A 57,671-nucleotide genomic window follows, 5' to 3' on the forward strand; every position below is an offset into this window, starting at 1 on the left:
CCACCGTCACGTACGGCATCCCGGCGACCGTGCTGACCGACAACGGGCTCGTCTACACCACCCGGTCCCTGGGCGCCCGCAACGCCTTCCAGCGCCTGCTCATCGCCCTGGGGGTCCATCAGAAGAACGGCGCCCCGCACCACCCCCAGACCCAGGGCAAGGTCGAACGCTTCCAGCAGACCCTCAAGAAGCACCTCGCCACCCGCGAGCGTGCCACCACGCTCGAGCAACTGCAGGCCCAGCTCGACGCCTTCGTCGCCTACTACAACCACACCCGCCCCCACCGGGCCCTGGAGCACACCACCCCCGCGGCCGCCTACGCCGCCACCCCCAGGGCCGTCCCGCTCGGCTCGCCGCACGGACGCGACAACAGAGTCCGCACCGACCGCATCGACGCCTTCGGCAAGGTGACCCTGCGCCACAGCGGGCGCCTCTACAAGATCGGCGTCGGCCGCCCCCACGCCCGCACCGCCGTCGTGATGGTCATCCAGGACCTGCACATCACCATCGCCGCGGCCGCCACCGGCGAGATCCTCCGCCAGCTCACCCTCCACACCAGCCGCACCTACCAGCCCCAGACAACGACAAAGCCCGAACCCTCAAACTGAGGGTTCGGGCTGTCGCGGATGTCTTGCGACATCACAACGTCGGGCTGGCGGGATTTGAACCCACGACCCCTTGACCCCCAGTCAAGTGCGCTACCAAGCTGCGCCACAGCCCGTTGCCCGCCGAAGCGGACTCCGAAAGGTTACCCCAGCGCACCCGGTGGGACCGAATCCGTCCGCCTGTGACGGTCGCCTCATCCGCCCCGGGAACCCGCAAGACCTACTTGTCGGCCGCCGTGTCGGCGTCCTCCTCGCCCTCGAAGGTGCTGCTCTCGCCGGCACCGAGGCCGGCGCCCGTCGCCGGGTTCGGCACGCCGCCGTCCTCCTTGACGTGCCGGCCGTGCTTGCGCGGCTCCTCGCCGCCCGGGCGTTGGCCTCGCTGGTCCTGCTCGCTCACAGTCGCTCCTCCTGGTCGACGAATTCCCAGTCTGGGACCGGCCGCCGGAGGCGGCAACGCCAACCAGCGCAGCGGAACCCGATGTCGCTACGCCGGCGCACCCGCGACCCGCTGCAGCCGCCGCAGCTCCGCCCCTGTCACACCCAGCGCCGCGACCGCCAGCAGCAGCCCGGCGGAGGCCAACCACGGCTCCACCCGGTAGAGCGCCACCTGGGTGACGAGCAGCGTCACCAGCACCGCCCCACGCAGCCAGCGGAAGGCGCCGTACCGGTCCGTCGGCAGCAGCAGCCACCCGCGCGCCGCGACGACGAGCGTCAGCGCCGTCGCTCCCAGCACCCCGGCCTCGACCCAGCCCGGCGACGTCTGCCCCTGGGCGCGGTGCACCATGAGCGTGGCCGGCGCCCCGGCGAGCAGCACGAGGAGCAGCGCGCCGGTCAGCGCCGTCGTCCACCGCCGGCGCACCACGCCGCGCATCAGCGCCCGCAGCCGCTGCCGGGCGGCGTCGACGGGGTCGAGGACCTCTTCCTCGTCGTCGGGGATGGCGCGCAGGAGCGCGGCCGTCTCCGCCCAGCCGCGCGCGCCCCGCCCGCGCGCGAGCAGGCCCTCCGCGACGGCGCGGCGCCGCTGGCTCAGCCCGCCGACGAGGCCGGAGACCGCGTGGTCGGCGGCCGCGGCGAGGTGCTCGCGGCGGTGGTGCGCGCGCCGGCCGTGCAGCACGTCCGCCCAGACCGTGAGCAGCACGAGGGTGACGTACATGATCATCGGCGCGGGCGCGTAGAAGTAGTCGTTGTCCTGGGTGAGGAACTTGCCCACCTCGTCGATGAACAGGCCGAAGCCGATGCCGCCGATGAACGCCACGAGCGGGCGCACGACCGGCCCGGCGAAGGACAGCGCGAGCACGACCGCCACCGCCAGGAGCAGTCCGCCCCACAGCACGTGGGCGACGTGCAGCCCGCCGCCGCCCACCTGCGGGAAACCGGCCAGCTGGAGGAACGCGCGGGTGACCACCACGGTGAGCACCGCGGTGACCACGAACCCGGTGACGTGCGCCGTCGCCTCGGGGTCCCGCGGCAGCCCCCACCGCAGCAGCCGTCCGGGGCGCTCGGGCGCGCGCCCCCGCTGCGAGGGGGCGCGCTGTGCGCGATCGTGCTCGCGCCCCCGCTGATCGGGCTCCTGCCCCCGCCGAGCACGCGACTGGCCCGGCCGCCCGCGCACAGTCCCCTCGGGGGCGGCGGCCACCGGCCGCTCCCCCGCCGCGCGGCGCCGGGGCCTGGGCATCAGCGCCGCCGCTTCTCCCGCACCCGCACGCTGATCTCGATCGGGGAGCCGGCGAACCCGAAGCTCTGCCGCAGCCGGTTCTCGATGAACCGCCGGTACCCCGCCTCGATGAACCCGGTGGCGAAGATGACGAACCGCGGCGGGCGGTTGGAGACCTGGGTGGCGAAGAGGATGCGCGGCTGCTTCCCGCCGCGCACCGGGTGGGGGTGGGCCGCCGTCAGCTCGCCCAGGAAGGCGTTGAGCCGCCCGGTGGGGATGCGGGTGTCCCACGAGTCCAGCGCCGTCTCCAGCGCCCGGACCAGCCGGTTGGTGTGCCAGCCGGTCTTGGCCGAGAAGTTGACCCGCGGCGCCCACTGCACCTGGACCAGGTCCAGCTCGATCTCGCGCTCGAGGAAGGGCCGGCGGTCCTCGTCCATGAGGTCCCACTTGTTGTAGGCGATGATCAGCGCCCGGCCGGAGTCGATGACCTGCTGGACGACCCGGGTGTCCTGCTCGGTCATCGGCACCGAGGCGTCGACGAGGACGACGGCGACCTCGGCCTTCTCCAGCGCGGCCTGGGTGCGCAACGAGGCGTAGAAGTCCGCCCCGGAGGTCTGGTGCACCCGGCGGCGGATCCCGGCGGTGTCGACGAACCACCACGGCTTGCCGCCGAGCTCGATGAGCTCGTCGACCGGGTCGCGGGTGGTCCCGGCAGTCTCGTGCACGACGACGCGCTCGGTCCCGGCGAGCATGTTGAGCAGCGAGGACTTGCCCACGTTGGGCCGGCCGACCAGCGCCACCCGGCGCGGCCCGCCCTCGGGGAGCTTGCCGGCGACGGCGGAGACCTCGGGCAGCACGGCCATGGCGGCGTCGAGCACGTCGCCCGAGCCGCGCCCGTGCAGCGCGGAGACCGGGTAGGGCTCGCCCAGGCCCAGCGACCACAGCATGGCCGCGTCGGCCTCCTGCATCGGGGAGTCGACCTTGTTCGCCACCAGCACCACCGGCTTGCCCGAGCGGCGCAGCAGGCGCACCACGCGCTCGTCGGTGTCGGTGGGCCCGACGGTGGCGTCGACGACGAACATCACCGCGTCGGCGAGCTCGACGGCCGCCTCGGCCTGCTCGGCCACCCGGGCGTCGATGCCGGCGACGTCGACCTCCCAGCCGCCGGTGTCGACGAGGGTGAAGTGGCGCCCGGCCCACTCCGCCGGGTAGCTGACCCGGTCGCGGGTGACGCCGGGGGTGTCCTGGACGACGGCCTCGCGCCGGCCGAGGATGCGGTTGACCAGGGTCGACTTGCCCACGTTGGGCCGGCCGACGACGGCGAGGACGGGCAGCCCGGCCCGCCCCCCCGGCGCCTCGGCAACCTCGGCGCCCTCGAGGACGGCGAGGTCCTCCTCCTCCAGGACGTAGTCGGCCAGGCCGGCACGCAGCGCCTCGGCGCGGCGGTTCTCCTCGGCCTCCTCCGCGGCGATCTGCTCGGCGGTGCGCAGGTCCTCCGCCTCGGCGGGGTCGGCCAGGTGCGGCTCGCGCGCGGGATCGGTGCTCATAAGTCTCATTCTTCCTTGTCGGTGGCCGTGGGGCCGACCGGGTCCTGGGCGGAGGCCGGCAGCGACACCCCGGTGAGGGCGACGGCGGCGGCGACGTGGGCCGCGAGCCCGGCGCCGATGCCGTCCATGGCGCGGGCCAGGCGCTCGCGCCGGCTGGCGCCGTCGGGCAGCGCGAGGTCGAGCGGCTTGCCGAGGACGACGTGGAGCTTCGCGCGCGGCGGGGGGACGTAGCCGCGCCGGTCGCCGGTGCGGCGGGTGCCCAGGACCGCGGCGGGCACGACCGGGGCGCCGGAGTTGACCGCGAGCCAGGCGACGCCGGCGCGGACCTCGGCGACGTCGCCGCGCCCGCGGGTGCCCTCGGGGAAGATGCCGACGACGCGGCCCTCGTCGAGCAGCGCCCTGCCAACGGCCAGCGCGGCCCGGCCCGAGGCGCGGTCCACCGGGATCTGCCCGGCCCAGGTCATGAGGAAGCCGATCGTGGAGTCGAAGAACTCCTGCTTGACGAGCACGTGGGAGCCGCGCGGCAGGGCGCCGTGCAGCACCGGCCCGTCGACGATGCCGGTGTGGTTGGAGGCGATGATCACCGGGCCGGTGGCCGGGACGTTCTCGGCGCCGTGCACGGTGGTGTTCCACCAGACGTGGTCGAGCACCCAGCCGACGCGCCGGGACCACGTCGGCCCCCAGCGGTAGATGTCCTCCGGGCGCACCCGCTGCCCGCGGGTCGCGCCCGCGGCGTCCGCGCCCATCAGCGCGCCCCGCTCACCGCGCGGACGACGCCGAGCACCGCGCGGAAGGTGCCCTCGACGTCGAACGCCGAGGTGTCCACGGTGGTGACGCCGTCGGCGGCGGTCATGAAGGTCGAGACGGTGGAGTCCTGCGCGTCGCGGCGCACCACCTCGTCGCGGGTGGCGGCGATGGCGGCGGCGTCGGCGCTGCCGTGGCGCTCCCGGGCGCGGCGGGCCAGGCGGGCGGCCTCGTCGGCGGTGAGGAGGATGCGCACGTCGGCGTCGGGGGCGACGACGGTGGTGATGTCGCGGCCCTCGGCGACGATGCCGCGCCCGGCCGAGCGGGCGCCCGGGGCGCCGGACGCCTCGGCGTCGATCTCGGCGCGCTGGCGGCGGCACAGCTCGGCGCGCACGGCGAGGTTGGTGGCGACGGTGGACACGACGGCGGTCAGCGCCGCCTCCCGGATGGCGGCGGTGATGTCGGTCCCGGCGCACACCACCCGCGGGTCGGCGGGGTCGGTGACCATCTGCAGCGGCATGGCCTCGACGGCGGCGGCGACCCGGTCGGTGTCGCTCAGGTCGACGCCCTCGTGCTGGCACCACCAGGTGGCGGCGCGATACATGGCCCCGGTGTCCAGGTAGGCCAGCTCGAGCTCGGCGGCCAGGCGCTTGGAGACGGTGGACTTGCCGGTCCCCGAGGGCCCGTCGATCGCCACCACGAGCCCGCGCCCGTCGGGCCTGCCTGCCTGCTCCACCGTGTCCTCCTCAGAAAGTGTGATGAGACGTCGCCCGGTGCGCGCGACGTCGATGAGCGCGTGAGGCGTCAGCTCCTGCGCGCGCCGTGGATTCGTGCCCGGCCCGCTGACCTCCCGCCGGCGGTGGCGCGCTCGCGGGCGGTGGCGCGCTCGCGCGGCCTCAAGCCTCGGCCCGCCCGCCGGCCACCAGGCGCCAGCCGCGCCGGTCGAGCTCGGCCTCCAGCCGGGTCGCGGCGGCGGGGTCGACGGACAGGATCGCCAGGCCCACCGGCTGCCCGGCGGAGTGCTCCAGGTGCAGGTCCTCGATGTTGACCCCGGCCTCGCCCACCTCGCCGAAGAGCCGGCCGAGCTCGCCGGGCTGGTCGGGCACGAGCACGCTGACCTCGGCGTAGCGCCGGGGCGCCCCGCCGTGCTTGCCGGGGATGCGCGCGACGCCGGTGTTGCCGGCCGCGACGACCCGGGCGAGCGGCCCGGCCGCCCCCTCGGTGAGCGGCCCGTCCGCGGCGGCCCGCCGCAGGGCGGCCAGGGCGGTGTCGACGTCGTCGCGCAGCGCCTGCAGCGCCCGGGCCACCGGCCCGGCGTTGCCCACGAGGATCGCGGCCCACAGCTGCGGGTCGGAGGCGGCGATGCGGGTGACGTCGCGCAGCCCCTGCCCGGCCAGGCCCAGTGCCGTCTCCGGGGCCTCGCGCAGCCGCGCGGCCACCATCGAGGCGGCGAGCTGGGGCAGGTGGGAGACGAGGGCCACGGCGTCGTCGTGCTCCTGGGCGCCGAGGGTGGTGGGGGCGGCGCCGACGTCGACGGCGAGCGAGCGCACCGTCAGGACGGCGTCCGGCGTCGAGCGCGGGCCCGGGACGATCACCCAGGGGCGGCCGACGAACAGGTCGGCGTCCGCGGCGGCGGCGCCGGACCGCTCGCGGCCGGCCATCGGGTGGGAGCCGACGTACCGGGCGGCGTCGTCCCCGCCGTGGCGCTCGACGTAGGCGGCCACCCGGGCCTTGACCGAGGCGACGTCGGTGACGACGGCGCCGGGGTGGGCGCGCAGCTGGGCCAGCACGGTGGGGCCGGCGACGTCGGGCGGGGTCGCGACGACGACGAGGCGGGGCGCCGGGCTCTCCGCGGTGACCGGGCGCCCGGCGCCTATGTCGCGGCCGAGGGCGACGGCCGACGGCGAGACGTCCTCGAGCTGGACGTCGACGCCGGCGGCGCTCAGCGCCAGGCCGAGGCTCGCGCCGAGGAGCCCGGTGCCGACCACCCGGACCGGGCCGACCGTGGCCACGGCGGGGCGAGGCATGTTCTCGGGCACCCGGGCAGACTACCGCCCGGCGCCCTCGCGCCTTGCCCGGGGGTGGCGTCGCGGCGCGTGACGTGCCCCGCACCCCCATCCCCCGGGAGGAGATGTCGCCTCGGGCCTCAGGGGCTCAGGGGCTCAGGCGCTGAGGGGCTCAGAGGCCGACCTCGCGCATGAGCTGGCCGAGCTCGGCGCCCGCGATCACCCGGGTGCGGCCGGGCTTGAGGGTGCCGAGCCGGACCGGCCCGATGCGGGTGCGCACCAGCCGCGTGACCGGGTGGCCGACGGCGTCCATGAGCCGGCGCACGATCCGGTTGCGCCCCTCGTGCAGCACGACCTCCACCAGCGAGGCGTCCGCCGTCGTCTCCTTGACCGTGAAGGAGTCCACCCGGACCGGCCCGTCGTCGAGCTCGACGCCCTGCTTGAGCTTCTGCCCCAGCGACCGCGGCACGCGGCCCTCGACGGTGGCCAGGTAGGTCTTGAGCACCTCGTAGGAGGGGTGCGCGAGACGGTGGGCCAGCTCGCCGTCGTTCGTCAGCAGGATCAGGCCCTCGGTGTCGGCGTCGAGGCGCCCGACGTGGAAGAGCCGCTCGGGCCGGTCGGCGACGAACTGGGCCAGGCTGGGGCGGCCGCGGTCGTCGTCCATGGTGGAGACCACGCCGCGGGGCTTGTTGAGCGCGAGGGTGACGATGGAGTCGTCGAGCTGCACGCGCAGCCCGTCGACGTGGATGACGGCGCGGGTCGGGTCGACCCGCACGCCCAGCTCGCGCACCACCTGCCCGTCCACGGTCACCCGCCCGGCGGCGATGATCTCCTCGCAGGCCCGCCGCGATCCCAGGCCGGCCCCGGCGAGCACCTTCTGCAGTCGCACGCCGCTCGGGTCGTGCACGTCCGTGTCGTTGTTCATCGCATCTCTCCGTCGACGTCGTCCAGCGCGTCCACCTCCGGCAGGTAGGGCGCCAGCGGGGGCAGGTCTGCCAGGGAGTCCAGGCCCATCCGCTCCAGGAAGTACGAGGACGTGCGATACAGCATCGCACCGCCCTCGGGGTCGTGGCCCGCCTCCTCCACCAGGCCCCGGGCCACCAGGGTGCGCACGACGCCGTCGACGTTGACCCCGCGGATGGCGGCGATGCGTCCGCGGGAGACGGGCTGGCGGTAGGCGATGACGGCGAGGGTCTCCAGGGAGGCCTGGGTGAGGCGGGCGGTCTGCCCGTCGAGCACGAAGCGGCCGACGACGTCGGCGTGGGCGGGGCTGGAGTAGACCCGCCAGCCGCCGCTGACCTGGCGCAGCTCGAAGCCGCGGGCCCGGGCGCCGCGCTCGCCGCGATACTCCGCGGCCAGCTCCTCGAGCAGCTCGACGACCTGCCCGGTGGGCAGCCCCAGGATCGAGGCGAGCTGGGCGGCCGGGACCGGCTCGTCGACCACCATGAGGACCGCCTCGAGGGCGGCCAGGTGGGTCTCGGGCAGGGCGTCGTCGGGGACGGGCTCGTATTCGGTGTCGCTCATGCGGGGTCCTCGGCGGGCTCGGTGGGGGCGAACGGCGCGGCGACGGTGGTGGCCGGGGCGATGGCGGGCGCCGGGGCGGCGGCGTCGGCCGGGGCGGCAGCGGCCCTGGCGCCGGCGTCGGCCGGGGCTGCGTCGTCGTCGTACTCGTCCCCCACGGCCACCTCGCCCTCCTCGGCGCCCGACCAGCGGATGGTCAGCTCCCCCAGCGGCTCGGGCTGGTCGAAGGAGACCGCCCGCTCGCGGAACAGCTCCAGCAGCGCCAGGAAGCGCGCGACCACCACCGCGGTGGACGTCGCGTCGGCGGTGAGCGCGCGGAAGGTGCTGGCGCGCAGCCGGCGCAGCCGCTCGACGAGGACCGCGGCCTGCTCGCGCACCGGCACGACCGGGTCGTGCACGTGGGCGATGTCGACCTGGGGCGCGCCGGGCTTGGGCGCGAGGGCGCCGGCGGCCAGCCTGGCGAGCTCGTCGGGCCCGACCTGCATGACGAGCTCGGGCAGCAGCGCCGCCAGGTGGGGTTCGAGCGGCACGCTGCGCGGGTAGCTCTTGCCCTGCGCGGCCCACCGTTCCTCGAGGTGCTCGGCGACCTCCTTGTAGGCCCGGTACTGCAGCAGCCGGGCGAAGAGCAGGTCGCGGGCCTCGAGCAGCTCGAGGTCGTCCTCGTCGTCGACCGTGCCGCGCGGCAGCAGGCGGGCGGCCTTGAGGTCGAGCAGGGTCGCAGCGATGACGAGGAACTCGCTCGCCTGCCCCAGGTCCCACTCGCTCTGGGCGGAGATGTGGGCGATGAACTCGTCGGTCACCTGCGCCAGCGCCACCTCGGTGATGTCGAGGCGGTGCTTGGCGATGAGGGAGAGCAGGAGGTCGAACGGTCCGGAGAAGTTCTCCAGCTGGAGCTCGAAGGCGCGGGCACCGGTGGGGGCGGGCGCCGTCGTCGTCGCGTCAGGCCGCGTCGCCACGGGCGATGAGCTCGCGGGCGAGGCGGCGGTACGCCTCGGCGCCGGCGTGCGTCGGCGCGTAGGTGGTGATCGGCTCGTTGGCGACGGAGGCGTCGGGGAACTTCACGGTGCGGGAGATCATCGTGGTGTAGACCTTCTCGCCGAAGGCCTCGCGCACCCGCTCGATGACCTCGCGGGAGTGCAGGGTGCGCAGGTCGACCATGGTGGCGAGGATGCCGTCGATGCGCAGGCGCGGGTTGATGCGGTCCTGGACCTTCTCGATGGTCTCGACGAGCAGCGCGACGCCGCGCAGCGCGAAGAACTCGGCCTCGAGCGGGATGATCACGCCGTGCGCGGCGGCCAGCGCGTTGACGGTGAGCAGGCCGAGGGAGGGCTGGCAGTCGATGAGGATGACGTCGTAGTCGTCCTGGACCGGCCGCAGCACCCGGGCGAGGGCCTGCTCGCGGGCCACCTCGTTGACCAGCTGGACCTCGGCGGCGGACAGGTCGATGTTGGCGGGCACGACGTCGAGCCCCTCGACCTCGGTGTGCTCGATGATCTCGCGCACGTCCGAGCGGGGGGTCATGAGCAGGGTGTAGATCGTCTCGTCGAGCTCGTGGGCGTTGATGCCCAGCCCGGCGGACGCCGCGCCCTGGGGGTCGAAGTCGACGATGAGGGTGCGCCGGCCGTACTCGGCCAGCGCGGCGGCGAGGTTGATCGTCGAGGTGGTCTTGCCCACCCCGCCCTTCTGGTTCGCCATGGCGATGATCCGGGCGGGCCCGTGGGTGCGGAGCGGGGCGGGCACCGGGAAGTCCTCGGCCGCGCCGTCGGGGCTCGCGCCCGTTGCGGTCTGGGAGATCAGTCCTGGTTGCTCGATGCTCACCCCGCCACGGTAGTCGACGCTTCGGGGGCTCCCGGGCCAAAAACGCCCGCGCGTCGTCAGACGGCGACCAGGCCGCTTCCCTCGCCCGCCGGAGCGGGGACGGGCCGCGAACCAGCGCACACCGGCCTCGACCCAGCACCGGCGGGCCGCGAACCAGCCGACACCCGGCATGCCCCAGCACCGTTGCGCGAGCCAGCAGCGCAGAACCAGCTAGTCGCCGCCGAACTGCTGTCTTGGGCCGCGAATCCGCTGAGTCACGGAGGACACCGCTGCGCCGAGGCACGAAACCGCCGAATCGATGCCTCCGCGTTCGCCGGCGCCCCTTCCGCCGGGCGCCCTGGTGGCCTAGCGTCGCCACACCCGTATGTGGGGCACATGTTCTCAGGGCACGCGATGGGAGGTGCTGTGGCTCCGAGCGACGTCTCCACCGTGAAGCGGCGCCTGGTGGGCGTCGATGCGACCCGCGGCCTGGCGCTGGTGGGCATCATGTCGATGCACACCCTCCCCACCACCGACGCCGCCGGCCACGTGACCTGGACGGCCGCCCTGGCCGGTGGGCGCATGGCCGCCACCTTCGCTCTGCTGGCCGGGGTCGGCATCGCCTTCCTGAGCGGCAGGCGCCCGGTGCCGCCGCCCGAACGGCGGGGCGTGGCGGCGGCCCTCGCCACGCGGGCGCTGCTCATCGGCGGCATCGGGCTGGCGCTCGGCTTCGCGGACCCCGACAACATCGAGGTGATCCTCCCCTACTACGGACTGCTGTTCCTGCTCGCCATCCCCCTCACGTACCTGTCCACCCGGGCGGTGGCCGTCACCGGCGCGGTCGTGGCCGTGGGGGTGCCGGTGCTCAGCCACGTCGCTCGCTCCCACCTGCCGCCGTTCTCCGGGGCCAACCCCACGTTCGCGCACCTGGTGGGCGATCCCGTCGGCCAGGTGATCGAGCTGCTGCTGACCGGGGCCTACCCGGTGCTGAGCTGGATGACCTATATCTGCGCGGGCCTGGTGGTCGGCCGGCTCCCGCTGTCCTCCCCCCGGGTGGCCGCCCGTCTCCTCGGCTGGGGGCTGGGGCTGGCACTGATCGGGACCCTCGTCTCGAGAGTGGCGCTCGGGCCGCTGGGCGGCCGGCACGCCCTGTATGCCGCGGCGGCAGCGTCCGGCCTGCCCGGCAGCGACGTGTCCTACATGCTCAACGTGGAGGCGGACGGCACCACGCCGACCTCGACGTGGTGGTGGCTGGTCACCGACGCCGCCCACACCAACACCCCGGTGAACCTGCTGCACTCCACCGGGGTGGCCGTCGCCCTCCTGGGCGCCTTCCTGCTGCTCACCGATCGCGTGGCGCCGCGCGGCGCCGCCGTCCGGGCCGGGGTCGGGGTGCTCGCCGCCGCGGGCAGCATGACCCTGACACTCTACAGCGCGCACGTGGTCGCCACGAACGCCCTGGGCGCGACGGATCTCGACCCCGCCGTCGACTACCTCGGGCAGGTGGCCGTCGCCCTCCTCTTCGCCCTCGTCTGGCGCCGCAGGGTCGGGCAGGGCCCGCTCGAGGCCCAGGTCAGCCGGGCCGCGCGCGCCGCGCGGCGGGCGGTCGCCCCGCCTGTGCGCCTGGCATCGGGGGGACCGAACGGGCCATAGCGGGCGGAGGCAGGCACCGACCGGGCCGTAGCGAGCGCCGACGGGTTAGCCGCGGGCGCGGGGGTGGGCCGCGGCGTAGACCTCCCGCATCGTCTGGACCGTCACCTGGGTGTAGATCTGCGTGGTGGTCACCGACGCGTGCCCGAGCAGCTCCTGGACCACGCGGACGTCCGCGCCGCCGGCGAGCAGGTGGGTCGCGAAGGAGTGGCGCAGCGTGTGCGGGGAGATCCGCTGGTCCAGCCCGGCGCGCCCGGCCGCCTGCTGGAGCACCGCCCACGCGCTCTGCCGGCTCAGCGGGTTGCCTCGCGTGTTGAGGAACACCAGCGGCGTGCCGCGCCCGGCACGCGCCAACGCCGGCCGGGCCCGCACCAGGTACGCCTCGAGCGCCTCGACGGCGTAGTGGCCCGCCGGCACCACCCGCTCCTTGCGGCCCTTGCCGAACAGCCGCAGCGTGGCGACGTCGCCGTCGAGGGCGAGGTCGTCGACGGCGAGGCCCACCGCCTCGCTGATGCGCGCCCCTGTGCCGTAGAGCACCTCGAGCAGCGCCCGGTCGCGCAGCGGCACCGGCCCCTCCCCCAGCGATGCCGCCTCCAGCAGCCGCTCGACCTCCTCGACGCTGATCGCCTTGGGCAGCCGCTTGCCCGCCGCGGGCGGGCGGACGGCGGCGCTGGGGTCCTCGGCGGTGGTCCCCTCCTCGAGGGCGAACTTGTGCCAGCCGCGCACCGCCGTCACCGCCCGCCCGGCGGAGGAGGCGGCGAGCGCGCTGCGCCCGTCCGCGCCCGTGCGGATGACCTCGACGTAACCGGCGACGTCGGCCTCGCGCACCTCGCCCAACGCGTGCACGCCGCGGGTGGCGAGGTAGGCGGTGTAGCGCTCGAGGTCGCGGCGGTAGGCGGCGACGGTGTGCTCGCTCATGCCGCGCTCGACGGTGAGGTGGGCGAGGTAGTCGGCGAGCGCGCGGCCGAGCGTTCCGGCGCCCGCCTGGGCCTGCGCCGCCGCAGCGTCGGCGCCCGCCTGGGCCTGCGCCGGCGCGGCGCCGGCCCGGGGCTGCGCCGTCACGGCGCCGCCGTCCTCACGCCCGCCCTCACCGCACGCCAACCAGGGCCTAGTACGGCAGCATGGGATCAACGGCCACGGCGACGAAGACGATCGTGAGGTACGTGATCGACCCGTGGAAGACCTTCATGGCGGCGAGCTTGCCCCGCTCCGGGTGCAGCGCCCGGCGATAGAGCCGCACGCAGATGCCCAGGAACCACGCCGCGGCGACCCCCGCGGCGGCGGTGTAGACCCAGCCCATCCCGGCCACGGGCACCAGCGCCAGGGTGGCGGCCACCATGGCGACGGCGTAGGCCAGGATGTGCCGGGCCACCCGGACGTCGTCGGCCACCACGGGGAGCATGGGCACCCCGGCGCGGGCGTAGTCCTTCTTGAACTTCATCGACAGCGGCCAGTAGTGCGGCGGCGTCCAGAAGAAGATGACGAGGAAGAGGATCAGGGCCGCCCAGTCCAGCGACCCGGTCACCGCGGACCAGCCGATGAGCACCGGCATGCACCCGGCCGCGCCGCCCCAGACGATGTTCTGCGCCGTCCGCCGCTTGAGGACGAGCGTGTAGAAGACCACGTAGAGCAGGATCGCGGCCAGCGTGAGCCCGGCGGCGACGGCGTTGACGAGCACCGCGAACCAGGCGATGGACACCACCCCGAGGACTGTGGCAAACACCACGCCCTGCCGGTCGGTGAGCTCGCCGGTCACCAGCGGCCGCTGCTTGGTGCGGTTCATCAGCCGGTCGATGTCCCGGTCGATGTACATGTTGAACGCGTTGGCCGACCCCGCGGCGAACGCGCCGCCCACCAGGGTCAGCAGCGTCAGCCAGGTGCCCGGCCAGCCGCCCGCGGCGACGATCATCGTCGGGACGGTGGTGATGAGCAGCAGCTCGATGATCCGGGGCTTGGTCAGCGCCAGGTAGGCCCAGAACTTCGCCCGGGCCGGCCGGGCCTGCGGGTGCAGCGGGCCGGCGGAAGCCGGAGAACCGGCGACGGGTGGTGCGCCCGCCGCGACGTCGGCACCCTGGGGCGCACCCTCGGCGTCCGCCACACGGGCGGGCCGCTCGGCGGCTGGCTGGGCACTGTGCACGCGATCCCTGCTTCCCATCTGCCCGGTCCGGGCGCGACGAGGGCGGAATATTGCTCCGCCCCTGGTGCTTCCATCGTACGTGGCCCCCCGGCGGCGCTCGTGCCGCCCCGCGGACCGTTCGCGAACGGGCCGTGAGCGGCGCAACACCTGGGGTCGGCGTTCCACCCCCACGCCGCGCCGGTAGGGTCGCAAACGTACAGACATCGGCGCCACGGGTGCTCCCGCGGGCGCCCTCACAGGCCGAGCCCCGGACCCGACGTCCGGATGAGGAATCGAGGATTTGTGAACGCAACGCCAGCCGCCACCGACCAGAGCACCGACCTGGAGTGGTCGGACCTCGACCAGCGCGCGGTCGACACCGTCCGGGTGCTCGCCGCCGACGCGGTCCAGACGGTCGGCAACGGCCACCCCGGCACCGCGATGTCGCTCGCGCCCGCCGCCTACCTGCTGTACCAGAAGGTCATGCGGCTGGACCCCGCGGACGAGCACTGGCTCGGTCGTGACCGCTTCGTCCTCTCCGCCGGCCACTCCTCCCTCACCCAGTACATCCAGCTCTACCTCGCCGGGATCGGCCTGGAGCTGGAGGACCTGCAGGCGCTGCGCACCTGGGGCTCGAAGACCCCCGGTCACCCGGAGTACCGCCACACCACCGGCGTGGAGATCACCACCGGCCCGCTGGGCCAGGGCATCGCCTCCTCCGTCGGCATGGCCATGGCCGCCCGCCGCGAGCGGGGCCTGCTCGACCCCGACGCCGCCCCCGGCACCAGCCCGTTCGACCACCACATCTTCGTCATCGCCTCCGACGGCGACCTCGAGGAGGGCGTGAGCGGCGAGGCGTCCTCCCTCGCCGGCACCCAGCGGCTGGGCAACCTCGTCGTCATCTATGACGACAACCACATCTCGATCGAGGACGACACCAACGTCGCCTTCACCGAGGACGTGCTCGGCCGCTACGCCGCGTACGGCTGGCACACCCAGCGCGTGGACTGGACCCACGGCGGCACCGAGTACGCCGAGGACGTCCCGGCGCTCTGGAACGCCATCCAGGCCGCCAAGGCGGAGACCGGCCGCCCGTCCATCATCGCGCTGCGCACCATCATCGGCTGGCCCGCCCCGACCAAGCAGAACACCGGCGCCGTTCACGGCTCGGCGCTCGGCGCCGACGAGGTCGCGGCCGTCAAGAAGGTCCTCGGCTTCGACCCCGAGAAGTCCTTCGAGGTCGCCGACGACGTCATCGCCCATACCAGGGGCAACGCCACCGCCCGCGCCGCGGCCGCCCACGAGCCCTGGGACGCCGCCTACGCCGCCTGGCGCGAGCAGCACCCCGACACCGCAGCGCTGCTCGACCGTCTCCAGGCCCACACCCTGCCCGAGGGCTGGGAGGCCGACCTGCCCGCCTTCGAGGCGGGCAAGGCCGTGAGCACCCGCAAGGCCTCCGGCGAGGTCCTCTCCGCCCTGGCCGGCACCCTGCCCGAGCTGTGGGGCGGCTCCGCCGACCTGGCCGGCTCGAACAACACCACGATGAAGGGCGAGCCGTCCTTCCTGCCCGAGGACCGCGCCACCAAGATGTTCCCGGGCAACCCCTACGGCCGCACGCTGCACTTCGGCGTCCGCGAGCACGCCATGGGGTCGATCCTCAACGGCATCGTGCTGCACGGGCTGACCCGCCCCTACGGTGGGACGTTCCTCACCTTCTCCGACTACATGCGCCCCGCGGTGCGTCTGGCCGCCCTCATGGGCATCCCGTCGACGTTCGTGTGGACGCACGACTCCATCGGCCTGGGCGAGGACGGCCCGACCCACCAGCCGGTCGAGCACCTCTCCGCCCTGCGCGCCATCCCCGGCCTCGACGTCGTCCGCCCGGCCGACGCCGCCGAGGTCGCCTGGGCCTGGCGCGGCATCCTCGAGCGCACCGACCGCCCGGCCGGCATCGTCCTGACCCGCCAGGACGTGCCCAACCCCGAGCGCGGCGAGGGCGCGGCCACCGCCGAGACCCTGGCCAGCGCCGAGGGCACGCTGCGCGGGGCCTACGTCCTCGCCGAGGCCGAGGGCGGCACCCCCGACGTCATCCTCATGGGCACCGGCTCGGAGGTGCAGCTGGCCCTGGCGGCCCGCGAGCAGCTCGCCGCCGAGGGCATCCACGCCCGCGTGGTGTCCGTGCCCAGCCAGGAGTGGTTCGCCGAGCAGGACGCCGCCTACCGCGAGGAGGTGCTGCCCGCGGCGGTGCGCGCCCGCGTCTCCGTCGAGGCCGGCATCGCCATGAGCTGGCGCCACCTGGTCGGCGACGCCGGCCGCTCGGTCTCCCTCGAGCACTACGGCGCCTCGGCCGACTACAAGGTGATCTACGAGAAGTTCGGGATCACCGCCGACGCCGTCGCCGCCGCCGCGAAGGAGTCCATCGCGGCCGCCAAGGGCGACGCCGCGCCGTCCGGCACGACCACCCCCACCACGGCAGGCACGGGCGACCTGCCCAAGTGACCGCGGCGGTCACGCCCACCACACCTCACCATCACGGAGTCTGGAGCACACAACATGACCGAGAGCACGACTGACCGACTGGGCGAGCTGAGCAGCCAGGGCGTTTCCATCTGGCTCGACGACCTCTCCCGCGGCCGGCTCAACGACGGCGGCCTCGCCGACCTCATCCGGACCAAGCACGTGGTGGGCGTGACCACCAACCCGACGATCTTCGCCGGCGCCCTGGCCAAGGCCCACGACTACGACGAGCAGGTGGCCACCCTCGCGGCCGCCGGCACCAGCCTGGACGACGCGGTGCTCACCATCACCACCGACGACGTCCGCTCCGCCGCCGACCTGTTCGCCGACGTCTACCGCGCCACCGACGGGCAGGACGGGCGGGTGTCGATCGAGGTCGACCCGCGCCTGGCCAAGCAGACCGACGCCACCATCGAGCAGGCCCGCCTGCTGTGGCACACGGTCGACCGGCCCAACACCATGGTGAAGATCCCGGCGACCCTCGAGGGGCTGCCCGCCATCACCAAGGCCATCAGCGAGGGCATCAGCGTCAACGTCACGCTGATCTTCTCCCTGGACCGCTACCGCGCCGTCGCCAACGCCTACCTCGACGGCCTCGAGCAGGCCCAGCGCGCCGGCATCGACCTGAGCACCGTCCGCTCGGTGGCGTCCTTCTTCGTCTCCCGGGTGGACACCGAGATCGACAAGCGCCTCGACGCCATCGGCACCGAGGAGGCCGCGGCCCTCAAGGGCAAGGCCGGCGTCGCCAACGCCCGCCTCGCCTTCGAGGCCTTCGAGGAGATCTTCTCCACCCCGCGCTGGGAGGAGCTGGCCGCGGCCGGCGCGCACCCGCAGCGCCCGCTGTGGGCCTCCACCGGCGTGAAGGACCCGGCCTACGCGGACACGATGTACGTCGACGAGCTCGTGGTCGACGGCGTCGTCAACACCATGCCGGAGAAGACCATGAAGGCGGCCGCCGACCACGCGAACCTGCGCGGCGACACCGTCCACGGCACCTACGACGACGCCCGCGGCGTGCTCGACGAGCTCGAGCGGCTCGGGGTCTCCTACACCGACGTCACCGACGTGCTGGAGGCCGAGGGCGTCGAGAAGTTCGAGAAGAGCTGGGCCGAGCTCCTCGACACCGTCACCGCCGCCCTCGACCGTGCGGGGCAGGCGGTCGCGAAGTGAGCGCCCCCGCCGCCACGGTGGCGTGGGCGGGGCCGGACGGCGGTGCCCTCATCGAGGTCACCGCCACCGGCGACGCCGCCCACGCCGTCGCGGCGCACGTGCCGGGCCTGGTGGCCGAGCGGGTCGCGAGCCGGCTCGCCGCCCAGGACCCCACCCTGTGGGGTCCGGCCGCCGAGGCCGAGGCGCGGGTCCGCCTGGCCTGGACGGGCCTGCACGAGACCTCCCGGCCGCTGCTCGCGCGGCTGGCCGCCCTGCGGGCCGAGCTGGCCGCCGAGGGGATCGACCGGGTGGTCCTGGCCGGGATGGGCGGGTCCTCCCTGGCGCCGGAGGTGCTCGCCGGCACCGCCGGCGCCCAGCTGACGGTGCTCGACTCCACCGACCCCGACCAGGTCCACCGCGCCCTGGAGGGCGACCTGCGCGCCACCGTGCTCGTGGTCTCCTCGAAGTCGGGGACGACGGTGGAGACCGACTCCCAGCGCCGCACCATCGAGGCGGCGTTCACCGCCGCCGGGCTGGACGCGGCCCGCCACGTCGTCGTCGTCACCGACCCGGGCTCCCCGCTCGAGGCGGCGGCGACCGCCGCCGGCTACCGCGCCGTCTTCACCGCCGACCCGCACGTGGGCGGCCGGTTCTCGGCGCTGACCGCGTTCGGGCTGGTGCCCGCGGCGCTGGCCGGGGTCGACGTCGAGCAGGTGCTCGACGACGCCGCCGCCGTCGCCCCGTTCTTCGCCGAGGACTCCGACGCCAACCCCGCGCTCGTCCTCGGCGCGGCCCTGGGCGGCACCGCCCCGCTGCGCGGCAAGGTCGTCATCCGTGACGCCGGCTCGGGACTGTTCCACCTCGGGGACTGGGCCGAGCAGCTGCTCGCGGAGTCGACCGGCAAGGACGGCACCGGCCTGCTGCCGGTCGTCGTCGGCGCCGACGCCCCCGAGCTCGCCGCGCCCGCCGCGGACGTGCTGCCCGTGGTGCTCGTCCCGCTGACCGACGAGACGGACGAGGGCGGGGAGGACGCCGCGGGCGCCGCGCGCACCGAGGTCACCGTCGGCGGCACGCTCGGCGGCACCCTGCTGCTGTGGGAGCACGCGGTGGCCGTGGCCGGGCGCCTGCTCGGCATCGACCCCTTCGACCAGCCCGACGTCGAGTCCGCCAAGGCGGCCGCCCGCGGCCTGCTCGAGCAGACCCCGGCGCCCGAGCCGCCGGCGTTCACCGACTCCGGCGTGGAGGTCCGCGGCCCCGCGGACCTGCTGGCCGGCGCCACCACGGTGGCCGAGGCGGTCGGGAACCTCCTGGGCCGGCTCGGCCCGGACGGCTACCTCGCCGTCATGGCCTACCTCGACCGGGAGGGCCGGGCCGGTGACACCCTCGCCGGGGTGCGCGCCGCCCTCGCCGCCCGCACCCGCCGGCCGGTCACCTTCGGCTGGGGCCCGCGGTTCCTGCACTCCACCGGGCAGCTGCACAAGGGCGGCCCGGCGGTCGGCGCCTTCCTGCAGCTGACCGGGACCGCCCGGCACCAGGTGCAGATCCCCGGCCGCGACTTCGACTTCGCCACCCTCATCTCCGCCCAGGCCGCGGGCGACGCCGCCGTGCTCACCGAGCGCGGGCGCCCCGTGCTGCGCCTGCACGTGACCAACGCTGACGCGCTCGCCTGGCTGGCGGGCGTCCTGGAAGGGCCTGCAGCATGACCACCATCCGCACCACCACCCCCGCCGTCGGCAACCCGCTGCGCGACCCGCGCGACCGCCGGCTGCCCCGCATCGCCGGCCCGTCCGGCCTGGTGATCTTCGGGATCACCGGCGACCTGGCCCGCCGCAAGCTCATGCCGGCGATCTACGACCTGGCCAACCGCGGGCTGCTGCCGCCGTCGTTCGCGCTGACCGGCTTCGGCCGCCGGCACTGGAGCACGGACGACTTCGCCCAGGTGGTCCACGACGCCGTCAGCGAGCACTCCCGCACCCCGTTCAACGAGCGCACCTGGAACCAGCTGGCGTCCGGGTTCCGGTTCGTCCAGGGCGAGTTCGACGACGACGCCGCGTTCGACCGGCTCGCCCAGACCGTCCACGAGCTCGACACCGAGCGCGGCACCGGCGGCAACCACGCCTTCTACCTGTCCGTGCCGCCGGACTCCTTCCCGGTGGTGCTGCGCCAGCTGGCCCGCTCGGGCCTGTCCGGCCGCGACGCGACCGGGTGGCGCCGGGTGGTCATCGAGAAGCCGTTCGGGCACGACCTGGCCTCCGCGCAGGACCTGGACAAGGTGGTCTCGGAGGTGTTCCCGCCCGACTCCGTCTTCCGGATCGACCACTACCTCGGCAAGGAGACCGTCCAGAACATCCTGGCGCTGCGCTTCGCCAACCAGATGTTCGAGCCGGTGTGGAACGCCCACTACGTCGACCACGTCCAGATCACCATGGCCGAGGACATCGGCATCGGCACCCGGGCCGGGTACTACGACGGGATCGGCGCCGCCCGCGACGTCATCCAGAACCACCTGCTCCAGCTGCTCGCGCTGACCGCCATGGAGGAGCCGGTCTCCTTCGGCCCCGAGGCGCTGCGCGCCGAGAAGGAGAAGGTGCTCTCCGCCGTCAAGCTCCCCGAGGATCTGTCCCTGCACACCGCGCGGGGCCAGTACGCCGCCGGGTGGCAGGGCGGGGTGCAGGTGCGCGGCTACCTCGACGAGGACGGCATCCCGCCGACCTCGATCACCGAGACCTACGCCGCCATGCGCCTCGACGTCGACACCCGCCGCTGGGCCGGGGTGCCGTTCTACCTGCGGGCCGGCAAGCGGCTGGGCCGGCGGGTGACGGAGATCGCCGTCGTCTTCAAGCGGGCGCCGCACCTGCCCTTCGACAGCACCGCCACCCAGGAGCTCGGGCAGAACGCCCTGGTGATCCGGGTCCAGCCGGACGAGGGCGTGACGATCCGGTTCGGCTCGAAGGTGCCGGGCACCGCCATGGAGGTCCGGGACGTCACGATGGACTTCGGGTACGGCCACGCCTTCACCGAGAACTCCCCCGAGGCCTACGAGCGGCTCATCCTCGACGTGCTGCTCGGCGACCCGCCGCTGTTCCCGCGCCAGAAGGAGGTCGAGCTCTCCTGGCAGATCCTCGACCCGATCATCGACCACTGGTCGCGCAGCGGGCAGCCGGAGCCGTACGCGCCCGGCTCGTGGGGCCCCGCGGGCGGCGACGACATGCTCGCGATCGACGGCCGCACCTGGCGGCGGCCGTGACCCGCCCCGCCCCCGTGCCGTCCGTGCTCCCGACGCCGCCCGCCGCGCCGTCGCCCCTCACTGGGAAGGTCCGCCGATGATCGTCACCCTGAACGACACCACCTCCGCCGCCGTCGGTAACCGGCTCGTCTCGCTGCGCGAGGAGGGCGGCGCCGTCGCCCTGGGCCGCGTGCTGACCCTCGTGATCCTCGCCGAGGACGAGGCGTCCGCCGAGGCCGGCATCCGCTCGTCCAACGTCGCCTCGCACGAGCACCCCTCCCGGGTGCTCGTCGTGCTGCCCGACGGCGACGCCCAGGGGCGCGCCGGGCTGGACGCGGAGATCCGGGTCGGGCGCGACGCGGGCGCCTCCGAGGTCGTGGTGCTGCGCCCGTACGGCGGCGCCGGCACCCGGCCCGACACGCTGATCATGCCGCTGCTGCTGCCCGACGCCCCGATCGTCGCCTGGTGGGTGAACACACCCCCGGCGGCGCCCTCGCAGCACCCGATCGGGCGGATGGCGCAGCGGCGCATCACCAACTCCATGCACTGCCCGGACCCCGGCCTGGTCATGGCCGAGCTGCGCGAGCAGTACGCCCCCGGCGACACCGACCTGTCCTGGGCCGGGCTCACCATGTGGCGCAGCGTGCTCGCGGCGGCGCTGGACGAGCCGCCCATGGAGGCGGTGACGGCGGCGACCGTGACCGGCTCCCCGTACCACCCCTCCATCGCCCTGCTCGCGGGCTGGCTGGCCGAGCGGCTGCAGGTGCCGGTGACCATGGAGGGGGTGGACGGCGACGACGCCATCAGCGGCGTCGTGCTGCAGCGCGAGTCCGGGCCGGTGAGCCTGACCCGCGCGAACGGCTCCACGGTGGCCGTGCTCAGCCGGCCGGGCCGCCCCGACCAGCGGGTGAACCTGCCCCAGCGGGACATCGAGAACTGCCTCATCGAGGAGCTGCGCCGGCTCGACCCGGACCCCACCTACGGCGACGTCCTCACCCGGGGGCTGCCGCTGGTCGAGCTCGCCTGAGAAGGGGCACGCACGACGAAGGGCGGGCGACGCACGAATGCGTCGCCCGCCCTCTGTCGTCCCGTCGCGGGGACGCCCGTCAGCCGCCCCGGCGCTCGCGCAGCGCGGCGAGGGCCTCCTCGAGGAGCTGGGCGCCGTCCTCGTCGGAGCGGCGCTCCTTGACGTAGGCGAGGTGGGTCTTGTACGGCTCGTTCTTCGGCGGCACCGGCGGGTTCTCCTTGTCCTGCCCGGCCGGCAGCCCGCAGCGGGGGCAGTCCCAGGTCTCCGGGATCACGATGTCGGGCTCCTTGGCGAAGCTGGGCCGCACCTCGTGCCCCTGGGAGCACCAGTACGAGACCCACACCCGCGGCGCGGCCTCGCCGCGCTCGGACTCGCCCATGGGCCCAGCGCCGACGCGTGAGCCGCGGATCGCACTACCACCTGCCACGTCAGTCTCCTTTACAGCGCGAACTTCTGGATGAGCCCGATGAGCACGATGCACGTAACCCAGATCAGCGAGATGCCGATCGTGAGCCGGTTGAGGTTGCGCTCGGCCACACCGGAGGACCCGACGCTGCTCGAGAACCCGCCCCCGAACATGTCGGAGACGCCGCCGCCCTTGCCCTTGTGCATGAGGATGGTCAGGATCAGGAAGAAGCTGGTCAGCACCAGCAGCACCTGCAGGATGATCCGCAGTACATCCACGGGGCATAGTCCGTTCGTCGTCGTCAGTTCTCGTCGGCGCACCGGGCGCCGCACTCAGGATAAGCGATCTGCGTGTCGGTAAGGGGCAACCGGGCTCCGGTCACCTGGCATCTTCCGGGCCGCCGCGCCCGCCGGCCCGCCGCGCCCCCCGGGGCGACGACGTCGGCCGGGTCGGGCCGGGTGTCGCGCGGACACCCGGCCCGCCCCGGCCCGGTGCGGCGGCCTACGCCTGGTGGTCGCGGTACCGCACGATCGCGGCGAACTCCTCGGCCTTCAGGCTCGCGCCGCCCACCAGGGCGCCGTCGACGTCGTCCTTCGCCATGATCGAGGCGACGTTGGACGACTTCACCGACCCGCCGTAGAGCACCCGGACGGCGTCGGCGACGTCGGCGGAGTACAGCTCGGCGAGCCGCCCGCGGATCGCGCCGCACACCTCCTGGGCGTCCTCGGGGGTGGCGACCTCGCCGGTGCCGATGGCCCACACCGGCTCGTAGGCGATGACCGTCGTGGCGGCCTGCTCGGCGTCGAGGCCGGCGTAGGCGCCGTCGACCTGGGCGAGGGTGTGGGCGACCTGCTCGCCGGCCTTGCGGACCTCGAGCCCCTCCCCCACGCAGATGATGGGGGTGATGCCCTTGCCCAGCGCCGCCTTGGCCTTCGCGCCGACCAGCGCGTCGTCCTCGCCGTGGTACTGGCGCCGCTCGGAGTGGCCGACGACGACGTAGCTGCAGCCGAGCTTGGCCAGCATCGTCGCGGACACCTCGCCGGTGTACGCGCCCGACTCGTGCGCGGAGACGTCCTGGGCGCCGTAGCGCACCTCGAGCTTGTCGCCGTCGACCAGGGTCTGCACCGAGCGCAGGTCGGTGAACGGCGGCAGCACGACGGTCTCGACGGCGGCGAAGTCGTGCCGGGCGTCGGTGAGCGTCCAGGCGAGCTTCTGCACGAGGCCGATGGCCTCGTGGTGGTCGAGGTTCATCTTCCAGTTCCCCGCCATCAGCGGGGTGCGGGTGGTGGCCATTCAGTCCTCCAGGACGGCGATACCGGGGAGGGTCTTGCCCTCCAGGAACTCCAGGGAGGCCCCGCCGCCCGTGGAGATGTGGGAGAAGGTGGACTCGTCGAAGCCCAGCGTGCGCACGGCCGCGGCCGAGTCGCCGCCGCCGACGATGGTGAAGCCGGCGGCGTCGCTCATCGCCTGCGCCACGGCCTTGGTGCCCGCGGCGAAGGCGGGGAACTCGAAGACGCCCATCGGGCCGTTCCACACGACGGTCTTGGCGTCGGCGATCTTCGCCGCGAACGCCTGGGCCGACTCGGGCCCGATGTCCAGGCCCATCTGGTTGTCGGGGATGGCGTCGGCCGCCGCGACGGCGGACGGGGCGTCGGCCTTGAACTCCGGCGCGACGACGATGTCGGTGGGCAGGACGATCTCCACGCCGTTCGCCTCCGCCTGGGTCAGGTAGCCCTTGACGGTCTCGACCTGGTCCCGCTCGAGCAGGGAGGTGCCCACGCCGTAGCCCTTGGCGGCCAGGAACGTGAAGACCATGCCGCCGCCGATGAGCAGCCGGTCGGCCTTGCCGAGCAGGTTGGCGATGACCCCGAGCTTGTCGGAGACCTTCGACCCGCCGAGGACGACGACGTAGGGCCGCTCGGGGTTCTCGGTCGCCCGGGACAGGGACGCGATCTCCGTGAAGACGAGCTTGCCGGCCGCGTGCGGGAGCTTCTTGGCGACGTCGTAGACGCTGGCCTGCTTGCGGTGCACCACGCCGAAGCCGTCGGAGACGTAGGCGTCGGCCAGCGCGGCGAGGTCGGCGGCGAGGGACTCGCGCTCGGCGTCGTCCTTGGAGGTCTCCCGGGCGTCGAAGCGGATGTTCTCCAGCAGGGCCACGTCGCCCTCGCCGAGGCCGTCGACGACGCGCCGGGCGTCCTCGCCGACGGTGTCCTTGGCCAGGGTGACGTCCTTGCCCAGCAGCTCGCCCAGGCGCGCGGCGACCGGGGCGAGGGAATACTTCGGGTCCGGGGCGCCCTTGGGACGACCCAGGTGGGCGGTGAGGACGACCTTCGCGCCCTGGGCGACCAGCGCCTCGATGGTGGGCAGCGCGGCGCGGATGCGGCCGTCGTCGGTGATGGTGGTCCCGTCCAGGGGGACGTTGAAGTCGGAGCGGACGAGCACGCGCTTGCCGCGCAGGTCGCCGAGGTCCTCGATGGTCTTCACGAGCTTCTCCTTACGTCGTCGGCGGAGCGCCCGGGGCGCGAGGGCCCCGGACGCGCGGACGTCCGCGTGCGCGAGCGGGAGCTGCGCACGCGGACGTCCGTCACTGCTGCTGTGGCCTGGGGCCGAGGGTCAGAGACGCTCGCCCATGTAGGCCGCGAGCCTGACGAGGCTGTTGGAGTAGCCCCACTCGTTGTCGTACCAGGAGACGACCTTGACCTGGTTGCCGATGACCTTGGTCAGGCCGGCGTCGAAGATCGACGGGCGCGGGTCGCCCATGATGTCGGAGGAGACGATCGGGTCCTCGGTGTAGCCGAGGATGCCGGCGAGCTCCTCGCTCTCCGACGCCTTCTTGATGGCGGCGTTGACGGCCTCGACGGAGACCTCCTTCTCCGCCTCGAAGGTCAGGTCGGTGGCCGAGCCCGTCGGCACCGGCACGCGCAGGGCGTAGCCGTCGAGCTTGCCCTTGAGGTCGGGCAGCACGAGGGAGACGGCCTTGGCGGCACCGGTGGAGGTGGGGACGATGTTGATCGCGGCGGCGCGGGCGCGGCGCAGGTCCTTGTGCGGGCCGTCCTGCAGGTTCTGGTCGGCCGTGTAGGCGTGGACCGTGGTCATCAGGCCGCGGACGATGCCGAACTCCTCGTGCAGCACCTTGGCCATCGGGGCCAGGCAGTTGGTGGTGCAGGAGGCGTTGGACACGATGTTGTGGTTCGCCGGGTCGTAGTCCGTGTGGTTGACGCCCACGACGAAGGTGGCGTCCTCGTTCTTGCCGGGCGCGGAGATGATGACCTTCTTGGCGCCGGCGTCGATGTGCGCCTTGGCCTTCGTCGCGTCGGTGAACCGGCCGGTCGACTCGATGACGATGTCGGCGCCGAGCTCGCCCCACGGCAGGTTGGCCGGGTCGCGCTCCTCGAGGGCCTTGAAGGTCATGCGGCCGACGGTGATGCTGTCCTCGGAGTACGAGACCTCCTGCGGCAGGACGCCGAGGATCGAGTCGTACTTGAGCAGGTGCGCCAGGGTCTTGTTGTCGGTGAGGTCGTTGACACCGACGATCTCGATGTCGGCGCCCGAGGCCAGCACGGCGCGGGTGAAGTTACGGCCGATGCGGCCGAAGCCGTTGATGCCGACGCGGATGGTCACTATGTCCTCCTGGTGTGCGCCGGTGGCGCACGCATCGTCGCGAATTCGTCAGCACCGCTAGTGGGTGCTCCTGGCGGAAGACCCGCGCGCGGGGCGCCCGGAATGTTCCCTTGCCAGCGGTTCGAGTCTAGCCATTCCGGGGCGAAACCTCGCGGGGACCATGGTCCGGCGGGCCCGGTGAGGCGGCTCACAGTGCGCCGGCGGTGCTCGCTCACGGCCGGCCGGGGGGGTCGACGACGGCGCACCGGTCGCCCGTCCGGTCGCGACCCGCACGCCACGCCGGCTGCGACCGGAATGACCTGCCGGCTGCGACCGGAATGACCTGCCGGCTGCGACCGGGATGACCTGCCGGCTGCGACCGGAATGACCTGCTGGCTGCGGCCAGGATGACCTGCTGGCTGCGGCCCGAAGGGCGCTGCGGCTCAGAGGTCGAGCATGTCCGGGGTGAGCGTGGCCTCGGTGTCCGGGATGCCCTGCTCGTGCGCCCGCTTGTCCGCCATGGCCAGGAGCCGCCGGATGCGGCCGGCGACGGCGTCCTTGGTCAGCGGCGGGCTGGATAGCTGCCCGAGCTCCTCCAGGCTCGCCTGCTTGTGCTCCAGGCGCAGCCGGCCGGCCTGGACGAGATGCTCGGGGATGTCCTCGCCGAGGATCTCGAAGGCGCGCTCCACGCGCGCGCCGGCGGCCACCGCGGCGCGGGCCGAGCGGCGCAGGTTGGCGTCGTCGAAGTTGGCGAGCCGGTTGGCGGTGCCGCGCACCTCCCGGCGCATGCGCCGCTCCTCCCACACGAGCACGGCGTCGTGCGCCCCCATCCGGGTGAGCATCGCCGAGATCGCGTCGCCGTCGCGGATGACCACCCGGTCCACGCCGCGCACCTCGCGGGCCTTGGCGATGATGTTCATCCGGCGCGCGGCGCCCACCAGCGCCAGCGCGGCCTCGGGCCCGGGGCAGGTCACCTCCAGCGAGCTGGACCGGCCCGGCTCCGTCAGCGACCCGTGCGCCAGGAACGCCCCGCGCCAGGCCGCCGTCGCCTCCGCGACGCCGGCCGAGACCACCTGGGGCGGCAGCCCGCGCACCGGCCGGCCCCGGTTGTCCAGCAGCCCGGTCTGCCGGGCCAGCGACTCGCCCTCCTTCACCACGCGCACCACGTAGCGGTTGCCCCGGCGCAGGCCACCGGCGGAGACGACGATGATGTCGCTCGAGTGGCCGTACACCTCCTGCATGGTCTGGCGCAGGCGGCGGGCTGCGATACCGGTGTCCAGCTCGGCCTCGACGACGATGCGGCCGGAGATGATGTGCAGGCCCCCGGCGAACCGCAGGGTGGCGGCCACCTCCGCCTTGCGGGCGGAGACCTTGTCCACCCGCAGCCGGGCGAGCTCGTCCTTCACGGCAGAGGTCAACGACATGCCGGTCATCTTCGCACTCATCGGGCAGTGGTTCCGTCCGGACCCGGGCCCACGTCGCCAAGAACACCCTCAAAGGCGTCCCGGAAGGCCGCCGCGAGGCGGAGGGAGTCGTGGCGGGCGCTGCCGTCGCCGATGCCCACCTGGCGCAGCAGCAGCTCGGCGCCGGCGCCGGCCGCGGCGTCGGCGAGGTCGTCGAGGTCCTCCACCGCCGCGGGGTCGGCGACGACGACGTCGAGCCGGAAGCCGGGGGCGTGGTCGCGCAGGGTGCGCACGTGGTCGGCGGCCGTCATGCCCTCGGTCTCCCCGGTCTGCGGGGAGAGGTTGAGGGTGAGCGCGCGGCGGGCCGGGGTGGTGTGCAGCGCCTCGGCCAGCTCGGGGACCATGAGGTGCGGGATGACCGAGGTGTACCAGGAGCCCGGGCCGAGCACGACCCAGTCGGCCGCCCGCACGGCGGCGACCGCCTCGGGGCACGCCGGCGGGTCCGCCGGGACCAGCTGGACGTGGTCCACGCGCCCCTCGGTGACCGCCACCCGAGACTGGCCGCGCACCGTGTGCCGCCCGGCCGCGTCCACCACGGTCGCCTCGATCTCCAGCGGCACCGCCGCCATGGGCAGCACCCGCCCGCGCACGCCGAGCAGCCGGCCCACCCAGTCCAGGCCGGCGACCTCGTCGCCGAGCAGCTCCCACAGCGCCACGATGAGGAGGTTGCCGACCGCGTGGTTGTTCAGCGGCCCGTCCGAGTCGAACCGGTGCTGCAGCACGTCCCGCCAGGTCAGGCCCCACTCGCCGTCGTCGCACAGGGCGGACAGGGCCATGCGCAGGTCCCCGGGCGGCAGCACCCCGAGCTCCTGGCGCAGCCGGCCGGAGGAGCCGCCGTCGTCGGCGACGGTGACGACGGCGGTGAGGTTGTCGGAGATGTGCCGCAGCGCGCCGAGGGTGGCCGCCAGGCCGTGCCCGCCGCCCAGCGCGACGACGGCCGGGCCGCGGGCGCCCGGCTGCAGCCGCGGGCGCAGCGGCGCGGGCAGCGGCCGGTTGCCGAGCATCGCGGCGAGCGCGGGCTCGGGGGGCGTGGCGGCGCCGGGCCGGGCGGTCACTCGCGCCCCAGGTCCCGGTGCAGGGTGCGCACCGACTGGCCGCGCTCGCGCAGGCGCTGGGCGATGGCCTCGGCCATCGCGACCGAGCGGTGCTTGCCGCCGGTGCAGCCCACGGCGATCGTGACGAACGGCTTGAGCTCGTTGATGTACCCGTCGAGCACCGGGGCGATGGCCTCGACGTACCGGTCGGCGAAGGCGCTGGCCCCGTCCTGACCGAGCACGTAGTCCCGCACCGCCTCGTCCTGCCCGGTGAGGTGGCGCAGCTCGCTGACCCAGTAGGGGTTGGTGAGGAAGCGCACGTCCACCACGTGGTCGGCGTCCAGCGGGAGGCCGTACTTGAAGCCGAAGGAGACCACCGTCAGCCGCAGCGGCCGCTCGCTCTCCCCCGCGACGAGCTCGCGGACCTTGCGGGCGAGGTCGTGCACGGACAGGTCGGTGGTGTCGATGAGGACGTCGGCGCGGCGCCGCAGGTGGGCGAGGAGCTGACGCTCGGCGGTGATGCCGTCGAGGAGCCGGCCGTCGCCCTGCAGCGGGTGCGGGCGGCGCACCGACTCGTAGCGCCGGACCAGCTCGTCGTCGGTGGCGTCGAGGAAGACGATGCGGTAGTCGGTGCCCTGCAGGCGCAGCTCGTCGAGCACCGCGACGAGCTCGGTGAAGAACTCCCGGCTGCGCACGTCCACGACGGCGGCCAGGCGGTGCACCCCGCCGCCGGTGGGCGTCATCATGCGGGCCAGGGCGGCGAGCATGCGCGGCGGGAGGTTGTCGACGACGTACCAGTCCAGGTCCTCCAGCGCCGCGGCGGTGCGCGAGCGCCCCGCGCCGGACATGCCGGTGATGATGAGGAGCTCGGGCGGGTCCGCCTCGGGCAGCCGGGCCTCGGCGTCGAGCTGCGGGATGCCCTCGGGCACCGTGGGAGGCCGGTGGTCGCTGCCTGCAGTCATGCCCTCAGGATGCCAGGTGCGCGTCGCGCCCCGCGGTGACGTCCGTCGGCTCCTCGGCGGCGGGGCCCGACGACGCGGCCTCCGCCCGGGTCGCGGCCGACGCGGCACCGTCCCCCGGGGTCGCGGCCTGCGCGACATCGCCCGCCGGGGTGGCGGCCGACGGCGAGGCGACCTCCGCCGGCACCGCCCCACCGAGCGCCTCGAGGACGGCGCGCGCGGTGCGCGGGCCGACGCCCTTGACCGCCGCGATCTCCTCGACGCTCGCCGCGCGGATGTTCTTCACCGACCCGAACGCCTTGAGCAGCGCGGCCTGGCGGGTGGGACCGAGGCCGGCGACGCCGTCGAGCACCGAGCGGGTCATGGCCTTGGCGCGCCGGGACCGGTGGTGGGTGATGGCGAACCGGTGGGACTCGTCGCGCAGGTGCTGGAGCAGGTAGAGCGCCGGGCTGGTGCGCGGCAGCACCACGGGGAACTCGTCGCCGGGCACCCACACCTCCTCCAGCCGCTTGGCCAGGCCCACGAGGGCGACGTCGTCGATGCCGAGGTCGTCGAGCACCCGCTGCGCGGCGGCCACCTGGGGCGGGCCGCCGTCGACCACCACGAGGTTGGGCGGGTAGGCGAACTTGCGGGCCCGGCCGGTGGCGGGGTCGACGGGGCCGGAGCGCAGCGGCACGCCGTCGTCGTCCAGCGCGTCGAGGTCGGGGCCGGCGTGGTCGGGGTCGTCGCCCTCCAGGGCGGCGGCGACCGGGTCGGTGCCGCGCGCGGCGGCCGGGCCCGCCTCCAGGGCCTCTCGCTCGGCGACGTAGCGCTTGAACCGGCGGCGGAGCACCTCGTCCATGGCGGCGGTGTCGTCGCGGGCACCCTCGCCGTTCTCGCCGCGCACCACGAAATGGCGGTACTCGGACTTCTTGGGCAGGCCGTCCTCGAAGACCACCATGGACCCCACCTGGTGGGTGCCCTGGGTGTGCGAGATGTCGTAGCACTCGATACGCAGCGGCGGCTCGGCCAGCTCGAGCGCCTCCTGGAGCTCGGTGAGCGACTTCGAGCGCGACGTGAGGTCGCCGGCACGGCGGGCCTTGTGCAGGGCGAGCGCCTGCTCGGCGTTGGTGTGCACCGTGTCGGCCAGGGCCTTCTTGTCCCCGCGCTGGGGCACCCGGATGCGCACCCGCGCCCCGCGCAGGCCGGTGAGCCAGTCCTCCATGCCGGCGGCGTCGGTGGGCAGCACCGGCACGAGGATCTCCCGGGGCACGGCCGTGGTGGGGGTGTGCGCCCGGTCGTCCACGCTGGTGGCCTGTCCGTCCACGGCCCGGGCCCGGGCCTTGCCCACGGACTGCTGGTCCCTGGGCGCGATGGGTTCGCGCTCGGCGTCGCCGTAGACCTGCTGGAGCAAGTGCTCGACCAGTCCGGCGTCGTCGAGCTCCTCGACCCGCTCGACCACCCAGCCCCGCTGGCCGCGGATGCGCCCGCCGCGCACGTGGAAGACCTGGATGCTGGCCTCGAGCTCGTCGGCGGCGAGGGCGAAGATGTCGGCATCGGTGCCGTCGGGCAGCACGACGGCGTTCTTCTCCACCACCTTGCGCAGCGCGCCGATGTCGTCGCGCAGCCGGGCGGCGCGCTCGTAGTCCATCGCCGCGGCGGCCTCGCGCATCTCGTTCTCCAGCCGCCGCAGGTGCGGGCCCGTCTCGCCCTCCATGAACCGGCAGAACTCCTCGGCCAGCGCCCGGTGGTCCTCCTTGGAGATGCGCCCCACGCACGGCGCAGAGCACTTGTCGATGTATCCCAGCAGGCACGGCCGGCCGGAGGCCTCGGCGCGCCGGTAGACCCCCGCCGAGCAGGTCCGCACGGGGAAGACCCGGAGCAGGAGGTCGACGGTCTCGCGGATCGCCCAGGCGTGGGTGTAGGGGCCGAAGTAGCGGGTGCCCTTGCGCTTGGCGCCGCGCATGACCTGCACCCGCGGCACCTCCTCCCCCATCGTCACAGCGAGGTAGGGGTAGGACTTGTCGTCGCGGTACTTGACGTTGAACCGCGGGTCGAACTCCTTGATCCAGGCGTACTCGAGCGCGAGGGACTCGACCTCGGTGCCCACCACGGTCCACTCCACCGACGCGGCGGTGGTGACCATCTGCTGGGTCCGCGGGTGCAGCGCGGAGAGGTCCTGGAAGTAGTTGGCCAGGCGGTTGCGCAGGCTCTTCGCCTTGCCGACGTAGATCACGCGCCCGTACGGGTCGCGGAAGCGGTAGACGCCCGGGGAGTCGGGCACCTCACCCGGCCGTGGACGATAGGTGGACGGGTCGGCCATGATCGCCAAGCCTACGTCAGGGCACCGACACCGCCGGGAGCCGAGCGGGCCTGGCGGCGTCACCTGCCGGCCGACGCGCCCGGCGGCGTCACCTGCCGGCCGGCGCCCCCCGCGCCGTCACTCGACGGCGGGTACCGGCGCCGGACGGGCCGGCACCGTGGGCTCCACGCGGACCGGGAAGTGGACCGAGCGGGCGATGTGGTTGTGCTCGCGGGCCTCGTGGTGCAGCCGGGCGGCCAGCTCCTCGCCGACCTCCCCGGCGTAGGTCACCCGCGGACGCAGCACCACCTCGACGAACGGGCCGGAACCCGCCGCCTCGACCCGCTGGGTGCCGGTGGCCTTGTCCGCGTAGCCGAGCACGACGACGTCGTGGCGGGCGGCGGTGCGCAGGAACCAGAGCATCTGCGCCTGGGAGATGGCGCCGACGAAGAGCTCCTCGGCGCGGTAGCGGCTGACGTCGGTGCGCACCTTGAGGTCCGAGGTGGCCAGCAGCGTCGGCTTGCCCTCCACCCGCACCTCGTGGTCGCGCGAGTAGCTGGTGTAGCTCGCGGTGCCGCGCTCGTCCGCGCCGGTCCAGTCGACGGTCACGTGGTACGTCTGGAGTGCTCCCATGGAGCCACGCTACCGGCGGACCACAGCCCCGGCGAGGCCTTCCGGCCCACGTGCACCGGCGACAGGTCCCCCGGCCGCTCGGTCGGAGCCGGGCGCGCACCTGGGCCGCCGTCGAGCGGCCGCTACCCGACCGGGACCGGCGCCCGGTGCGCGGCGAGCGCCTCGGCGAGGAACTGCCCGGTGTAGGACTCGGGAACCTCGGCGATCTGCTCCGGGGTCCCGGTCGCCACGACGGTGCCACCGCCGGAGCCCCCCTCGGGGCCCATGTCGATGACCCAGTCGGCGCTCTTGATCACGTCGAGGTTGTGCTCGATGACGATGACCGTGTTGCCCTTGTCGACCAGGCCCTGCAGGACGCCGAGCAGCTTGCGCACGTCCTCGAAGTGCAGGCCGGTGGTGGGCTCGTCGAGCACGTACACGGTGCGCCCGGTGGAGCGGCGCTGCAGCTCCGAGGCGAGCTTGACGCGCTGCGCCTCGCCGCCGGAGAGGGTCGGCGCGGGCTGACCCAGCCGGACGTAGCCGAGGCCGACGTCGACGAGGGTCTGCAGGTACCGGGTGATGCGCGGGACGGCGCCGAAGAAGTCCACCGCCTCCTCGATGGGCATGTGCAGGACGTCGGAGACGGTCTTGCCCTTGAAGTGGACCTCGAGGGTCTCGCGGTTGTACCGGGCGCCGCCGCACACCTCGCACGGCACGTACACGTCCGGCAGGAAGTTCATCTCGATCTTGATCGTGCCGTCGCCCTTGCAGGCCTCGCAGCGGCCGCCCTTGACGTTGAAGGAGAACCGCCCGGGCCCGTAGCCGCGGACCTTCGCCTCGGTGGTCTCCGCGAACAGCTTACGGATCTGGTCCCACACCCCGGTGTAGGTGGCGGGGTTGGACCGCGGGGTGCGCCCGATCGGGGACTGGTCGACGTGGACGACCTTGTCGAGGTCGTCCAGGCCGGTCACCCGCTTGTGCCGGCCCGGCACCCCGCGGGCGCCGTTGAGCTCGTTGGCGAGCACCTTGTAGAGGATCCCGTTGACCAGGCTGGACTTGCCCGAGCCGGAGACGCCGGTGACGGCGACGAAGGTACCGATCGGGAAGGAGACGGTGACGTCCTGGAGGTTGTTCTCCCGGGCGCCGACGACCGTGATCTGCCGCTTCTTGTCCACCTTCCGCCGCTGCCCCGGCACGGCGATCTGCCGGCGGCCCGACAGGTACGCGCCGGTGACCGACTCCTCGGTGGCGAGCAGGCCGGCGAGGTCGCCGGAGTGCACGACCCGCCCGCCGTGCTCGCCGGCGCCGGGGCCGATGTCGACGATCCAGTCCGCCACCCGGATGGTGTCCTCGTCGTGCTCGACGACGATCAGGGTGTTGCCCAGGTCACGCAGCCGGGTCAGGGCGTCGATGAGCTTGCGGTTGTCACGCTGGTGCAGGCCGATGCTCGGCTCGTCGAGGACGTAGAGCACGCCCACCAGGCCCGTGCCGATCTGGGTGGCCAGGCGGATGCGCTGGGCCTCCCCGCCGGAGAGCGTGCCGGCCGCCCGCGAGAGGGTGAGGTAGTTGAGGCCGACGTCGAGCAGGAAGCCCAGGCGGGCGTGGATCTCCTTGAGCACCTGACCGGCGATGGCGGTCTCGCGCACCCCCAGAGTGAGATCGGTGAGGTACGCCTTGGCGTCGGCGATGCTCAGGTCGCACAGCTCGGCGATGTTGAGCTCGCCCACCCGCACGGCGAGCACCTCGGGCTTGAGCCGCTGGCCCTTGCAGACCGGGCACGGCACCTCGCGCATGTAGCCCTCGTAGCGCTCCCGGGACCACTCGGACTCGGTCTCGTCGTGCTTGCGCTTGATGAAGGTGATCGCGCCCTCGAAGCCGGTGGTGTACGCCCGCTCCCGGCCCCACCGGTTGCGATAGCGCACCTTCACCTCGTAGTCGTTGCCCTCGAGGATGGCCTGCTTGGCGCGGGCCGGCAGGGCGCGCCACGGCACGTCCATGGAGAAGCCCAGCTGGTCCGCCAGGGCCGTCATCTGGCGCTGGAAGTACTCCGGCTGGGAGGCCCACGGCGCCACCGCGCCCTCGGCCAGGCTGAGCTCTTCGTCCGGCACCACCAGCGAAGGGTCGACCTCCAGGCGCGAGCCGATGCCCGTGCACTCGGGGCACGCGCCGTAGGGGGCGTTGAAGGAGAACGTCCGCGGCTCGATCTCCTCGAGCGTGAGCGGGTGGTCGTTGGGGCACGCGCGCTTCTCCGAGAAGCGCCGTTCCCGGCCCGGGTCCTTCGGGTCCAGGTCGACGAAGTCGACGACGACGAGCCCGTCGGCCAGCCGCAGGGCGGTCTCGACCGAGTCGGTCAGCCGCTGCCGGACGTTCTCGCGCACCACCAGCCGGTCGACGACGACCTCGATGTTGTGCTTGAGCTTCTTCTCCAGCGTGGGCGGCTCGGACAGCGGCACCACCTGCCCGTCGACGCGGGCGCGGGCGTACCCCTGGCTCTGCAGGTCCCGGAACAGGTCTTGGTACTCGCCCTTGCGGCCGCGGACCATCGGGGCCAGCACCTGGAACCGGGTGCCCTCGGGCATCTCCCGCAGCCGGTCGACGATCTGCTGGGGCGTCTGCGCGGTGACCCGCTCGCCGCACACCGGGCAGTACTGGGTGCCGGCGCGGGCGAAGAGGAGGCGCAGGTAGTCGTAGACCTCGGTGATGGTGCCGACGGTGGACCGCGGGTTGCGGTTGGTCGACTTCTGGTCGATCGAGACGGCCGGGGACAGGCCCTCGATGAAGTCGACGTTGGGCTTGTCCATCTGGCCGAGGAACTGGCGCGCGTAGGAGCTGAGGGACTCCACGTACCGCCGCTGCCCCTCGGCGAAGATCGTGTCGAACGCCAGCGACGACTTGCCGGACCCGGACAGCCCCGTGAAGACGATGAGCTGGTCGCGCGGCAGGTCGATGCTGACGTTACGGAGGTTGTGCTCGCGCGCACCACGCACGAGGAGGTGATCACTCACCCGCCGATGATAAGACGACGCGCCGACATCCCGCACATGTGTTCGATCACACGTGCAGAGCCGACGGCGTGGCGGAGCCCCGCCCCCTCCCCCGGCGCGCGCGAACAGGCGCCGGGCTCACGCCGTCATGAGGGCGCCGCGCACCAGGTCGAGGATCCCGTCGTCGTCCAGGCCGGCGGCGCGCGCCCCGCGGACGAAGTCGCGGGCCCGCCCCTGCACGGCCGCCGCGGCGCCGCCGCCGGCACCCATGGCGACGACGGTCCCGGCACGACGGCGCGACCGCACCACCCCCCGCGCCTCCAGCTCGCGGTACGCCCGCTGCACCGTGCCGGGGGCGATCCCCAGGTCGGCGGCCAGGTCCCGGACGGTGGGCAGCCGCGCGCCCTCGATGAGCGTCCCCGCGGCGACGAGCGCGCTGACCTGGGCGCGGATCTGCTCGTAGGGCGGCACCCCCGACGACAGGTCGAGCGTGATCCCGGCGCTCACGCCGGCGACCCGGCGGCGGGCGGCACGGCGGCGGGCGGCACGGCGGCGGGCGACCCGGCGGCGGGCGGCCCCGGCGGCGGCACGATCGCCGTGCCGGCGGCCACCAGCGAGGCGGTCCCCACCACCAGCGCGAGACCGCCGGCGCCCCAGGCGGCCGGCGCCCACCCGGCGTTGCCGAGCGCGGCGGCCGCGACGAGCAGGACAGCCGCCAGCGTCCCGCCGACGACCAGCTGGACCGCGGCCAGGACGCGCCGGGCGCTGGTGCGCCGCAGCGCGAGGTCGTCCGCCTCCCGCGTGCCGGCCACCGCCGGGCGACGCACCACCAGGCGCAGCACGCCGGCGCCGACGGCGAGCACGACGGTGAGCGCCGCGAGCAACGGCAGGCCGTAGGCCCAGCCGGGGTACGGGCCGGAGGCGCCGCTGACGTACCCCTCGCCCGCGGCGAGGGGCGTGACGGGATGGGGCACGGCCCGGCCGGTCGCGTCGGCGGTGAGACCGAAGACCACGAGGGCGAGGGCCGCGAGCGCGGCGGTGGCCCCGGCCAGCGCGACGCGGCGGCCGCCGATCGCCCGCATCGTGCGGCGGCGCAGCGAGGCATGGCGCACCACCCCCACCGGGCGCGGCCAGGTCAGCTCGCCCACGGCGTGCACGAGGAGGGCGGCCAGCCCGGCACCGAGGAGGCTCACCGCGGTCAGCCCCCCGGGCGGCCCCGGCAGCGCGGCCGCGTCCGCCGTCAGGAGGAGGACGGCGACGGCCAGCCCGCCCGCGAGCGCGAGCGCCGAGGTGAGGTTCTCGTGCCGGCGGGCGGCCAGCAGGGTGGCGACAGGGGTGTTCTGCGGGCGGGCACGGCGCCCGACGCCCACCACGACGGCGAGCACCACCACGAGGACGGCCCAGGGGGCCAGCAGCAGCACGAGAGCGACAGCCACGACTCTCCTCATTGATTCAATACAGTGATACAAACCTGCCAGGCGAGGCGCTCCGGTGTCAACGCCGGCACTCGGTATCGCCTCCCCTCCGGGCGGCCGCCCCAGCGCCGTCGCCCCCGGCACCCCGGGCACCTCCTCCCCCGCCGTTTCCGGCTCGTCGGGCGGGCCGGCCGCATGGGCCACGAGGCGGCCGGCAGCATCGACATGCCCGCCGCCTTCGCGCTGCCGGACGGCACGACCGGGCGCCGTGCGACGAGCCCGGGGCCCGCCCGCTGTTCGAGGGCGTCGTCGTCGACCAGGAGACCGACCGGCGCCGACGCCGGCGTCGGCGTGAGCTCCTCACGGCCGACGCCGAGGGGGTCGACATCGTCTGGGGCCCCGGCGACACGGGCTACCTCGTCGCCTCCTCGCAGGGCGACTCGACCTTCGCCGGGGCAACTACCCGCGGCTGGGCTGACTCCCGCGGCTCAGGCGTCCCACCCCTCCGGCCGGCGCTTCTGGGGGTGGGGCGTCACCCCGCGCGCCAGGTCGGCCACCATCGCGGCGATCTTGCGGGCGCGGGTCTCCGGCCGCCTCACCGAGGTCACCCGGTAGATGAGCGCGAACCGGTTCGTGCTGGTGAGGACGTCGAACATGGCCTGCGCCTCCGGGTCGGCGGCGAGGGCGGCGGCCAGGTCCTCGGGCACCGCGGCGGTCGTGGACGAGCCGTACGCCTGCTCCCAGCGTCCGTCCGCCTGCGCCGCGCGGACCTGCGCCCGGCCGGCCTCGTGCATCCGGCCCTCGCGCTCGAGGCGCGCGGCGTGGTCGACGTTGCGGGCGGACCACCGGCTCCGCGGCCGGCGCGGCGTCATCCGCTGCCGGTAGGACTCGCCGTCGCGGGTGGCCACCTGGCCGTCGATCCAGCCGAAGCACAGGGCCTCGTCCAGGGCCGCGTCGTAGGTGAGCGCGGTGGTGTTGCCGCCCTTCTTGTGCAGGACCAGCCACACCCCCGGCGAGGTGGCGTGGTGCTCGGCGAGCCAGGCGCGCCAGGCGGCGGCGTCGGGCACGAGGAGCTCCTCCAGCTTGTCGGCCACGCCTACCTCCCCGTCCGGCCCGCGTGCGGCGCCCGGCCGGTGGCCGCCACGCCGCGCCCGCGGGCGCCGTCTTCTGGTGGCGGCGAGCGTACCGGCGGGCCGCGGCAGCAGTGCGCCGGCGCGCGGCCCCATCCGCGGACGGGCGACCCACGTACCTGTGGTGGGAGGATGACGCAGGTGACCGCCAGCGACGGCGCGTGGGCACCGCCCGGGCCGACGCCCATCGAGGACTACGCCGTGCTCGGGGACTCCCGCTCGGTCGCCGTCGTCTCCCGGCACGGCTCGATCGACTGGCTGTGCCTGCCGTGGCTGGACTCCGACGCCTGCTTCGCCGCGCTGCTCGGCACCCCGGAGAACGGCCGCTGGCTGCTCACGGCGGACCCCGACGCCGGCGAGGCGGAGGTGCGGCGGCGCTACCTCGGGGACAGCTTCGTCCTGGAGACCACCTACACGACGCCGACCGGCCGGGCGCGGGTGGTGGAGGCGATGCCGCTGACCGAGGGCCGGTCGGACATCATCCGCCGGGTCGAGGGGCTCGAGGGGCAGGTGGTCTTCGTCCACGAGTGGGTGGTCCGGTTCGGCTACGGCCGCACCCGGCCCTGGGTCCACCGCGACGTCGACCCCGACGGCCGCGCGATCATCCGAGCCATCGCCGGCCCGGACGCGCTCACGCTGCACGGTGACCGGCTCCCCGCGGGCGCCGAGGGGCGCCACCGCGACCGCTTCGCCGTCGGCCCCGGCGACCACGTCGATCTCGTGCTCACCTGGAACCACTCGTGGGAGCCGGTCCCGGGCGCCCCGGACGTCAGCACCGAGCTGGTGCGCACGATGCGGCTGTGGGCGCGGTGGTGCCGGACGAGCACCTTCGAGGGCGAGTTCGACGAGCGGGTCGTCCGGTCCTTGCTCGCGCTGCGGGTGCTCACCCAGCACCCGACCGGCGGGATCGCCGCGGCGGCCACCACCTCCCTGCCCGAGGAGGCCGGCGGCGAGCGGAACTGGGACTACCGCTTCTGCTGGCTGCGCGACGCCGCCCAGACCCTCGAGGCCCTGCTGGAGCTGGGCTTTCGCCGCGAGGCCGACACGTGGCGCAGCTGGCTGCTGCGCGCGGTGGCCGGCGACCCGGAGAACCTGCAGATCATGTACCGCCTCGACGGGTCGCGAGACCTGCCCGAGCGGGAGCTCCCGCACCTGGCCGGGTACGGCGGGGCCCGGCCGGTGCGCACCGGCAACGGTGCCGTCGCCCAGCACCAGAACGACGTGCTCGGCGAGGTCATGCTCGCCCTCGACCTGGCCCGCCGCGTCGGCCTGCCCGCCAGCGACGACGGCTGGGCCCTGCAGCGGCACCTGGTCGACAACCTCCTGGACCGCTGGCGCTCGCCGGACCACGGCATCTGGGAGGTGCGCGGGCCGCTGCGGCACTTCACCCACTCCAAGGTCATGTGCTGGGCGGCGCTGGACTGCGCCATCCGGGCCGTGGAGGACTACGGCTGCGACGGGCCGGTGAAGGACTGGCGGGTGGCGCGGGCGGAGATCCACGCCGACGTCCTCGCCCACGGCTGGGACCCCGGGCTCGGCTCGTTCGTGCAGTACTACGGCGCCCGGCACACCGACGCCGCGCTCCTCCAGATGGTCCAGGTGGGCTTCCTGCCCCCGGACGATCCCCGCCTGCTCGGCACGATCGCCCGGGTGCGCGCCGAGCTGGCGGACGGGCCGTGGGTGCGCCGCTACCGGGCCGGCACGGGGGTGGACGGCGTGCGCGGGGACGAGCACCCGTTCCTCGCGTGCTGCTTCTGGCTCGTGGGGGCCCTCGCCCGCACCGGCGACGTGGTCACCGCGACGAACCACATGCGCGCGCTGTGCGCCGCCATGAACGACGTCGGCCTGCTCGCCGAGGAGTACGACCCGGTGCGGCGGCGATACATGGGCAACTACCCCCAGGCCTTCTCCCACCTCGCGCTCGCGCGCGCCGCCCACGCCCTGCGCGCCGCCCGTGCCAGTGTGGAGCCGGTCGGCCCGCACGCCCCGGTGGGGGCGGCGGGCGAGCCCACCACGTACTGACGTCCGCGCCTAGGAGGAGCACAGCCCCCCATGACCGACCACCACCCCGCCGAGGACTCGGCCGACGACGCCGGCGCCCTGCCCGGCGGCCACGTCACCCATGGCGGACCCACCGCCGTCCACGAGCTCGGGCCGGTGACGGTGCGCAAGGCCAGCGTCTCGGCCGAGGACAACAACGCCTACCTCGTCACCGCCCCGGACGGCGCCCAGCTGCTGATCGATGCCGCCGACGACGCCGACCGGGTGCTCGGGCTGGTCGCCGAGGGCTCCGGGCGCCTGGACGCCGTCGTGACCACGCACCGGCACTGGGACCACCACCGGGCCCTGCCGAGGGTGCTCGCCGCCACCGGGGCCGTGGCCCTCGCCGGCGCGCCGGACGCGCCCGAGCTGCCCGCGCCCACCGACCGCCCGCTGGCCCACGGCGACCGCATCGCCCTCGGCCCGCTCAGCCTCGAGGTCATCGCCCTGCGCGGGCACACCCCCGGGTCGGTGACGCTCGCCCTGACCGAGCCCGACGGAGCCCCCTCCCCCGGCCGGGTGCACCTGTTCACCGGTGACTCGCTCTTCCCCGGCGGGCCGGGGCGCACCTGGTCGCCGGCGGACTTCGAGTCCCTCATGGACGACCTCGAGGCGCGGGTCTTCGACCGCTTCCCCGACGACACCCGGGTCTACCCCGGGCACGGCGACGACACCACCCTCGGCCGCGAGCGCCCGCACCTGGCCGAGTGGCGCGCCCGGGGCTGGTGAGCCCGGCACGCCCGGCCGCGTGAGGTCTGGCGCGGTGCGGTGGTCGAGCGCGGGCCCAGGTGAGTCCCGCCGTCGCGGCGGGGCCACTACCCTCCCCCTTATGACGCTCTTCGCCGTGGAGTACCACTACGACATCGCGCGCACGTCGGACATCGAGACCCTCCGGCCGCAGCACCGCGCGTTCCTCCGCGAGCTGCACGAGTCCGGTGTGCTGGTGGCCTCCGGGCCCTGGCTCGACGCCGCCGCGCCGGGGGCGCTGCTGCTGCTGCGGGCGGACAACCACGACGCCGCGCTGAAGCTGCTCGACCCCGACCCGTTCCACCGGGCGCACCTCATCGTCCGCCGGCACGCCCGTGCGTGGCAGCCGGTCATCGGCACCATCGGGTGATGCTGCGGTTCCTCCGGACCTGGATCGACCCCTTCGTCGTCGCGCTCCTCGCGACCCTCGCCCTCGGCCTCCTCGTCCCCTTCCCGAAGGCGGTGCTCGGCGTCGTCTCGGGCGCCGGCGACGTCGCCGTCACCATGCTCTTCCTCGTCTACGGCATGCGGCTGTCCACCACGGAGGTGGTCGCCGGCCTGCGCAACATGCGGCTGCAGGGCGCCATCCTCGCGGCGACCTACGTGCTCTTCCCGGCGATCGGGCTGCTGGTCCACGCCGTCGCCACGCCGTGGCTCGGCACCGCGCTGGCGGCCGGCCTGCTCTACCTCACGCTGCTGCCCTCCACGGTGCAGTCCTCGGTGGCGTTCACCTCCATCGCCCGCGGCAACGTGGCCGGGGCGATCTGCGCCGCCACGGTGTCCAACGTGGCGGGCATGTTCCTCACGCCGCTGCTCGTGCTCTGGCTCATGGGCCGGGCCGGCAGCACCGGGACGGGCGGGCTGCGCGACGTTCTGCTGCAGCTGCTCGTCCCGTTCCTCGTCGGTCAGCTCCTGCAGCCGTTCGTCGGCCGGTGGGTCCGGGCGCGACGGTGGATCAGCCGCACCGTCGACCGTGGCACCATCCTGCTGGTCGTGCTCGGCGCGGTGGCCTCGGCGACGGCCGGGGGCGTGTGGGCCGGGGTCACCTGGGGCATGGTGGCGGCGCTGCTCGTGCTCAGCGCCGTCGTCCTCGCCGTCGTGCTCGCGGTCAACTGGTACGGCGGGGCGGCGCTGCGGCTCGACGTCGCCGACCGCGTGGCCCTGCTCATGTGCGGCTCGAAGAAGTCCCTGGCGACCGGCCTGCCCATGGCGGCCGTCCTCTTCGCGCCGGCGGCGGCCGCGACGGTGGCGGTGCCGGTCATCGTGTTCCACCAGCTGCAGCTGGTGGTGTGCGCCGTGCTCGCCCGGCACCTCGCGCGGCGCCGCTGAGCCGGCGCCCGGTCACGGAGAGCACGGCCCGCGAGCGGGTGCGCTCCCGGCCGGCCACAAGCGCGAGCGCGGGTCGACGCGAACAGCAGCCCTTCGAGCAGAGCGGCCGCGGGAGGACCAGCGCTCGGCGGCGCCCGCCGCTGGGTGGCCACACCGAGGGCTGTCAACCCGCCGCCGCGGGCCGCTTCCTTGACACCCCGCCCGCCGCCACCCATCATTCTGTTCATTACACGCGCAGTCGTACGCATACCGAACACACGAAGGGGTGGCCGGCACCGATGCTGCAGATCACCGACGACATCGCCCAGGCGGTCGAGGGCATACCGGACGGGGCCACCGTCATGATCGGAGGCTTCGGGACCGCCGGGCAGCCGGTCGAGCTCATCGACGCACTCATCGCCCAGGGCGCCACCGACCTCACCGTCGTCAACAACAACGCCGGCAACGGCGACGTCGGCCTGGCCGAGCTGATCCGCCTGGGCCGGGTCCGCAAGATCATCTGCTCCTTCCCCCGGCAGAAGGACTCCTGGCACTTCGACGCCAAGTACCTCGCCGGCGAGATCGAGCTCGAGGTGGTCCCGCAGGGCAACCTCGCCGAGCGCATCCGCGCCGCCGGCGCCGGCATCGGCGCCTTCTACACGCCCACCGGCTTCGGCACCCTGCTCGCCGAGGGCAAGGAGACCCGCCGCATCGACGGGCGCGACTACGTCCTCGAATACCCCATCCGCGCCGACTACGCCCTCATCAAGGCGCTGCGCGCGGACCGGGTGGGCAACCTCGTCTACCGCAAGACCGCCCGCAACTTCGCACCCGTCATGGCGACCGCGGCGACCACCACCATCGCCCAGGTCGGCGAGGTCGTCGAGACCGGCGCCCTGGACCCCGAGACCGTGGTCACCCCCGGCATCTACGTCAACCGCATCGTGCCCGTCGCGCCCGCGCCGGCGAAGGAGGAGGTCGGACAGTGAGCGAGCCGCTGACCCGCGACCAGATCGCCCAGCGCGTGGCCCGGGACATCCCGGTCGGCGCCTACGTCAACCTCGGCATCGGCATGCCCACCAAGGTCTCCGACTACCTCGAGGCCGAGCGGCGCGTCACCCTGCACACCGAGAACGGCATGCTCGGCATGGGCCCCGAGGCGCACGGGGACCAGATCGACCCCGACCTCATCAACGCCGGCAAGATCCCCGTCACCGAGCTGCCCGGCGCCGCCTACTTCCACCACGCCGACTCCTTCGCCATGATGCGCGGCGGCCACCTCGACCTGTGCGTCCTGGGCGCCTTCCAGGTCTCCACCACCGGCGACCTCGCCAACTGGCACACCGGCAAGCCCGACGCCATCCCCGCCGTCGGCGGCGCCATGGACCTGGCCATCGGCGCCAAGCGGACCTACGTGATGATGGAGCTGCTCACCAAGAAGGGCGAGTCCAAGCTCGTCGAGCAGTGCACCTACCCACTCACCGGCATCGGCTGCGTCAGCCGCGTCTACACCGACGTCGCCGTCTTCGACATCACCCCCGACGGCGTCGCCGTCCTGGAGACCTTCGGGAACGACACCATCGACACCCTGCGCGAGACCACCGGCCTCGCGCTCATCGACCAGACCGCCCCGGTGCGGTGAGGAGACAGCCCATGTCCGCGTTCGTCTACGACGCCGTCCGCACCCCGTTCGGCCGCTACGGCAAGGCCCTGGCCGGGGTGCGCCCCGACGACCTCGGCGCCGTCGTCATCAAGGCCGTGCTCGAGCGCAACCCGGGCCTGGACCCCGAGCGCATCGACGACGTCATCTTCGGCAACGCCAACGGCGCCGGGGAGGAGAACCGCGACGTCGCGCGGATGTCCTCCCTCCTCGCCGGGCTGCCCACCGCGGTGCCCGGGGTGACGGTCAACCGCCTGTGCGGCTCCGGCGTCGAGGCCGTCATCCAGGGCTCGCGCGCCATCGAGACCGGTGACGCCGACGTCATCCTCGCCGGCGGCGTGGAGTCGATGTCCCGCGCGCCGTGGGTGCTGCCCAAGACCGAGCGGCCCTTCCCCGCCGGCGACCAGACCCTCGTGTCCACCACCCTGGGCTGGCGCCTGGTCAACCCGAAGATGCCCACGGAGTGGACGGTCGCCCTCGGCGAGGGCGCCGAGATCCTCGCCGACCAGCACGCCATCTCCCGCGAGGAGCAGGACGAGTTCGCTCTGCGCAGCCACCGGCTGGCGGCCGAGGCTTGGGACGCTGGGCGCTACGACGGCGAGATCGTCGCCGTCCCGGGCGTGGACCTCGCCCGCGACGAGAACATCCGCCCGGACAGCTCCCTGGAGGCCCTCGGCAAGCTCAGGCCCGCCTTCCGGCCCGCCGACACCGGCACGGTGACCGCCGGCAACGCCTCCCCGCTCAACGACGGCGCCTCGGCGGTGCTGCTCGCCGGGGAGGACTTCGACGGCGAGCCGCTGGCCCGGGTGGTCGCACGCGGGGTCTCGGCGGTCGAGCCGCAGGTGTTCGGCATCGGCCCGGTCGAGGCCGCCAACTTCGCGCTGCGCCGCGCGGGCAAGACGTGGGACGACGTCGACCTGGTCGAGCTCAACGAGGCCTTTGCGTCCCAGTCGCTCGCCTGCCTCAAGCTGTGGCCCGAGCTCGACCCGGCGAAGGTCAACGTCGACGGCGGCGCGATCGCCATCGGCCACCCGCTGGGCGCCTCCGGCGGGCGGATCATCGGCCACCTCGCCCATGCCCTCAAGGCCCGCGGCGGCGGCATCGGCGTGGCCGCCATCTGCATCGGCGTCGGCCAGGGCCTGGCGGTCGTGCTGGAGGCATGAGCACCGCAGACCCGAGCTGAAGCGGCGGGACGGCAGGTCCGACGCTGTCCCGCCGCTTCGCTGTCTCGGGGCCCGGGCAAGCCGCGCCCGAAGCCGCTCAGCCGCCCAGGCCGGCCGCGGCCGCCGCGTCCGTGATCTTCTGCGCCGTCGCGAGCAGCGCGGCGAGGTACTCCTCGGGCACACGCCCCTCGGGCAGGGTGTAGCTGCTCAGCGGCAGGTTGATCGCGGCCACGACCGTGCCGGCGGCGTCCCGCACGGGGGCGCCGAGCGTGGTCAGCCCGCGCTCGAACTCCTGCTCGATGAGGCTGTAGCCCCGCTCGCGCACCCGGGCCAGCTCGGCGCGCAGCGCGTCGGGGTCGGTGACCGTCCGCTCGGTCAGCCCGGCGAGCCGCCCGGTCCCGAGCGCGTCCTCCAGCGCGGCGTCGTCCAGGGCGGCGAGCAGCACCCGGCCCATGGCGGTGGCGTGGGCCGGCAGCCGGGTGCCGACGTGAATGACCGCGTCGATGATCCGGGAGCCGGGCACCCGCTGGACGTAGACGATCTCGTCGCCGTCGAGCACCGCCATGGAGCAGGACTGCCCGGTGGTGGCGACCAGCTCCGCCATCGCCGCCTCCCCCAGGGCCGGCAGCCGCAAGCTGGTGCGGTAGGCCTGGCCCAGCTCGAGCACCCGCGGGCGCAGGCTGAACTCCCGCCCGCGGGCCAGGACGTAGCCCACCTCGACCAGGGTGAGCAGCACCCGGCGGGTCACCGCCCGGTTGAGCCCGGCGGCCTGGGCCACCTGGGCCAGCGTGCGCGGCTCGCCTTCGGCGGCCAGGGCCCGGATGACGGCGAGCCCGCGGGCGAGGGACTGCAGGCCCTCGGCGGGCGCGTCCTCATCCCCGGCGTCGCCGGCCACTCAGACCAGCCCCTCGGCGCGCAGCACCTCGGTGGCCAGCGCGTAGGCGTGGTTGGCCACCGGCACGCCGGAGTAGACCGCCACGTGCAGCAGCACCTCGCGGATCTCGTCGACGCTCAGGCCGTTGCGCAGCGCCGCCCGCACGTGCATCTGGAACTCGCCGTCGTGCCCCAGCGTCATGAGCAGCGCCAGGGTGATGGCGCTGCGGGTGCGCCGGTCCAGGCCCGGGCGGGTCCACACGTCGCCCCAGGCGTAGCGGGTGATGAAGTCCTGGAAGTCGGCGTTCAGCGGCGTGGTGGCCTCCTGCGCGCGGTCGACGTGGGCGTCGCCGAGCACCTCCCGGCGCACCCGCATCCCGGCCGCGTGGCCGGGCCGGTCGGCGTCGAGGTGGTCGAGCAGGAGGCGGGTGACGGTGGCGGGGCGCTGGACCGCGGCGATGTGGGCGGCGTCGTCGACCAGCTCGAGGCGCGCCTCGGCGCCGCCGACGCGCACGCCGTCGACGAGCTCCTCGGCCATCGTCGGCGGGGTGGCCGGGTCCTGCCGGCCGGCCAGCACCAGCACGGGTCCGGCGACGGACGCGAGGTCGGGGCGCAGGTCCATGCCGGCGATGGCCTCGCAGCACTGGGCGTAGCCCTCGGGCTCGACGGCGAGGAAGGTCTGGTGCATCCGCTCGCGGGCGGCGTCGTCGGCGAAGGTGCCGGTGAACCAGCCGGCCACGACGCCGTCCCAGATCGCGCCCATGCCCTGCGCGCGCACGGTGGCGGCGCGGGTCAGCCACTTCTCCGCGGGCGGCAGGAACGCGGCGCTGCACACGATGCCGACGCGGCGCACCCGGTCCGGGCGGTGCTCGGCGAGCCACAGGGCGATCATGCCGCCGATGGACAGCCCCACCTGGTGGGCGCGGTCGACGCCGAGGTGGTCCATGAGCCGCAGGACGTCCTCGCCGAGGTCGGCGATCGTCGTCGGGGCGTCGGTGTGCGGCGAGGCGGACCGGCCGTGGCCGCGCAGCTCGTAGCGCACCACCCGGTAGCGCCGCTCGAGCAGGCGCGCCTGGGCGTCCCACATGTGCCGGTCGGTGCCCAGGGACGAGCCCATGACGACGACGGGGGCGTCGGCGGGGCCGCTGACCTCGTGGGCGGGCAGGTAGGGGGTGGGGGCGGTGCTGGCCAAGGAGGGTCCTTCCTCGTGGGCGGTCGGCTGGTCGGGGCTGGCGTGGCGGCCCGGGGCGATCGCCGCCCGGGCGCCGCGGGCGGGCGCGGTGGCGGCTGTCAGGCGGTGCCCGGGGCGCCGCCGCCGAGGGCGCGCAGGGCGTGGTCGAGGAGGGGCCCGGCGCCGGCCAGGGCCGCGCGGGGGTCGAGCGTGGCGGCGGGCAGGTCGTCCGCCGCCGGGCTCTGACGGGCCAGGGCGGCGAGGACCTCCCGGTCCGTGGGGTGGGCGCCGGCGTCCTGCAGCGCCGCCTTGACCACCCGCTGCGCCTCGCCGCGGCCGAGCCGCGGGCCCAGCCGGGTGGCCAGGGCCTCCGCCATGACGAACGGGCGGGCGGCGTCGAGGTTGGCGGCCATGCGCGCGGCGTCGACGCCGAGGGCGTCGAGCAGCGCGGCGACCCGCTGGGCGGACCCACGCGCCAGGCCCATGAGCTCCTCCAGCGCCTGCCACTCGGCGTGCCAGTGGCCCATGGCGCGCTCGTGCTCCTGCAGGCTCGCGGCGAAGACGGTGCCGAGGAGGCCCGGGGCGCGCACGGCGGCCGCGCGGAGCAGGACGCAGGTGACCGGGTTCTGCTTGTGGGGCATGGCCGAGGAGCCGCCGTGACCGGCGCCGCCACCCTCGTGCGCCTCGCCGACCTCGGACATCGCCATGAGCGCGACGTCGGTGGCGATCTTGCCCGGGGCGGCGACGGCCCCGGCGAGGGCGGCGGCGAGCTCGCGGACCCGGGAACGCTCGGTGTGCCAGGGCGCCGCGGGTGCCGCCAGGCCCAGCTCGGCGGCGAAGGCGGCGACCACGGCCGGGGCCTGGGCGCCGTAGCCGGCGAGGGTGCCGGCGGCGCCGGCGAGCTGGACGGCGAGCCGGTCGCGGCCGACCCGCTCCACCTCGGCCGCCGCCGCGGCCAGCCCGGCCGCCCACCCGGCCGCCTTGAGCCCGAAGGTGGTGGGCACGGCGACCTGGCCGAGGGTCCGCCCGGCCATGACGGTGCCGCGGTGGGCGTCGGCCAGCGCGGCCGCCGCGCGGGCGGCGCGGCGCAGGTCCGCGGCGACGGCGGCGGTGGCGTCCCGGGCGAGCAGCATGAGGGCCGTGTCGACGATGTCCTGGCTCGTCGCGCCGTAGTGGACCCACGGGCGGGCCGCCTCGGGCACCGCCGCCAGCAGGGTCTTCACCAGCGGCACGACGGCGTTGCCGGCGCCGCGGGCGCGCAGCCCGAGGTCGGCGGGGTCGATGGCGAGGCCGGCGGTGGCGCGCTCCAGCGCGGCGGCCGGACCGCCGTCGTCGGCGGGCACCAGCCCGCAGGCCTCCAGGGCGCGGAGCAGGGCCACCTCGGCGCGCACCATGGCGGCGACGACCGCGGCGTCGTCCACCGCCCGGGTCGCCCCGTGGTCGTCGGTGTCCCCGAACAGCTCCGCGTCGAACATGACAGCCTCCTTCGTCGCCGGCGTCCTGGGTGAGGCCCCCCGCCGGCCACCCTGCGCCGGTCCTGAGCGCCTTCCTGCATCGCCCGGGCGTCGGGTCGACGACGCCCGGAGGCCATTGTGCCCGACGGCTGTTCGTTAGGCGTACATAAAGGCCGGATGGCGGACGGGCTGGTGTGAGGCGTGCGGGTGCCGGCGTCGCGGCCGCCGCCGACACGGGGGCCGCATTGCGCGCCCGCGGGCCGCGGTCTGATCGTTGGTGCGGCGGGGCCGGTCAGACCTCGAGGTGGCCCAGCGGGCGCAGGTCGGCCTCGATCGCTGCGGCGGCCCGGCGCAGCTCGGGCAGCACACGGGCGACGAGGTCGTCCGGGCGCCCGGGGACCACCGCGGTCGCGACGTTGATGGCGGCGACGACGACGCCGTCCCCGTCGCGCACCGGCACGGCCAGCGACCGCAGCCCCTCCTCGAGCTCCTGGTCCACCAGCGCGTACCCCTGCCGGCGGGTCTGGGCGAGGATCGCGCGGAGCTGACCGGTGTCGGTGGTGGTGTACGCCGAGCGGCGCTCGACGCGGACGGAGGCCACGAACCCCGCGATCCAGTCGTCGGAGCGCGAGGCCAGCAGGACCCGGCCCATCGAGGTCGACTCCGCGGGGAAGCGGGTGCCGGTACGGATGCGCACCCGCATGATGCGGCGGGTGGCCACCCGTGCGATGTAGACGATCTGGCCCGCGTCGAGCACGGAGGCCGACGCCGACTCCCCCACCCGCTCGGACAGGGCCTGCAGGTGCGGGGCGATGACCTCGGCCAGGGTGACGTCGGCGAGCTGCTCGAAACCGAGGTCGAGGACCTTGGGCCGCAGGTAGAACTCGCGGCCCGTCTGCCCGGCGTAGCCGAGCTCGACGAGGGTGTTCAGGGCCCGGCGCGCCCCGGCCCGCGGCAGCCCCGAGCGCACCGCGGCCTCGCTCAGGGTCAGCCGCGGGTGCTCGGCGTCGAAGATACGCATGACGGACAGCCCGCGCTCGAGGGAGCGGATCGTCTCCGACGCGCGGGCGGTCTCGGTCGTGAGGTCGGCGCCCGCGCCGGGGTCCTGACGGTGCGCGCCGTCGCCTGCGCTCATTCCCGGCATGCTACCGGGCACGCCGCTGTCCCCGTGCTGGGTCGGCTCCAGGACCCCCGCCCCGTGCCGGGCCCGCTCCCGGACCCCCGCCCCGGGGCCGGGCCCACTCCCGGGCGCTGGTGCCCTCGTCCACCGGGGTCTCGGTCGCGGCGGGCGTCTCGACCGTCGTGTCCGGGCTGGACGCCGCGGCGGGGGCGGCGTCGCCGGCGGGCCGGCGATCGGCCGGGGCCTCGGGGATGACGTGACGCTCGTGAGCGGCCCGGGCCTCCGCCACGGAGCGCTCGGCGGCGGCGATGCGCGCGTCCTTGCGGTTCTTGGCGAGGCTCGTGAGGACGGTGATCGTCAGCACGCCGACGATCCAGGCCAGCGAGACGAGGATGGTCGGCTCGGGGACGACGTCCCAGTGCTCGCCGCCGTTGACGAAGGGCAGCTCGTTCTCGTGCAGGGCGTGGATGACGAGCTTGACGCCGATGAAGCCCAGGATCGCGGCCAGCCCGTAGTGCAGGTACACGAGCCGGTCGAGCAGGCCGTCGATGAGGAAGTACAGCTGGCGCAGCCCCAGGAGCGCGAAGGCGTTCGCGGCGAAGACGATGTACGGCTCCTTGGTCAGGCCGAACACCGCCGGGATGGAGTCGACGGCGAACATCAGGTCGGCCGTGCCGAGCGCGAAGATGCAGATGAGCAGCGGGGTGATGAACGTCTTGCCGTGGGCGCGGTGGAGCATCTTGTCCCCGACGAAGCCCTCGCTGACTGGCATGATGCGCCGGATCATCCGGACGACGGCGTTCTCGTGGTAGCCCTCCTCCTCCTCGGACGGCCCGCCGGAGCCCTCGCGCGCCTGGGAGTAGGCGGTGTAGAGGAGGAAGGCGCCGAAGAGGTAGAAGACCCAGGAGAAGTTCTGGATCACCGCGGCGCCGACGAGGATGAAGATCAGCCGCAGCACCAGCGCGATGATGATGCCGGAGAGCAGCACCTTCTGCTGGAACTCCCGGGGCACCCGGAAGGCGCCGATGATGATGATGAAGACGAAGAGGTTGTCCACCGAGAGGCTGTACTCGGTGATGTAGCCGGCGAAGTACTCGCCGGCGTACTGGGCGCCGTAGATCCCCCAGAGGATCAGGCCGAACACCACGGCCAGCGACACGTAGAACGCCGTCCAGCGCGCCGCCTCCCGCATCGACGGGGCGTGCGGGGTGCGCACGTGGCCGAGGATGTCGATGGTGATCAGGATGACGACGACCAGCCCGAGGCCGGCCCATCCGAGGGCGTGGACGTCCACAACTTCCTCCGGTACGTAGGGATGTGCGAGCAGCACGAGGTACCGGAGGTCTCTTCCGCCGCGCCCGCCGGCTTCCCGGCGCGGGCCCGGCCGGTGGCACCGAGCAGGCGCGACGCCTGCCGTGATGACGGCACCACCGTTGCGGGAATACTCCCCTCCGCCGTCCCAGGATACCGTCCAGCCTCCTGGCCCGGTGCACCGGACCACGCCGGGACGTCGCGGGCGGCGCCCCCAGGGGTGACTCGCCGGCAGGCCGGGGGCCGATCAGGCGCCGACCCTCACCGCGGTCCGGTCGGTTGGCGCCCCGGGCCGGCGGCCGGTCAGGCGTTGGCCGCCGTCATCTGTCGGAGCTCCTTCTTGAGGTCGCCGATCTCGTCGCGCAGCCGGGCGGCGAGCTCGAACTGCAGCTCCTCGGCGGCGCCGTGCATCTGGTCGGAGAGATCCTGGATGAGCTGGGCGAGGTCGCTGGCCGCGGCCCCGGCGAGCTTCTCCCGCGCCGACGTGCCGGCCTTCTTCTTCTCCTTGCCGCCCGGTCCCTTGCCCGCCCCGCGGTAGCCGCCCTCGAGGAGCTCGGCGGTGTCGATGTCCTCGCGGGCGAGCATGTCGGTGACGTCGGCGATCTTCTTCCGCAGCGCCTGCGGCTCCACCCCGTGCTCGGTGTTGTAGGCCACCTGCTTCTCGCGCCGGCGGGTGGTCTCCTCGATCGCCTGCGCCATCGACGGGGTGATGGTGTCGGCGTACATGTGCACCTGGCCCGAGACGTTGCGGGCCGCGCGGCCGATGGTCTGGATGAGCGAGGTCGAGGACCGGAGGAAGCCCTCCTTGTCCGCGTCGAGGATGGCCACGAGGGAGACCTCGGGCAGGTCCAGGCCCTCGCGGAGGAGGTTGATGCCGACGAGGACGTCGAACTGGCCCATCCGCAGCTCGCGCAGCAGCTCGACGCGGCGCAGGGTGTCGACGTCGGAGTGCAGGTAGCGCACCCGGACGTCGCGCTCGAGCAGGTAGTCGGTGAGGTCCTCGGCCATCTTCTTCGTCAGGGTGGTGACCAGGACGCGCTCGTCGCGCGCCACCCGCTCGCGGATCTCGCCGAGCAGGTCGTCGATCTGGCCCTTGGTCGGCTTGACCACGACCTCGGGGTCGACCAGCCCGGTCGGCCGGATGATCTGCTCGACGACGCCGTCGGACTGGCTGAGCTCGTAGGGACCGGGGGTCGCGGAGAGGTAGACGGTCTGGCCGATCCGCTCGAGGAACTCCTCCCAGCGCAGCGGCCGGTTGTCCATGGCCGAGGGCAGACGGAACCCGAAGTCGACGAGGGTGCGCTTGCGGGACATGTCCCCCTCGTACATGGCCCCGATCTGCGGCACGGTCACGTGAGACTCGTCGATGACGAGGAGGAAGTCCTCCGGGAAGTAGTCGAGCAGGGTGTTCGGCGCGCTGCCGGGCTCGCGGCCGTCGATGTGCCGGGAGTAGTTCTCGATGCCCGAGCACGTGCCGATCTGGCGCATCATCTCGACGTCGTAGGTGGTGCGCATGCGCAGGCGCTGGGCCTCGAGGAGCTTGTTCTGCCGCTCGAGCTCGTCCAGCCGCTCGGCGAGCTCGGCCTCGATGCCCCCGATCGCCCGCTCCATCCGCTCCGGGCCGGCGACGTAGTGCGTGGCCGGGAACAGGTGCACGGACTCCTCGGTGCGCACCACGTCGCCGGTGAGCGGGTGCAGCGTGCTGAGGGAGTCGATCTCGTCGCCGAAGAGCTCGATGCGGATGGCCAGCTCCTCGTACACCGGGATGATCTCGATGGTGTCGCCGCGCACCCGGAAGGTGCCGCGGGTGAAGGCCATGTCGTTGCGGGTGTACTGCATCGCGACGAACTGGCGGAGCAGGTCGTCGCGCTCGACCTGCTGCCCCACGTGGAGCTGGACCATCCGGTCGACGTACTCCTGGGGGGTGCCCAGGCCGTAGATGCACGACACGGAGGCGACGACGACGACGTCGCGGCGGGTGAGCAGCGAGTTGGTGGCGCTGTGGCGCAGCCGCTCCACCTCGTCGTTGATCGAGGAGTCCTTCTCGATGTAGGTGTCCGTCTGCGGGACGTACGCCTCGGGCTGGTAGTAGTCGTAGTAGGAGACGAAGTACTCCACGGCGTTGTTGGGCAGCAGCTCGCGGAACTCCGTCGCCAGCTGGGCGGCGAGGGTCTTGTTCGGCGCCATGACGAGCGTGGGGCGCTGCACCTGCTCGATGAGCCACGCCGTCGTGGCGGACTTGCCGGTGCCGGTGGCACCGAGGAGCACGATGTCCTTCTCCCCCGCCCGCAGCCGCTCGGTCAGCTCGGCGATCGCCGTGGGCTGGTCGCCCGAGGGCTGGTACTCCGAGACGACCTGGAACGGGGCCACCGCACGCTGGAGGTCGGTCACTGGACGCATGAGGCAACGGTACGTCGCGGCACCGACATCGGGTCGGTCGCGTACGCCACCGGCGGACGACGCCACCGGGGCCGCGGCGCCAAAGGGGCCGGTCAGTCGCGAGGGGCGTCCCGCGGGGCCATCCCGGGCCGCCCGACGCCATGGCCGAGAGCCTCTCCCCTCTCGGCCTGCTCGACGGTCGCGACGAACCGGGTGAGCAGCTCGGCGAGGGCCCGCCGGTCGGTGTCGTCCCAGGAGGCGAGGGACTGCGCGAGCGCCTGCCCGCCGGCCGCGCGGACGCGCTCCCGGACCTCCCGCCCGTGAGCGGACAGGGTGAGGAGGGACGCCCGGCCGTCCTCGGGGTCGGGGCGCCGGTCCACCAGGCCCGCCCGCTCCAGGCGCCGCACCTGCGGGGTGACGGTGGACTTGTCCACGCCCTGCCAACCGGCGAGCGTGGTGACCCGCATGGGCCCGTGCGCGGCAAGGGCGTCGATGAGCCAGGCGTCCGTGGGCGTGAGCTCCACGCCGTCGCCGGTCCACAGGCGGGTGCGGACCGCCGAGCGGCTCGTCCACCGCAGCAGCGCGAGAAAGGCGGAGTGGAGCTGCTCGTCAGCGTCGCCGGGCCGGGGGGCCTCGTCCACCACCGCGGGGCCGGGCCGAGTCCTGACCTTCTCCATGTTAGGGAGGCTACACCAACCAATTGACGGCGTCCCGGCCCGTCCGTAGCCTGGTTGGGAAGGTCCAACCAGTCGCGGGGCCAGCGCGCGAAGGAGTACCCGATGCCCGACCCGCAGGACGCCCGCGAGCCGCGGGACGAGCGCCACCCGCAGGACGTTCGCCACCAGCACGGCGCCCGGCGTCCCCGGGACGGCCGCCGCGACCGCAAGGACGAGGCTCCCGCCCCGCCGTCGTCGCCCAACCGCCCGTGGCGCACCGAGGGGCTGCCGGAGAAGAAGCCGCCGCAGCGGCCCAGGTGGACCAAGATCCTGCTGTGGGTGGCGATCGGCTGGCTCGCGCTCTTCGCGATCACGACGTTCCAGGACCTCAGCACCATCCGCACCACGCCGATCTCCTACACCGCGTTCACCGAGCAGGTCGACGCGGGCAACGTCAAGGAGGTCTTCGCCCGCGGCCAGACGATCCAGGGCGTCCTCAAGACCGCCGCGCCCGACCCGGCCGGCAAGGGCACCTACACCGAGTTCGCCACGGAACGGCCGGTCTTCGCCCAGGACGACCTGCTCGCCGCGCTGGAGAAGTCCGACACCGTCGTGCGCGCCACCCCCGTGACCCAGCAGCGCGGCATCCTGTCCAACCTCCTGATCTCCCTGCTGCCCATCGCGCTGCTCATCGGCTTCTACGTGTGGTTCTTCCGCCGTCAGACCCAGGGCCTGGGCGGGATGCTCGGCCGGGGCCGGAAGCCCAAGCGGGTGGAGCCGGGCGACGTGCGGGTGACCTTCGCCGACGTCGCCGGCATCGACGAGGTCAAGAGCGAGATCTCCGAGATCGTCGACTTCCTCCAGCACCCCGACAAGTACCGCCGGCTGGGCGCCCGCGTCCCCAAGGGCGTGCTGCTCGAGGGCGCCCCGGGCACCGGCAAGACGCTGCTGGCCCGCGCCACCGCCGGCGAGGCCGGCGTGCCCTTCTTCTCGGCCAGCGCCTCGGAGTTCATCGAGATGATCGTCGGGGTCGGCGCCTCGCGCGTGCGCGAGCTGTTCGAGGAGGCCCGCAAGGTCGCGCCGGCCATCGTCTTCATCGACGAGATCGACACCATCGGCCGGGCGCGGACGGGCGCACGGTCGATGGGCGGCAACGACGAGCGCGAGCAGACCCTCAACCAGATCCTCACCGAGATGGACGGCTTCTCCGGGGAGGAGGGCGTCGTCGTTCTCGCCGCCACCAACCGCGCCGACGTGCTCGACCCGGCGCTGACCCGGCCGGGCCGCTTCGACCGCAAGGTCACCGTGTCCACCCCGGACCAGAAGGGCCGCCAGCAGATCCTGGCGGTGCACACGAAGAAGGTGCCGCTGGCCCCGGACGTCGACCTCGCGGTGGTGGCCCGCTCGACGCCGGGCATGACCGGCGCCGACCTGGCCAACCTCGTCAACGAGGCGGCGCTGACGGCCGCCCGCCGGGGCGAGGAGCAGGTGCACGCCCGGGACTTCGCGGACGCGCTGGAGAAGATCCAGCTGGGGGCCGAGCGCGGCGTGGTGCTGCCGGAGGAGGAGCGCCTGCGCACCGCCTACCACGAGGCCGGGCACGCCCTGCTGGGCATGCTGCAGCCCGGCGCGGACCCGGTGCGCAAGATCTCGATCATCCCGCGCGGGCGCGCCCTCGGCGTGACCCTCTCCACCCCGGAGGCCGACCGGTACGGCTACGACGTCGCCTACCTCAAGGGCCGCATCATCGGCGCCCTCGGCGGGATGGCCGCCGAGCAGGAAATCTTCGGCGTGGTCACCACCGGCGCGGAGTCGGACCTGCAGAGCGCCACCGGCATCGCCCGGCAGATGATCGGCCGCTGGGGCATGTCCCCCACGATCGGCCCGGTCCAGGTCTACCCGCCCGACGGGGACCCGCGCGGGGCGGGCGCCTCGGAGGGGCTGCTCGAGGCCGTCGACGACGAGGTGCGCCGGCTCATCGACGAGTGCTACGCCGAGGCCCGGCGCCTGCTGCGCGAGCACCGCGACCAGCTCGAGGCGATCGTCCGGGCGCTCATGGAGCACGAGACGCTCGACGAGGAGGAGGCGTACGCCGTCGCGGGCATCGAACGCACCCCGGCCCCGCCGCAGCTGGTGGGCGCCACGCCGGGCTCGCCGGGCCACCAGGGCACGGACGCGGTCGGCGCGCCGGCCCCCAGCCGTACCGGGGGCAGCCTGGGCGCCGCCGGTCGGACGGCGCCGTCGTCCCCCTGACGCTGCCCCAACGGGCGGCCCCCGACGCTGCCCCCATGTGGCGGGACACGAGACCCGCGCCCATCCTCGAAGAGGCACGACTGCCGCCGCACGAGGAGACCTGACATGAGCACCACCGCGTCCGGCCCCGAGCATCCGCCGGCCGAGCCGTCCACGAGCCACCAGGCCGAGGTCGGCGGCATCCCGGCCGGCGCGGTGGCGCTGAAGAACGTGACGACGAGGCCCCGGCCGGTGACGATCCGGCACGGCGTCTCCCGGGCGGTCTTCTACCCCTCGGCCGGAATCGTGCTGGTCTTCGTCGCCACGGCGCTCCTCTTCCCCAGCTGGCTCAGCGGGGTGATCACCGCGGCCAACGACGTCGTCGTGAAGTCGCTGGGCTGGTACTACGTGCTCATCGTCACCGGGTTCGTCATCTTCGCGCTGTTCCTGGCGCTCTCCCGGCTGGGCGACATCCGGCTGGGCCGGGACGAGGAGGCGCCGCAGTACGGGCTCTTCACCTGGTTCGCCATGCTGTTCGCCGCCGGCATGGGGATCGGGCTGGTGTTCTGGGGCGTGGCGGAGCCGCTCAACCACTACGCGACACCGCCACCCCAGGTGCAGGGCGCCCCCGACGTCCGCGCCCAGGCGGCGATGACCTACACCTTCCTGCACTGGGGGTTGCACGCCTGGGCCATCTACATCGTGGTGGGGCTCTCGGTGGCCTACGTCGTGCACCGGCGCCGCCGGCCGGTGTCGCTGCGGTGGACGCTCGAGCCCGTGCTGGGCACCCGCCGGGTCCAGGGCGGGTGGGGCCATCTGGTCGACGTCGTCGCCGTCGTCGGAACGATCTTCGGCGTGGCGACCTCCCTGGGGTTCGGCGTCGCGCAGGTGGGCGCCGGCCTCGACTTCCTCGGCATCCTCACGCTCACGCGGACGACGCTCGTCGTCCTCATCGTGGTCATCGCCGGCATGGCGGCGGTCTCGGTGGCCACCGGTCTCGACGCGGGCATCAAGTGGCTCTCGAACATCAACCTCGTGCTCGCGGCCTTGATGATGCTCCTGGTGCTCAGCTTCGGCCCGACGCTCTTCGTGCTGCGGGAGTTCGTCCAGTCGATCGGCTCCTACCTGGGCAGCATCGTCCGGCTGTCCTTCGCGACCCTGCCCTACCAGGGGGTCAAGGGCGAGACCTGGCTGGCGAGCTGGACGACGTACTACTGGGGCTGGTGGATGAGCTGGTCCCCCTTCGTCGGCATCTTCATCGCCCGCATCTCCCGGGGACGGACGGTGCGGGAGTTCATCGTCGGCGTGCTGCTCGTGCCCACGCTGGTCACGTTCGCCTGGTTCTCGGTCATGGGCGGCACCGCGCTGTACCGCGAGATCTTCGGCTCCGGCGGGCTGATCGGGCCGGACGGGACGGTGGACAACAGCACCGCCCTGTTCCAGATGCTTTCCGGGCTGCCGGGCGGCCCGGCGCTCTCCGGCCTGGGCATCCTGCTCGTCGTCATCTTCTTCGTGACGAGCTCGGACTCCGGCTCCTACGTCATGGCGATGCTGTCCGCCGGCGGCAACCCGAACCCGCCGCTGTGGACCCGGCTCTCGTGGGCCGCCCTGTCGGGCGCCATCGCCGCGGTCCTTCTCGGCGCCGGCGGCACCACGGGCGGCCTCGCCTCGCTGCAGACGATGGCGATCCTCGTCGCCGCACCCTTCAGCGTCGTGATGCTCCTGATGTGCGCGGGCCTGTTCCGCTCCCTGCGCGCGGACCATGAACGGTCCGAGGAGATTCGTCGGTCGCTCGTGCGCGAACGCCTGGTCACCGCCGTGGTCGGCGAGCTGGGCGGCACCGACACGCCGCCCAACTGGCCGATCGAGTCCGCCACGACGGCGCGCCAGCTGCGCGAGCGGCTGACCCGTCGTCCCGGCCCGGCGAGCCGTCGCCCCGGGTCCGCCGGGAAGTGACGGTCCCGCCGGCGCCTCAGGGCCCGGCAGCGCCGTGCGGGGTGCGCGGCCGGCGGGGCTCGCCCGCCCGCAGCCGGTCGTTCGCCGGCACGACCCGCTCCCGCCACACCGTGCGCACCGCCCGGAGCAGATCGTCGATCGTGCCCGAGTTGTCCAGC

At 74.2% G+C, this 57,671-nt stretch carries 49 protein-coding genes, 1 tRNA gene and 1 pseudogene (1 of these 51 running past the window's edge); 16 read left to right on the top strand and 35 right to left on the bottom strand.

Going from position 1 to position 57,671, the window contains the following annotated elements:
• On the top strand, window positions 1-608 hold a 608-nt coding region (locus GD880_RS17205), incomplete at its 5' end, for an integrase core domain-containing protein (protein WP_152232845.1).
• A gap of 39 nt (window positions 609-647) precedes the next feature.
• Here the strand turns inward: GD880_RS17205 and GD880_RS17210 are convergent.
• The 11 genes from GD880_RS17210 to GD880_RS17255 all read right to left on the bottom strand — a co-directional run bounded on the left by GD880_RS17210 (window position 648) and on the right by GD880_RS17255 (window position 9,889).
• Window positions 648-721: transfer RNA gene (locus tag GD880_RS17210), tRNA-Pro, on the bottom strand.
• Window positions 722-825: 104 nt separating this feature from the next.
• On the bottom strand, window positions 826-1,002 hold the full coding sequence (locus tag GD880_RS20485) for a hypothetical protein (protein ID WP_193314587.1): 177 nt from the start codon (window positions 1,000-1,002) through the stop codon (window positions 826-828).
• Between the two features lie 87 nt (window positions 1,003-1,089).
• The gene (locus GD880_RS17215; protein WP_226909782.1) at window positions 1,090-2,280 is read right to left on the bottom strand and encodes a hypothetical protein; all 1,191 of its coding nucleotides are present in this window, start codon (window positions 2,278-2,280) and stop codon (window positions 1,090-1,092) included.
• Complete coding sequence (gene der / locus GD880_RS17220) at window positions 2,280-3,815, bottom strand: ribosome biogenesis GTPase Der (RefSeq protein ID WP_193314588.1); 1,536 nt, start codon at window positions 3,813-3,815, stop codon at window positions 2,280-2,282. Before der ends, GD880_RS17215 begins: the two co-directional genes overlap by 1 nt.
• Entirely contained in the window at window positions 3,812-4,552 is a 741-nt protein-coding gene (locus GD880_RS17225) for a lysophospholipid acyltransferase family protein (protein ID WP_152232847.1), read from the bottom strand. The genes der and GD880_RS17225 overlap by 4 nt, the downstream gene beginning before the upstream one ends.
• Complete coding sequence (gene cmk, locus GD880_RS17230) at window positions 4,552-5,286, bottom strand: (d)CMP kinase (RefSeq protein ID WP_152232848.1); 735 nt, start codon at window positions 5,284-5,286, stop codon at window positions 4,552-4,554. The genes GD880_RS17225 and cmk overlap by 1 nt, the downstream gene beginning before the upstream one ends.
• A gap of 160 nt (window positions 5,287-5,446) precedes the next feature.
• Complete coding sequence (locus tag GD880_RS17235) at window positions 5,447-6,577, bottom strand: prephenate dehydrogenase (RefSeq protein ID WP_152232900.1); 1,131 nt, start codon at window positions 6,575-6,577, stop codon at window positions 5,447-5,449.
• 151 nt (window positions 6,578-6,728) lie between these two features.
• On the bottom strand, window positions 6,729-7,481 hold the full coding sequence (locus tag GD880_RS17240) for a pseudouridine synthase (protein ID WP_152232849.1): 753 nt from the start codon (window positions 7,479-7,481) through the stop codon (window positions 6,729-6,731).
• Window positions 7,478-8,080, bottom strand: a complete 603-nt coding sequence (gene scpB / locus GD880_RS17245; protein WP_152232850.1) for an SMC-Scp complex subunit ScpB — start codon at window positions 8,078-8,080, stop codon at window positions 7,478-7,480. The genes GD880_RS17240 and scpB overlap by 4 nt, the downstream gene beginning before the upstream one ends.
• Window positions 8,077-9,033 (bottom strand): segregation and condensation protein A, encoded by a 957-nt coding sequence (locus tag GD880_RS17250; RefSeq protein WP_152232851.1) that lies wholly within the window; start codon window positions 9,031-9,033, stop codon window positions 8,077-8,079. The genes scpB and GD880_RS17250 overlap by 4 nt, the downstream gene beginning before the upstream one ends.
• Window positions 9,017-9,889 carry a ParA family protein gene (locus GD880_RS17255; RefSeq protein WP_452176753.1) on the bottom strand — a complete coding sequence of 291 codons (873 nt, stop codon included), beginning with the start codon at window positions 9,887-9,889 and terminating at the stop codon, window positions 9,017-9,019. Before GD880_RS17255 ends, GD880_RS17250 begins: the two co-directional genes overlap by 17 nt.
• Before the next feature lie 411 nt (window positions 9,890-10,300).
• Here GD880_RS17255 and GD880_RS17260 point away from each other — a divergent pair, with 411 nt between their 5' ends.
• Window positions 10,301-11,527, top strand: coding sequence for a heparan-alpha-glucosaminide N-acetyltransferase domain-containing protein (locus GD880_RS17260; protein WP_226909783.1), 1,227 nt, complete (start codon window positions 10,301-10,303; stop codon window positions 11,525-11,527).
• A 45-nt stretch (window positions 11,528-11,572) separates the two neighbouring features.
• On the opposite strand, the gene xerD is transcribed toward GD880_RS17260, so the two are convergent.
• Entirely contained in the window at window positions 11,573-12,586 is a 1,014-nt protein-coding gene (xerD, locus tag GD880_RS17265) for a site-specific tyrosine recombinase XerD (protein ID WP_152232852.1), read from the bottom strand.
• A gap of 46 nt (window positions 12,587-12,632) precedes the next feature.
• The gene (locus GD880_RS17270) at window positions 12,633-13,535 is read right to left on the bottom strand and encodes a heme o synthase (RefSeq protein WP_226909788.1); all 903 of its coding nucleotides are present in this window, start codon (window positions 13,533-13,535) and stop codon (window positions 12,633-12,635) included.
• Between the two features lie 390 nt (window positions 13,536-13,925).
• Here GD880_RS17270 and tkt point away from each other — a divergent pair, with 390 nt between their 5' ends.
• From tkt to GD880_RS17295, 5 genes are all read left to right on the top strand, one after another.
• Entirely contained in the window at window positions 13,926-16,139 is a 2,214-nt protein-coding gene (gene tkt / locus GD880_RS17275; protein WP_152232854.1) for a transketolase, read from the top strand.
• 54 nt (window positions 16,140-16,193) lie between these two features.
• On the top strand, window positions 16,194-17,327 hold the full coding sequence (tal, locus tag GD880_RS17280; protein WP_152232855.1) for a transaldolase: 1,134 nt from the start codon (window positions 16,194-16,196) through the stop codon (window positions 17,325-17,327).
• A complete protein-coding gene (locus GD880_RS17285; RefSeq protein WP_405002761.1) occupies window positions 17,324-19,009 on the top strand; it encodes a glucose-6-phosphate isomerase in 1,686 nt (561 codons plus the stop codon). The genes tal and GD880_RS17285 overlap by 4 nt, the downstream gene beginning before the upstream one ends.
• Complete coding sequence (zwf, locus tag GD880_RS17290) at window positions 19,006-20,553, top strand: glucose-6-phosphate dehydrogenase (RefSeq protein WP_152232856.1); 1,548 nt, start codon at window positions 19,006-19,008, stop codon at window positions 20,551-20,553. Before GD880_RS17285 ends, zwf begins: the two co-directional genes overlap by 4 nt.
• Window positions 20,554-20,629: 76 nt before the next feature.
• A complete protein-coding gene (locus GD880_RS17295) occupies window positions 20,630-21,559 on the top strand; it encodes a glucose-6-phosphate dehydrogenase assembly protein OpcA (RefSeq protein ID WP_152232857.1) in 930 nt (309 codons plus the stop codon).
• Window positions 21,560-21,638: 79 nt separating this feature from the next.
• Here the strand turns inward: GD880_RS17295 and GD880_RS17300 are convergent, their stop codons facing one another.
• The 14 genes from GD880_RS17300 to GD880_RS17370 form a co-directional block, all read right to left on the bottom strand.
• Window positions 21,639-21,986 carry an RNA polymerase-binding protein RbpA gene (locus GD880_RS17300; protein ID WP_152232858.1) on the bottom strand — a complete coding sequence of 116 codons (348 nt, stop codon included), beginning with the start codon at window positions 21,984-21,986 and terminating at the stop codon, window positions 21,639-21,641.
• Between the two features lie 11 nt (window positions 21,987-21,997).
• A complete protein-coding gene (gene secG, locus GD880_RS17305) occupies window positions 21,998-22,243 on the bottom strand; it encodes a preprotein translocase subunit SecG (RefSeq protein WP_152232859.1) in 246 nt (81 codons plus the stop codon).
• Window positions 22,244-22,466: 223 nt separating this feature from the next.
• A complete protein-coding gene (tpiA, locus tag GD880_RS17310) occupies window positions 22,467-23,258 on the bottom strand; it encodes a triose-phosphate isomerase (protein WP_152232860.1) in 792 nt (263 codons plus the stop codon).
• Window positions 23,259-24,449 carry a phosphoglycerate kinase gene (locus GD880_RS17315; protein ID WP_152232861.1) on the bottom strand — a complete coding sequence of 397 codons (1,191 nt, stop codon included), beginning with the start codon at window positions 24,447-24,449 and terminating at the stop codon, window positions 23,259-23,261.
• 129 nt (window positions 24,450-24,578) lie between these two features.
• Window positions 24,579-25,586, bottom strand: a complete 1,008-nt coding sequence (gene gap, locus GD880_RS17320; RefSeq protein WP_152232862.1) for a type I glyceraldehyde-3-phosphate dehydrogenase — start codon at window positions 25,584-25,586, stop codon at window positions 24,579-24,581.
• 422 nt (window positions 25,587-26,008) lie between these two features.
• Complete coding sequence (gene whiA / locus GD880_RS17325; RefSeq protein WP_152232863.1) at window positions 26,009-26,989, bottom strand: DNA-binding protein WhiA; 981 nt, start codon at window positions 26,987-26,989, stop codon at window positions 26,009-26,011.
• A gap of 17 nt (window positions 26,990-27,006) precedes the next feature.
• Window positions 27,007-28,032, bottom strand: a complete 1,026-nt coding sequence (locus GD880_RS17330; RefSeq protein ID WP_152232904.1) for a gluconeogenesis factor YvcK family protein — start codon at window positions 28,030-28,032, stop codon at window positions 27,007-27,009.
• Window positions 28,033-28,079: 47 nt separating this feature from the next.
• Window positions 28,080-29,024 (bottom strand): RNase adapter RapZ, encoded by a 945-nt coding sequence (gene rapZ, locus GD880_RS17335; RefSeq protein WP_152232864.1) that lies wholly within the window; start codon window positions 29,022-29,024, stop codon window positions 28,080-28,082.
• Window positions 29,025-29,028: 4 nt separating this feature from the next.
• Window positions 29,029-31,323 carry an excinuclease ABC subunit UvrC gene (gene uvrC, locus GD880_RS17340; protein WP_152232865.1) on the bottom strand — a complete coding sequence of 765 codons (2,295 nt, stop codon included), beginning with the start codon at window positions 31,321-31,323 and terminating at the stop codon, window positions 29,029-29,031.
• A 117-nt stretch (window positions 31,324-31,440) separates the two neighbouring features.
• A complete protein-coding gene (locus GD880_RS17345; RefSeq protein WP_152232866.1) occupies window positions 31,441-31,935 on the bottom strand; it encodes an OsmC family protein in 495 nt (164 codons plus the stop codon).
• A 122-nt stretch (window positions 31,936-32,057) separates the two neighbouring features.
• Entirely contained in the window at window positions 32,058-34,919 is a 2,862-nt protein-coding gene (uvrA, locus tag GD880_RS17350) for an excinuclease ABC subunit UvrA (protein WP_152232867.1), read from the bottom strand.
• Between the two features lie 117 nt (window positions 34,920-35,036).
• Window positions 35,037-35,405, bottom strand: a complete 369-nt coding sequence (locus tag GD880_RS17355) for a GntR family transcriptional regulator (RefSeq protein WP_152232868.1) — start codon at window positions 35,403-35,405, stop codon at window positions 35,037-35,039.
• Entirely contained in the window at window positions 35,402-36,334 is a 933-nt protein-coding gene (locus GD880_RS17360; protein ID WP_152232869.1) for a hypothetical protein, read from the bottom strand. The genes GD880_RS17355 and GD880_RS17360 overlap by 4 nt, the downstream gene beginning before the upstream one ends.
• A gap of 467 nt (window positions 36,335-36,801) precedes the next feature.
• Complete coding sequence (locus tag GD880_RS17370; RefSeq protein WP_152232905.1) at window positions 36,802-37,407, bottom strand: YdeI/OmpD-associated family protein; 606 nt, start codon at window positions 37,405-37,407, stop codon at window positions 36,802-36,804.
• Window positions 37,408-37,575: 168 nt separating this feature from the next.
• Here GD880_RS17370 and GD880_RS17375 point away from each other — a divergent pair, with 168 nt between their 5' ends.
• The 7 genes from GD880_RS17375 (at window position 37,576) to GD880_RS17405 (ending at window position 44,361) form a co-directional block, all read left to right on the top strand.
• Window positions 37,576-39,465 (top strand): glycoside hydrolase family 15 protein, encoded by a 1,890-nt coding sequence (locus GD880_RS17375; RefSeq protein WP_152232906.1) that lies wholly within the window; start codon window positions 37,576-37,578, stop codon window positions 39,463-39,465.
• Between the two features lie 30 nt (window positions 39,466-39,495).
• Entirely contained in the window at window positions 39,496-40,212 is a 717-nt protein-coding gene (locus GD880_RS17380; protein ID WP_152232870.1) for an MBL fold metallo-hydrolase, read from the top strand.
• Between the two features lie 100 nt (window positions 40,213-40,312).
• On the top strand, window positions 40,313-40,600 hold the full coding sequence (locus tag GD880_RS17385) for a YciI family protein (RefSeq protein ID WP_152232871.1): 288 nt from the start codon (window positions 40,313-40,315) through the stop codon (window positions 40,598-40,600).
• On the top strand, window positions 40,600-41,559 hold the full coding sequence (locus tag GD880_RS17390; RefSeq protein WP_152232872.1) for a bile acid:sodium symporter family protein: 960 nt from the start codon (window positions 40,600-40,602) through the stop codon (window positions 41,557-41,559). Before GD880_RS17385 ends, GD880_RS17390 begins: the two co-directional genes overlap by 1 nt.
• 278 nt (window positions 41,560-41,837) lie before the next feature.
• A complete protein-coding gene (locus GD880_RS17395; RefSeq protein ID WP_152232873.1) occupies window positions 41,838-42,527 on the top strand; it encodes a 3-oxoacid CoA-transferase subunit A in 690 nt (229 codons plus the stop codon).
• The gene (locus GD880_RS17400; RefSeq protein WP_152232874.1) at window positions 42,524-43,180 is read left to right on the top strand and encodes a 3-oxoacid CoA-transferase subunit B; all 657 of its coding nucleotides are present in this window, start codon (window positions 42,524-42,526) and stop codon (window positions 43,178-43,180) included. Before GD880_RS17395 ends, GD880_RS17400 begins: the two co-directional genes overlap by 4 nt.
• 11 nt (window positions 43,181-43,191) lie before the next feature.
• A complete protein-coding gene (locus GD880_RS17405) occupies window positions 43,192-44,361 on the top strand; it encodes a thiolase family protein (protein ID WP_152232875.1) in 1,170 nt (389 codons plus the stop codon).
• A 97-nt stretch (window positions 44,362-44,458) separates the two neighbouring features.
• Here GD880_RS17405 and GD880_RS17410 read toward each other — a convergent pair whose 3' ends face one another.
• From GD880_RS17410 to GD880_RS17440, 7 genes and pseudogenes are all read right to left on the bottom strand, one after another.
• The gene (locus GD880_RS17410) at window positions 44,459-45,256 is read right to left on the bottom strand and encodes an IclR family transcriptional regulator domain-containing protein (protein WP_152232876.1); all 798 of its coding nucleotides are present in this window, start codon (window positions 45,254-45,256) and stop codon (window positions 44,459-44,461) included.
• On the bottom strand, window positions 45,257-46,426 hold the full coding sequence (pcaDC, locus tag GD880_RS21145) for a bifunctional 3-oxoadipate enol-lactonase/4-carboxymuconolactone decarboxylase PcaDC (RefSeq protein ID WP_319593274.1): 1,170 nt from the start codon (window positions 46,424-46,426) through the stop codon (window positions 45,257-45,259).
• A gap of 98 nt (window positions 46,427-46,524) precedes the next feature.
• On the bottom strand, window positions 46,525-47,880 hold the full coding sequence (locus GD880_RS17420; protein WP_152232877.1) for a lyase family protein: 1,356 nt from the start codon (window positions 47,878-47,880) through the stop codon (window positions 46,525-46,527).
• Between the two features lie 271 nt (window positions 47,881-48,151).
• The gene (locus GD880_RS17425; protein ID WP_152232878.1) at window positions 48,152-48,994 is read right to left on the bottom strand and encodes an IclR family transcriptional regulator domain-containing protein; all 843 of its coding nucleotides are present in this window, start codon (window positions 48,992-48,994) and stop codon (window positions 48,152-48,154) included.
• Between the two features lie 295 nt (window positions 48,995-49,289).
• A pseudogene (locus GD880_RS17430) lies at window positions 49,290-50,273 on the bottom strand (TerC family protein); the annotation flags it as partial.
• A 320-nt stretch (window positions 50,274-50,593) separates the two neighbouring features.
• Window positions 50,594-52,690 (bottom strand): excinuclease ABC subunit UvrB, encoded by a 2,097-nt coding sequence (uvrB, locus tag GD880_RS17435; protein ID WP_152232880.1) that lies wholly within the window; start codon window positions 52,688-52,690, stop codon window positions 50,594-50,596.
• Between the two features lie 92 nt (window positions 52,691-52,782).
• Window positions 52,783-53,346 carry a MarR family winged helix-turn-helix transcriptional regulator gene (locus tag GD880_RS17440; protein ID WP_152232881.1) on the bottom strand — a complete coding sequence of 188 codons (564 nt, stop codon included), beginning with the start codon at window positions 53,344-53,346 and terminating at the stop codon, window positions 52,783-52,785.
• Between the two features lie 102 nt (window positions 53,347-53,448).
• Between GD880_RS17440 and ftsH the strand changes: the two genes are divergently transcribed.
• Entirely contained in the window at window positions 53,449-55,578 is a 2,130-nt protein-coding gene (gene ftsH / locus GD880_RS17445) for an ATP-dependent zinc metalloprotease FtsH (RefSeq protein ID WP_152232882.1), read from the top strand.
• 105 nt (window positions 55,579-55,683) lie between these two features.
• On the top strand, window positions 55,684-57,513 hold the full coding sequence (locus GD880_RS17450; protein ID WP_152232883.1) for a BCCT family transporter: 1,830 nt from the start codon (window positions 55,684-55,686) through the stop codon (window positions 57,511-57,513).
• Window positions 57,514-57,529: 16 nt separating this feature from the next.
• Here GD880_RS17450 and coaE read toward each other — a convergent pair whose 3' ends face one another.
• Window positions 57,530-57,671, bottom strand: the final stretch of a protein-coding gene (gene coaE, locus GD880_RS17455; protein ID WP_152232884.1) for a dephospho-CoA kinase. 515 nt of this gene lie beyond the right edge of the window; only the last 142 of its 657 coding nucleotides appear in the window; its start codon lies beyond the right edge, outside the window; the stop codon is at window positions 57,530-57,532.

The organism is Georgenia ruanii (assembly GCF_009193175.1).
GTDB lineage: Bacteria > Actinomycetota > Actinomycetes > Actinomycetales > Actinomycetaceae > Georgenia > Georgenia ruanii.

Bases quoted from the DNA above. Each gene is read 5' to 3' on its own strand.
- GD880_RS17390 (WP_152232872.1), top strand. From the start codon at position 40,600: ATGCTGCGGTTCCTCCGGACCTGGATCGACCCCTTCGTCGTCGCGCTC.
- GD880_RS17225 (WP_152232847.1), bottom strand. From the start codon at position 4,552: ATGGGCGCGGACGCCGCGGGCGCGACCCGCGGGCAGCGGGTGCGCCCG.
- GD880_RS17385 (WP_152232871.1), top strand. From the start codon at position 40,313: ATGACGCTCTTCGCCGTGGAGTACCACTACGACATCGCGCGCACGTCG.
- GD880_RS17440 (WP_152232881.1), bottom strand. From the start codon at position 53,346: ATGGAGAAGGTCAGGACTCGGCCCGGCCCCGCGGTGGTGGACGAGGCC.
- GD880_RS17235 (WP_152232900.1), bottom strand. From the start codon at position 6,577: ATGCCTCGCCCCGCCGTGGCCACGGTCGGCCCGGTCCGGGTGGTCGGC.
- GD880_RS17450 (WP_152232883.1), top strand. From the start codon at position 55,684: ATGAGCACCACCGCGTCCGGCCCCGAGCATCCGCCGGCCGAGCCGTCC.
- rapZ (WP_152232864.1), bottom strand. From the start codon at position 29,024: ATGACTGCAGGCAGCGACCACCGGCCTCCCACGGTGCCCGAGGGCATC.
- uvrC (WP_152232865.1), bottom strand. From the start codon at position 31,323: ATGGCCGACCCGTCCACCTATCGTCCACGGCCGGGTGAGGTGCCCGAC.
- GD880_RS17380 (WP_152232870.1), top strand. From the start codon at position 39,496: ATGACCGACCACCACCCCGCCGAGGACTCGGCCGACGACGCCGGCGCC.
- uvrB (WP_152232880.1), bottom strand. From the start codon at position 52,690: ATGCGTCCAGTGACCGACCTCCAGCGTGCGGTGGCCCCGTTCCAGGTC.
- GD880_RS17240 (WP_152232849.1), bottom strand. From the start codon at position 7,481: ATGAACAACGACACGGACGTGCACGACCCGAGCGGCGTGCGACTGCAG.
- GD880_RS17345 (WP_152232866.1), bottom strand. From the start codon at position 31,935: ATGGGAGCACTCCAGACGTACCACGTGACCGTCGACTGGACCGGCGCG.
- ftsH (WP_152232882.1), top strand. From the start codon at position 53,449: ATGCCCGACCCGCAGGACGCCCGCGAGCCGCGGGACGAGCGCCACCCG.
- GD880_RS17215 (WP_226909782.1), bottom strand. From the start codon at position 2,280: ATGCCCAGGCCCCGGCGCCGCGCGGCGGGGGAGCGGCCGGTGGCCGCC.
- GD880_RS17330 (WP_152232904.1), bottom strand. From the start codon at position 28,032: ATGCTCGGCAACCGGCCGCTGCCCGCGCCGCTGCGCCCGCGGCTGCAG.
- GD880_RS17395 (WP_152232873.1), top strand. From the start codon at position 41,838: ATGCTGCAGATCACCGACGACATCGCCCAGGCGGTCGAGGGCATACCG.
- whiA (WP_152232863.1), bottom strand. From the start codon at position 26,989: ATGTCGTTGACCTCTGCCGTGAAGGACGAGCTCGCCCGGCTGCGGGTG.
- GD880_RS17425 (WP_152232878.1), bottom strand. From the start codon at position 48,994: ATGAGCGCAGGCGACGGCGCGCACCGTCAGGACCCCGGCGCGGGCGCC.
- tkt (WP_152232854.1), top strand. From the start codon at position 13,926: ATGAGGAATCGAGGATTTGTGAACGCAACGCCAGCCGCCACCGACCAG.
- tal (WP_152232855.1), top strand. From the start codon at position 16,194: ATGACCGAGAGCACGACTGACCGACTGGGCGAGCTGAGCAGCCAGGGC.
- tpiA (WP_152232860.1), bottom strand. From the start codon at position 23,258: ATGGCCACCACCCGCACCCCGCTGATGGCGGGGAACTGGAAGATGAAC.
- zwf (WP_152232856.1), top strand. From the start codon at position 19,006: ATGACCACCATCCGCACCACCACCCCCGCCGTCGGCAACCCGCTGCGC.
- GD880_RS17405 (WP_152232875.1), top strand. From the start codon at position 43,192: ATGTCCGCGTTCGTCTACGACGCCGTCCGCACCCCGTTCGGCCGCTAC.
- scpB (WP_152232850.1), bottom strand. From the start codon at position 8,080: ATGAGCGACACCGAATACGAGCCCGTCCCCGACGACGCCCTGCCCGAG.
- der (WP_193314588.1), bottom strand. From the start codon at position 3,815: ATGAGACTTATGAGCACCGATCCCGCGCGCGAGCCGCACCTGGCCGAC.
- GD880_RS17420 (WP_152232877.1), bottom strand. From the start codon at position 47,880: ATGTTCGACGCGGAGCTGTTCGGGGACACCGACGACCACGGGGCGACC.
- GD880_RS17295 (WP_152232857.1), top strand. From the start codon at position 20,630: ATGATCGTCACCCTGAACGACACCACCTCCGCCGCCGTCGGTAACCGG.
- GD880_RS17375 (WP_152232906.1), top strand. From the start codon at position 37,576: ATGACGCAGGTGACCGCCAGCGACGGCGCGTGGGCACCGCCCGGGCCG.